Below are 52,759 nucleotides of genomic sequence, written 5' to 3'. Positions count from 1 at the left end.
CCGGCCGGGCCGTCTCCGACCACGCGAGCTCTGACCGGGCCGAGTACGGCCAGGCTGCCTCTGACCACGCCGCCTCCGACCACGACATCTACGACCGGACCGACCACGCCGCCTACGACCGGACCGACCACGCCGCCTACGACCGGACCGACCACGCCGCCTACGACCGGACCGACCACGCCGCCTACGACCGGGGCGCCACCGACCGGGCCACCTCCCTCCACGCCACCGATGGCCGCGGCGTCACCCACGCCGTGATCGAGCCCGCCGTGCTCGAGGTCCTGCCGCGTTCCCGCCGTCAGGCCGAGGCCCGCCGGATGGCTGCCCAGGCGCGTGAGCGCGGTGCGCCCTGGACCACCGTGCTGGAGTCGGTGGCCCATCTGCCGGTCGAGGAGGCGCGCGAGGAGCTGGTGGCCGCCGTGCGCCGCTCCTCGGCCGAGGACCGCGCCCTGGCCCATCCGCTGCTGATCCGGTGCGTGGCCCGCTCCGGCGACCCGGACGCCCTGACCGAGCTGCTGCGGCAGCTGGAGCGGTTGCGCAACGAGCAGGACCCGGTGCGCTCCGCCGCGCTCGGCGCGCTCGCCCACACCCACCCCGCGCTGTTCACCGACGACGCCGCCGAGCAGCTGGACCGGATCGCCGCCGACGCGATCTCCGCCCGCGACTCGTCCGCCGCCACCCGCCAGGCGCTGCGGCACCTGGCCGTGGCGCTGCTGCGCGAACACGCCGTCACCGGCCGGCGGCAGCTGCTGGGCTGGGCGCTGCGCACCCTCACCCGGCTCGCGGGCAGCGTCGGCGCCGCCGACCTTGGCCGCCTCGACCACCAGCTGCGACGTGGTCAGGAGCAGGCGGTGTTCGAGGCGTTGCGGCCCTGGCTGGAGGCGGGCGCCGAACGGGTCGACCACGAGCTGACCTTCGCCCTCGCCCGCTCCCTCGGACGGCGCGCCCACGCCCTCCCCGAACTCCAGGAACTCCTGTGGCAGGCCATCTCGTTCGGCAGCGACGCGACCGCCCGCACCGCCATCGCGCTGTGGCTGGAACCACCGGCCGAGCGGGACGCCCGCGTGGCCGAGCTGCTCGCGCACGAGCCCTCGGCCGCCGTGCTGCCGCCGGTCCTGGCCGTGCTGACCCGCCGTCGCACCGATCTGCTCGACCTCGTCCTCGGCGACACCCCGCCGTACGGGCGCTTTCTGGCCCCCGGCACCCACTGGACCCCGCCCACCGGGCGGGACACCGGCCGCTGGCTGCCCCGTCAGCAGGCCGCCGCCGCCCGCCTCCTGGACCGGGCCGCCGCCGACACCTCCCTGCGGCCGGGGCAGCGGGCGGCCGCCGTCGCCGACGCCGCGCCGATCCCGGGCCACGGCGCGGCCACCGTCCGGACCTGGACGGACACCGACGATGTGGCCCTGGCCGAGACCGCGCTCGCCGCCCTCGCCCGCACCGACCGTCCCGGCGATGCCCTGCCCGCCCTGTTCGCCCACGCGGGCGACGACCGGGCCCGGGTGGCGATGTACGCGGCCACGAGGGCGTCCCGGTACGTCGAGCCGTCACGGCTGGGGCGGCTGGTGCGCGGGGTGCTCGCCCCGGACGGGGTCGCCACCGCCGTACCGCCCGTCCCCGCGAAGGTCACCAGCCGTAAGGAGGCCGTCCGGCTCGCCGCCACCCTGCTCCCGGTGGCCGACGCCGCCGCGCTGCTCGCCGACACCTTCGAGCTGCCCGGCCAGCACCCCGATGTGCAGGCCGCCTGTGTCGCCTTCGGCACCGGGCTGCTCGACACCGAACGCGCCTGGGAGCTGCTGACCGCGGCCGCGAGCGGTCGGCGCGAGCTGCGCCACGCCGTGCTGCGCACCCGGCCGCTGGACCTCGCCGAGGCCCACCGCGGCCGCTACGCCCAGCTCATACGCGCCGTCTGCGACACCGACGACCCCGAGGTGGCCGCGGCCGGGTACGGGGCGCTGGCCCGCTGGTCGCCATGGGCGCCGGACGCGGCGGCCGTGCTGGTCGAGGCTGTCACCGACCTGGGCAACCGGGCGAGCTGGCGGCCCGCCGCCGACGCCCTGCTGGACCTGATGGCCGCGGCGCCCGACGGTTCGCCCGGTGACAACCCGCTGGCCTGGGCGCTCGCCGCGCTCGCCACCGCCGACGCCCGCCCCGGCGGCCCCGACGCCGAACCGGACCGGGACCGCCCCGCGCACCGCCGCATCCGGCACCTGGCCGACCGGCTCGCCACCCTGGCCCGGATGCGGCCCCGGGTGACCCGGCGCACCGCGCGGGCCGCCGGTGAACTCCTCGCCGGATACGAGACGTTCGTCCAGGAGGCGGCCCATGTGCTGGTGAACGCCCTCGACCTGAACTCCCGCCCGGGCCCGCTGGCCGCCGCCCTGGCCCGCCTCGCCCGGCTGCACGCCACCCGCCCCGCGCTCGCCGTCCGTACCGCCGACGCCCTGCGGCAACGGCTGAACACCGCCACACGGCCGGGCTCCGACGCGGCCCTGCTGCGCGCCGCGCGGGAGCTCGACGAGGACGGCGGCCACGCCTCCGGGCTGTTCGCCGCGACCCTTACGGAGGTGGCCGGGGCCCGTACGGATTGGGCGGGGCCCTGGCGGGAGCGGCTGCGCACGCTGCGCGGCCATCCGCACGCGGATGTGCGGGACGCGGCGCTGCGGCTCACGACGACGGTGGAGTGAGGTGGCGGTGCGGCCGGGGCCCGGGTCCCGGATGCCCGGGTCCCGGATGCCCGGGCCCCGGGTGCCCGGGCCCCGGATGCCGGGGTCCCGGTGGCCATGGGGGGTCCGGGGGCTCCGGGGCCCGGAGCCCGGGCATCCGGGGCCCGGGGCTCTGGAGGTCAGTCGCTCTTGTGCCAGGTGCCGTCGGCGTAGTCGTAGTCGTAGGCGGGGCGCCCCTTGACGCTGCTGGTGCGGAACGGCGAGCCGTGGTCGTCGATCCGCACCGTCCCCGAGCGGCCGCCGCTCGACCAGTCCAGCTCCAGGTACCAGCTACAGTCGCAGCCCGCCGTCCGGGCGTTGACCAGTAACACCTCGGGGTCGGAGGCCGAGACGCGGTAGGGGAATTGGACGGCGGGGATCGGCTTGCCCGCGTCATTGCCGTCCGTGGGCCGGGCCAGCGGACGGGCGGCGTCCAGATTGACCGAGAAGGCGCGCGGGGTGAGGGAGCCCCCGCAGCCGTTGTCCATGGCGAACGACGACCACGCGAGCGGGGTGCGGCGGCCCACGACCCGTACGTGCAGGGCCTGAAGGACGACGGCCGACGAGGCCCGGCCCTGCACCGTGACCTCCACATTGGTGGTCCCGCCGTGCACCGCGTCATGGGCGGCGGCCCACGTCGGGGCGTCCTGCTCGGTGGGCGGCGGGGCGACCTGGGTCGGGGGGCGGTCGATGAGATAGCGGTGGCCGCAGCCGTTCTCCCAGACGTGGGAACGGGTGGCGAGGGTGAGCGGGAGCTTGGTGGTCCCGCCGTGGTCGGTCCCCTTGGACGCGCCGGGCGCGGGGGAGCCGGAGGCGTTCCCCTTGGCCCTGTGCTCCTTGCCGCGTTCACCCTTCCGGTCGTCGCCGTCGCGCGGTGAGCCGGACTCCTTGTCGCCGTCCGTCTTCTGACGGTCCAGATGGCCCCGGGCGGTCGGCCCGGCGGGTGGGGTGGAGGTGGACGCGGCGGAGGGAGGCACGGCCGCGGTGTCCTTACGGCCGTCCTCCCCGGGCGGCCGCACCTCGACCGCCGTAACGGCGAGTACGACAACGGCGGCGGCCCCGGCGAGCAGCGCCCATGGTCGGCGTGCGCGCGAGGGGGCGGCGGGGCCCATGGCGTTCGCCGCCACGGCCCGTAAACGGGCTCGCTTGGCGGGCGGGGGGTCGGCCTTGCCGGTGGGGGCGGGTCCGGTGTTGCCGGTGGCCGTGCGTTCCCCCGCCTTGGCCGTGGGTGCGGAATTGGCCGTGGCCGTCAGCCTGGGCCCGGCGGTGGGCGTGGCGGGCGGTTCGGCCCGGGTGGCATCGGCCCGGTCGGTGGCGTCCCGGTTGGTGGCCGGGGATCCGGCCTCGGCCGTGGGTGTGGCGGGCGGTTCGGCCCGGGTGCCGTCGGCCTGGGCGCCGTCGGCCCGGTCGGTGGCTGGGGACCACGGGCGAGGGGGGCGGGCCTGCCCGGTAGCCAGGGATCCGGCCTCGGCCGTGGGTGTGGCGGGCGGTTCGGCCCGGGCGGCATCGGTCCGGTCGCCGTCGGCCCGGTCGGTGGCTGGGGACCACGGGCGAGGGGGGCGGGCCTGCCCGGTAGCCAGGGATCCGGCCTCGGCCGTGGATGTGGCGGGCGGTTCGGCCTGGGTGCCGTCGGCCCGGTCGGTGGCGTCGCCGCGCTGGCGTGGGTTGCCGTTCTGGTGTGTGACCGCGTCAGGACGCACGGCGCCACCGGCCTGCGCCGACCGGTCCGGGCCGGTGTCGCCTCCGGGGTGGCCCGGTGCGGGGTCGGCCGCGGCGGACGCGTGGCGCGTGACCGGGCGGGCGTCGGGCATCGGAGCGGCCCTTGACGCGTCGGCCGGGTTGGCGGTGTCGTGTCGCTCCTCCGGCCGCTCCTCCGGCCGCTCATCGGCTGCCGCGCGCGGCTGAGCGCCGGGTGAGCGTTCGCCCGCCTCCAGCCCGGTGCCGTTGTCTCCGGCCCGGCCGGTGGTCGTGGCCGCGTCCGGGTGAGGGTCGGTCACGGGGCCCGGCCCGGACGTGTCGACGCGCGCCTTACGGCGGTCGGCGGCCAAAGGCGCGGCGGGCTCCGTGGTGGTCCCGGACGCGTCCGACGCGGCGTCGGTGCCCCGTACATCGGCCGAGTGCCGCGGCGCACCGCCACCGGACCGGGCGTTGCTCCCCCGCACCGCGCTGTCCGCGGCCGGGCCGTCGGCCGCGTCCTCGACCCCGCGCGGAGCCGACATCGCACTCTCGCGCGCGCGGCGCTTCGCGGCGTCCGCGAGGATCCAGCGGCGGTGGAGCGCGACCAGCTCCTCCGGGGTGGCGCCGCACAGCCGGGCGAAGCGCTCGACGGGGGCGTACTCCGCCGGAACCGCGTCGCCGTTGCAGTAGCGGTGCAGCGTGGACGTGCTGACGTGCAGTCGTGTGGCCAGCGAGCCGTAACTGCGGCCCGAGCGCTCCTTCAGCGCCCGGAGTCTCTCGGCGAAGTCCTCGACCTCTTTGGCGTTCCCCACGCCCACCACCCCCCAATATCGTCCCCGGCACCGCGAGTCGTCCCGTGGGCGTCCCACGAGCGCGTTCCAGGGTGTTGTCATACCCCCAAGTCAGCGTACGTGCAGGCGTTCCAGCGTCCCGAATGCCCCGCCGGTCGTAGCCGCCACGGCCAGGTGGCGCACAGGCTTGTCCTGCCGCCGCGACCTCCCGGTGCGACGGCGACATGCCGAAACCCTGAGATCGGGAAGAGACGGGGAAACACCTCATGCGCAAGCCCACGCACTCATTCCGCGGCGCCGCGCTCGGCGTCGTGGCAGCGGCCGTCGGGGTCGTGGCCGTGGCCGGGACCGGGCCGGCCCTGGCCCATGCACCGTCGGCCCAGGGCCAGGGCCAGGCCCAGGCCCAGGCCCGGGGGGAGGCGCAGGTGGCCGTGCCCCTGCGCACCCCCGGCCACCTCGTGCCGAGGGAGCTCCCGCCGCATCCGAGCTCCGACTGGTACGCGAGTGATGTCACCAAGGGCCTGCCCGAGACCCCTCCGTTCTGCGTGGAGAAGACCTTCCCGTCGGCCGGGGCGACCCACCGCACCTTCTGGACCGAGTACGACACCGGCGCCAGCCAGATCGTGGTCAGGACCGGCACGGTGGACGCGGCCCGCAAGCTCGCCGCCGCGGCCGAGAAGAAGATCCGGAACTGCGCCGCCGACTGGGAGCGCCAGTTCCCGGAGGGCACCGCCTCATGGCGGGACTACGGCGGCCTGACGGCCGAGGACGGCGCCCATGTCTACGGCGTCCACACCTCGTACCCGGACTCGGAGCCCGGCATCCACCTCTTCGGAGTGGGTCGCGACGGCCGGACCGTCACCGTCGTGACGTGGGGCGAGATGGGCGGCTACGACCAGGCGCCACTGGCCGACTTCAAGCGCACCGCCACGACTGCCGTGGTCAAGCTGTACCACCCGTGAGCGGGACCTGACGGGGGCCTTACGGGGGACGGAGGCCTTACGGGGGACGGGGTCCGAGGGGGCTGACGGGGGCGGCCCGAGCGGGCCGACGGGGGACGGGGGATGCGGTCCGAGGGGGACCGGTGGCGGCCACGCGTACACACGGGGGTACGCGTCGCCGCCACCTCCGCGTGTCGCGACTTCCGCGTGTCGCGACCTCCGCGTGTCCCGGGTCCGGGTGTCCCGGGCCCGCCGTCCTGGGGCCGGGCCACGGCGTCCGGAAATGGGCCATGTCCCCCGGGAGATGCCAAGCCCCGGGGAGATGACGTGTTCCGGGCAACCCGGCCTCGGTCAGGTGACGTGTTCCCAGGAGCCGCGGAGACCCCGTGGCGGAGGGTCGATCATGAGGGTGCGTGGCCGATATGGTCGAAGTACGCCGCCCCACCGGACGCCCGACCGTCGGAGGTTTCCCGTGCCGAACGGATCGCTCTCCCTTTCCGCCTCGCTCTACCTGCTCTCCTACGACACCGAGACCGGCCAACCCGCCGGTTCGCACACCGCACTCCTCGTCCGCGCCGCCGCCCTCACCGAACTCGTTCAGCGGGGCATGCTCACCGACGCCGACGGCAGCCCCTGCCCCGTGGCCGACGCCGCCACCGGGGACCAAGCGCTCGACGGGCTGCTGGAGCTGATCGGCGAGTCCCGGCCGCGCAGCTGGCAGATCTGGGTGGGGCATCAGCCGCGGCTGACCGAGCACGCGGTCCGCGACCAGATGGTGGCGGCCGGATATGTGCGGGCGAAGGGGAAGCGGATGCTGGGGCTGTTCCCCGCCAAGGAGTACCTGCTGGAACGGCCGGATCAGGTGGCCGGGATGCGGGACGACGCGGTGCGCGTGCTGCACGGCGAGCAGCCGGTGGCCGAAGTGTCCGAACGGGACGCGGCGTTGGTCACCCTCGCGGCGGCGGGTGAGCTGAGGTCCGTGGTGACGGCCACGGACGCCAAGGTCCGCAAGCGCCGGATCCTGGAGCTGGGTGAGCGCTGCGGGGGCATGGGCCCGGTGCTGGAGAAGGTCATCGCGCAGGTGCGGACGGCGCTCGCCGCCGCGGTCGTCACGACCATGCTGGCGTCGACCACGGCCGTGACCGCCACCTGACCCCTCACCGTCAGGAGCGGGATCGGACGCCCGTACGGGCCCGAGCCTCCGTACCGGCCGGGCCCGAGCCTCCGTACGGAACTCAGGCGTCTCTCAGCAGCGACGCCAGCCCCTCGTCCAGGTCGAGCTCCCCGGCCTCGCTGCCCTCGGGGACGACCGCGTACGACCGGCCGAGGAATCTGCGGAGGTCGGCGGTGTCGAACTGGACCATGGCCATGCCCTCGGGGGCATGGAACTCCAGGACCGTCCCCTGTGGTCCGCTCGGCCACATCTGCACATCCCCGCTGCCCGCGGGGCCGCGCAGCCCGGCCGCGAGCAGCTCGCGCCCGAACGTCCACTCCACCGCGGAGCCGTCGAGGGACGCGGAGGGCGGGAAGGAGACACGGACAGCGAACGGGTCGTCCCGCTCGTAGCGCAGGCAGGCCGGAATCGCGCGCGACTCGGGGGTCGACGCGATCAGCTGTGCCTGGACGGCTTGGTCGATGACAGTGGTCACGTCGGCTCCCTTGCGATAGGTGCGGGGCGCGTCGCCCTTACGACCGTTAAGACGTTTGGGCGATCAGGCCAGTGCACCCACTTTCGACGTGACGTGCGTCACGACTGATTTTTCGAGGGGACATAGGGCATTTAGAGTTGCCAATCCATGCAAGGTCTCGGGCGCCGTGCGGAGCTGTTACAGAAACGTCGGCCATGACGAGGCACCCACCCCAGGGGTTGTTCCACCATGACCGAAGGTCACGCGGCGCTCGACACCGCCGCCTACAGCCGAATCTACGAAGCCGAATATTCGCGTCTGTGCGGATATGCCCGAACTCTCACCGGTAATCCCTGGGTTGCGGGGGACCTGGTGGCCGAGGCGCACTACAGCGTGTGGCGTCGGATCCGCGCCGGGCACCCCCTCGGTGCCGACGCCGTCCCGGCCGAGCTGACGGGCGCCGTAAGGGCGCTGTCGGCCGGGGTGGGGAACGGGGGGCCGTCGCAGCAGGCGTCGTACCTCGAACCGCTCGTCCAGGTCCTCGACGAGCTGCCGCAGCGCTGGGTCAAGGTGCTGTGGCTCGCCGAGGTCGACGGGCTCCCGGCGGAGGAGGTGGCGTGGCGGACCGGGGCGAGCCCGGACGGCGCGGCGGCCCTGGTGGAGCGCGTCCGGGAGAGCGTGCGCCAGGAGTTCCTGCGCGCCCAGCCCGGCTATCCGGCGAGCGCCGCGTGCGGTGGGCACTGGGAGGGGCTGCCCGACCATGTGCGGGGCGCGGACTCCCCGCACCAGGCCGAGCAGATCGCCGTCCACATCGACGGCTGCCAGGACTGCCGGGGCCGGATGGAGCAGCTGGTCGCGGCCGACGGTCGGCTGTCCGCGCTGACCGGCCCGGCGCTGCTCGCGCTGTACGACCGGGACATGGCGCGCTTCCTGGCGCCGCTGGCGGCCGCCGGTGCGGTGGGTGCCGTGGGGGCCGCCGGAGTGGGCGCCCTGGCGACCGGCGGCGGTGCGCACGCGGCGCCCTCGAACGGGCCGCTGGTCTCCTCCCGCCGTTCCATGCACCACCTCGTGCGCGGGCAGGTGCGCCAGGCGGGGCCGGTGGCGGTCGCGGCGGCCGCGGGCGGTGTGCTGCTGGTCGCGGGGGCGGCGGTCATGACGGGGCTGGCGCTGACGGACGGTGGCTCGGCGGCGGCGCAGCAGCCGGCGGCGGCCTCGGAGCCATCCATATCGGATACGTCCGACTCCGCCGATTCTTCGGCTTCTTCCGGGTCGTCCACCGCGTCCGGGGCCTCGCGGCACTCGGAGGGCTCGCGGGCGGGCGTTCCGGGGGAGGCGTCCCGGAATCGGCCGTCCACCGCGGGCGTGCCCACCGGGCACTCCCCGACGGATGTGCCGTCCAGTGCCGTGTCCCCCTCGCGCAAGGCACCGACGTCCGGTTCCTCGGAATCGCCCTCGTCGCGGCCGTCTTCGCCCTCGTCGTCCGCTTCGTCCTCCGAGTCGAGTGGCCCGTCGCACCGGCCGACCGACGAGCCGACCGACGAGCCGACCGACGAGCCGACCGACGAGCCGACCGACGAGCCGACCCAGAAGCCGACGGACGGCGGTCCGTCGGACCCGGAGGGCACTCCGAGCGGGCAGCCGACGCAGCGGCCCACGGCCGGGCCGGACGACCACGGCTCCGACTCCGGGTCCGGCTCCGACTCCGGCGACTCCCGGGGCTGCGTCTCGCTCGTGGTCCGGCTCTGCGTCTCCCGCTAGGCCCGCCAGGGGGTGCCTGCCGAGTCTTGGCGCCTGCGGCGGGCAGCCCCCTCCCCGCCCCTTCCCGAAACTGGGGCTCCGCCCCAGACCCCGGACCGGGGCTTCGCCTCTTCCCGCAGCGTGGATTTGCGGGAAGGGGCGCGGGGAGGGGGTCAATTACGGAACGTGTCAAGTGCGTCGCCCTCCGGAGCGTAAGCTCCAAAAAAAGCCAGCGGTCCCGGCCGGACAGCGGGACCAGGAGGGACGGACCAATGGTGTTCCAGCCGCGCGAACTCTTCCCCGACCGCTCCGCACGCGACCTGTTCGGCGCGGAGATCCGCCGCCACCGCGAGAAGGCGGACATGTCGCTGCGGCGGCTGTCCGAGGTGCTGAACTACAGCAAGTCCCACCTCGCGCGAATCGAAGCGGCGGAGTCGCTGCCGTACGACGACCTACCGGCGAAGCTGGACGCGTGCTTCGGCACGGATGGGGTGTTCGCGCGGATCTATGCATTGGCCAAGAACGAGCCGTTTCCGGGGAAGTACCGGCGGATGATCGAGATCGAGAAGCGCGCCGCCGTTATCGAGCAGTACGTGAGCGTGGGCGCTCCTGGACTTCTCCAGACACCGCGCTACGCGGAGGCGTTGATGCGCAGCGTCCATCCGCATGCGCCGAACGCGGAGATCGAGGCCATGGTGAAGGCGCGCATCGACCGACAAGCGCGGCTGGTCGAGCCCAAGCCGCCACGCTGCTGGTTCATCCTGGACGAGGCCGTGCTGCACCGCCCCGTCGGCGGACCAGACGTCACGCGCGATCAGTTGGCTTCCCTGCTCAAGCAGGGGGCACAGTCGCACGTGACCATTCAGGTGCTCCCTTTCGCAGTAGGAGAGCACCCGGAAATGCTGGGTGGTGTGCTGAAGGTCTACACCGTGCCCGGCGAGCCCCAGGTGGCCTACGAAGAAGGCAGTCGCTCGGGTGTCCTCATCGAGGACCAAGCTGAAGTCGCCATGCGCCGGGAGAACTACGATCTGCTCAGGGCAATGGCCCTATCGCCTCGCGATTCCGAGGCAATGATCCAAACCGCGATGGAGGACTACACCCCATGCCCACGACCAGGGACGTAAGTGCAGCGGTCTGGCGCAAGAGCAGCTACAGCAACGGCGATGGCGGCGATTGCGTCGAGGTCGCCGACAACCTCCCGGGCCTCGTCCCCGTCCGCGACTCCAAGAACCCCGACGGCCCCGCTCTCGTGTTCCCCGCCGGATCGTGGGCCGTGTTCATAGCCTCCCTCAAGGCATAAGCCGAAACGGGCTCCTTACGGCCGCTGCTGGCGGTAATCGGCGAGGGCCGGGGCCGTGCGGGTGGCCAGGAACTCGGTGATCGTGTACTCGCCCACGCTCGCCACGATGAAGGGGTCGCTCGCCAGTATCTCCTCGATCTTCGCCCGGTCGTCGCCGAGCGCCAGGATGACCCCGCCGTCACGGGGGTTCTTGGGGCCGGAGGCGAGGAAGACACCGTTCGCGAAGTGGTCGTCCACCCAGACGAGGTGCTCGGGGAGGGCGGCCTCGACGCGGTCCGCCGAGGCGGTGTACGTGATCTCCAGTACGAACATGACGGGCAGGCTAGTAACGTGAGCGCCACGATGACCAGCGCCGTCGATCCACGATATGAACTGCCCCGCGACTGGCCCACGACCGAGGCCGAGGCCGTCGCCCTCCAGGAGCGGACGCGGGCGTCCGTGGTCGTCGGCGGCGAGGTGCCCGAGCCGGGCACCGGCACTGGCGCGGTCGTCGGGGTGGACGTGGCGTACGACGACGAGCACGACCTGGTCGCGGCCGCCGCCGTCGCCCTGGACGCCCGTAGCCTTGCCGTCGTCGCGGAGGCGACCGCGGTGGGCCGCGTCTCCTTCCCGTACGTCCCCGGGCTGCTGGCGTTCCGTGAGATCCCGGCCGTCCTCGACGCGCTCGGCGACCTCGACCGGCGGCTCGGCCGCCGCCCCGACCTGGTGGTGTGCGACGGCTACGGCCTCGCCCACCCCCGGCGGTTCGGGCTGGCCAGCCATCTCGGGGTGCTCACCGGGCTGCCCACCATCGGCGTCGCCAAGAACCCCTTCGGCTTCCGCCACGCCGACCCTGGGCCGCGCCGTGGCGACTGGTCGCCCCTGCTCGACGGGGCCGAGGAGGTCGGCCGCGCGCTGCGCACCCGTGACGCGGTGAAGCCGCTCTTCGTCTCCATCGGCCATCGGGTGACCATCGCGGACGCCTGCGCGTACACCCTGCACCTCGCCCGCGACTTCCGGCAGCCCGAGACGACACGGCGCGCGGACGCGCTGTGCCGCCGGGCTCTGAAAGCCGCCACGCTCTGAAAGCCGCCACGCACTGAACGCGGTGTGGTGAGCCCGACACTCCGAACGTGGCGGCTGTGCGCGCGGTACTCCGAGCGCGGTGCCGGGGGAACCCCTGTACCCCCCGGCGCCGCCCCGCACCCGGAGTGCCGGACGCCTCAGGCCCGCCGCGTCTCGGCCAGGAAGCAGCCGAACTCGACGGCGCGCACATGCACCGCGGCCACCCGCGGGTCCCCGTACAGCTCGGCCAGCCCCTCCTCGATCGTCGGCTCGCCGTCGTTCAGCAGCCGCCCGCCGAGGATGTTGCCCTCGGCCGTGTACGCCCGCAGCACCCGCCGTTGGCCCCGGATGCCGTCCGCGATGCCGGGGCCGGTCCAGCCGTCGCATTCGTCGAGGTGGATGAAGACCGGGCCGACCTCGTCGTACGGGCCGGGCCTGGCACCCGTCTCCCGCGCCCAGCGGCGCAGCGGGGCGTAGGAGACGAGCGCGATGGTCTCGTTCGGCCGGCTCCGGCCGAGGCAGCAGCGCATCGGGTTGCCGCCCTCCTCGTCCTCCACCACCAGCCGCGGCGGATTGCCCGCGTCATCGCTGATCCGCAGCTGCTTCAGCACCTCGGGCGCTATGGCCCGCATTTCATAGATTTCGTCCATGCGGTCAAGCCTGGCCGGTGGGCTCGCGGCGCGCTGGCGGGATTCGGACGAGGCGCTGCGGCGGGAATGTACTTGACAGGGCGATGGCGCTCCGTCAGATTCGGGCCCGAACATAGGACGTCCCACGTCCATATTGTCCCGCTATCCAGAAGGCTGGGTGTCGATGAGTCTTCCGGCTCCCCTTACCGGTGTCGTTCCGCCCCTGTGCACCCCGCTCACGCCCACGGGCGAGGTCGACACGCGTTCCCTCGCCGTGCTCACCGAGCGGCTGATCGACGCGGGGGTGAGCGCGCTGTTCGCGCTCGGCTCCAGCGGAGAGGCCGCCTATCTGAGCGACCGCGGCCGCCGTACGGCCCTTACGGCGGTCATCGAGGCCGTCGACGGGCGGGTTCCCGTGCTCGCGGGGGCGATCGACATGACGACCGCGCGGGTGCTCGATCACGCCCGTACGGCGGCGGAGCTGGGCGCGGACGGCATCGTGGCCACCGCGCCCTTCTACACCCGCACCCACCCCCTGGAGATCGCCGACCACTTCCGGCGGCTGCGCGACGGCGTGGGCAGGCCGCTGTTCGCGTATGACATCCCGGTCTCCGTCCACTCCAAGCTGACGACCTCGATCCTGCTGCCGCTGGCCGCCGACGCCACGCTGGCCGGGGTCAAGGACAGCAGCGGGGACGACGGGGCGCTGCGGCGGCTGCTGGTCGAGGTCCGCCGGCGCGGTCTCGCCGACACCTTCACCGTGCTCACCGGCTCCGAACTGGCGGTGGACGGCGCCCTGCTGGCGGGCGTCCATGGCGTCGTCCCGGGGCTGGCCAACGTCGATCCGGCCGGGTTCGTCCGGCTGTACGAGCACGCGCGCGCGGGGCGCTGGGAGCAGGCGGCCGCCGAACAGGACCGGCTGGCCGCGCTCTTCGCCATCACCGACGCCGGGGATCCCACCCTCATGGGCGGCAGCTCCTCGGGCCTGGGCGGCTTCAAGGCCGCGCTGCGGCTGCTCGGCGTGATCGACTGCGCGGACACCGCGCCGCCCCAGGTGCCGCTGGGCGACGCCGCCGTCAAGACCGTACGTCAACTCCTGGAGGAGGGAGGGCTGTTGTCGTGATCGAAGCCGCCAAGGTGCCCTGGTACCGCGAGGTCTCACCCGGTCAGTGGAAGTCCCTGTTCGCCGCCTGGATCGGCTATCTGCTCGACGGTTTCGACTTTGTGCTGATCACGCTCGTCCTGACCGAGATAGCCGACCAGTTCGACCTGAGCACGGCGTCGGCGGCGAGCCTCGTCTCGGGCGCCTTCATCACCCGCTGGCTCGGCGGCGCGGTGCTGGGCGCGCTGGGCGACCGCTACGGCCGTAAGGCCGCCATGATCATCAGTATTCTGCTCTACTCGTTCGGCACCTTCGCCTGCGGGTTCGCCTGGAACTACATCAGCCTGTTCACGGCCCGCCTGGTGATTGGCATGGGCATGGCTGGCGAGTACAGCGCAAGCGCCACCTACGTCCTGGAGAGCTGGCCCGCGCGGCTGCGCAACCGCGCCTCCGGCTTCCTCATCTCGGGCTACTCGGGCGGCACCATCATCGCCTCCGAGCTCTACAAGTGGGTGGTGCCCCACTGGGGCTGGCGCTGGATGTTCTGGATCGGTGTGCTGCCGGTACTGGTCGCCCTGTGGGTGCGGCGCGCGCTCCCGGAGGCCGGGGACTGGCACGAGGAGGTGGCGGCGGCGCGGGCGCGGCCGAACCCCTTCCGGCCGCTGTTCGCCGGACGCATCCGCGCGAGCGTCAACACGGCGCTGACCGCGGCCGCGAGCGTCGCCCTGTTCCTGGTCTTCACCCCGGCGGGCGCGGGCTGGCGCTGGCCGCTGTCGGTCCTGGCGGCGGGGTGCCTGTTCGCCTTCGCGGCCCAGCTCGGCGGACGCCGCCGCTGGCCGCTGTACGTGTCCCTGATGTGCACGGTCTTCTGCGCGTTCCTCTACAGCTGGCCGATCCAGGCGCTGCTGCCCACCTATCTGAAGGAGCAGCTCGCGTACTCGCCCTCCGAGGTCACCGATGTGATGTTCTACGCCGGGTTCGGGACCATGGCCGGCTGCTGGCTCGCGGGCTTCGTGGGCGACTGGCTCGGCACCCGGCGCGCCTACGCCGTGACCCTGCTCGCCTCGCTGGCCTTCGTCTTCCCGGTGTTCGCGGTGCAGGACTCGCTGGTCGGGCTGGGCGTGCTGCTGTTCTTCCTGCTCGCGCTGAGCCAGGGGATCTCCGGCATCCTGCCGAAGTACATCGCGGGCCACTTCCCGACCGGGAGCCGGGCGGCCTCGCTCGGCTTCGTCTACAACACTGGGGCGCTCGGCGGCGCGGTGGCGCCGGTGCTCGGCGCCCATCTGGCCGAGGGCATGTCCCTCGGGCGGGCGCTGGCGGTGCTCACCTTCGGGCTGACGCTGGTGGTGATCGTGCTGGTCGGCGCCGATGTGCCGCGCCGGCTGGGCCGGCTGACCGATCCGGAGGGCGACGAGGACCATCTCGTACCCGGACAGCCGCTGTCGATGGCGGGGCCCGACCTGAAGAAGACCTGATCCGAAAGGCCCGGTCGGCGCCACACCCGGCCCGCCGCGCTCCCGCACGGCCGAACCCCTTTGCCGGTCACGGGGCTTGGTTGTCCACAGGCCCAGGAGAGGGCTTGTGGAATGCGGGACGCGTTCTTAGCATCGGCGGTGTTACAGCGGTGGTGTCACACGATTGGGGGACGGGATGACGGTGGCGGAGGAAGGGGCGGCGAGCGGCCCGCTGGCCGGGGTGCGGGTGGTGGAGCTGGCCGGGATCGGGCCGGGTCCGTTCGCCGCCATGGTCCTCGCCGACCTCGGAGCCGACGTGGTGCGCGTCGACCGTCCCGGAGGCGCCGGGGGCCTGCGGATCGACCCGGACTACGACCTCGCCAACCGCAACAAGCGCTCGGTGCTGATCGACCTGAAGGCCGACGGGGGCACGGCCGTCGTGCTCGACCTCGTCGAGCGCGCCGACATCCTCATCGAGGGCTACCGCCCGGGGGTCGCCGAGAAGCTGGGCCTCGGCCCGGACGACTGCCTGGCCCGCAACCCCAAGCTGGTCTACGGCCGGATGACCGGCTGGGGCCAGGAGGGCCCGCTCGCCCGGACCGCCGGTCATGACATCGGCTATATCGCCGTCACCGGCGCCCTCAGCATGATCGGCGCCGCCGACGGCCCGCCCATCGCCCCCGCCAACCTCCTGGGGGACTATGCGGGAGGCTCGCTCTACCTCGTCATCGGCCTCCTCTCCGCCCTCCACCACGCCCGCGCGGGCGGCCCCGGCCAGGTCGTGGACGCCGCGATCGTGGACGGCACCGCCCATCTGACCGCCGTCACCCACGGCATGATGGCCGCCGGCGGCTGGCGGGACCAGCGCGGCAGCAACCTCCTCGACGGCGGCTGCCCCTTCTACGGCACCTATGAGACCGCCGATGGCGGCTATATGGCGGTCGGGCCGCTGGAGCGCAAGTTCTACGCGGAGTTCATCGAGCTGCTGGGGATCGCCGACCGGGCCCCGGCCCGTGATGACTTCGACAGCTGGGCCGCGCTGCGCGCCGCCATCGCCGACCGCTTCAAGGAGCGCACCCGCGAGGAGTGGACCGCCGTCTTCGGCGCCTCGGACGCCTGCGTCGCCCCCGTACTGTCGCTGCGGGAGGCCCCGGCCCATCCGCAGCTCGCCGCCCGCTCCACCTTCGTCGACCACGGCGGGATCACCCAGCCCGCGCCGGCCCCGCGCTTCTCCGCCACCCCGGGCGCGGTGCGCCGTGAGCCCGCCCGGCCCGGGGCGGACACCGACGAGGTGGCCCGCGACTGGGGAGTCACCTCGCTCATCGAGGGAAACCCGTCGTGAGCCCCATGTCCCCGCTTCCCGCCGGACCACTGAGCCGTCACCGCCCCAACCCTCCCTCGAAAGGCCGCTGACGTGAGCACCGAAGCGTATGTGTACGACGCCATCCGCACCCCGCGCGGGCGCGGGAAGGCCGACGGTGCCCTGCACGGCACCAAGCCCGTCGACCTGGTGGTGGGCCTCATCCACGAGCTGCGGCGGCGGTTCCCCGAGCTCGATCCGGCGGCGATCGACGACGTGGTCCTCGGCGTCGTCAGCCCGCTCGGCGACCAGGGCTCCGACATCGCCAAGATCGCGGCCATCGCGGCCGGGCTCCCGGACACCGTCGCGGGAGTCCAGGAGAACCGCTTCTGTGCCTCGGGCCTGGAGGCCGTCAACCTGGCGGCGGCCAAGGTCCGTTCCGGCTGGGAGGACCTGGTGCTCGCGGGCGGGGTCGAGTCGATGTCGCGCGTGAAGATGGGCTCCGACGGCGGAGCCTGGTTCGCGGACCCGATGACCAACTACGAGACCGGTTTCGTACCGCAGGGCATCGGGGCCGACCTCATCGCCACCATCGGCGGCTACAGCCGCCATGACGTGGACAGCTACGCCGCGCTCTCCCAAGAGCGGGCCGCCCGCGCCTGGAAGGAGGGGTACTTCGACCACTCGGTGGTCCCGGTCCGCGACCGCAGCGGGCTGACCGTCCTCGACCAGGACGAGCACATCCGCCCCGGCACCACCCCGGAGACCCTGGCGGGCCTGAAGCCGTCGTTCGCCGCCATCGGCGAGGCGGGCGGCTTCGACGCGGTGGCGCTTCAGAGGTACCACTGGGTCGAGGCGATCGACCATGTCCACCACGCGGGCAACTCCTCGGGCATGGTGGACGGCGCCGCCCTGGTGGCCATCGGCAGCCGTGAGGTCGGTGAGCGCTTCGGGCTGACACCGCGCGCCCGGATCGTCTCCGCCGCCGTCTCCGGAGCCGACCCGACCATCATGCTGACCGGCCCGGCTCCCGCCACCCGTAAGGCGCTCACCAAGGCCGGGCTGACCATCGACGACATCGATCTGGTCGAGATCAACGAGGCGTTCGCGGCGGTGGTGCTGCGCTTCGTGGACGACATGGGGCTGAGCCTGGACAAGGTCAACGTCAACGGCGGCGCGATCGCCATGGGCCATCCGCTGGGCGCCACCGGCGCGATGATCCTCGGCACGGTGATCGACGAGCTGGAGCGGCGCGGCGGGCGGTTCGGGCTGGTGACGCTGTGCGTGGGAGGCGGAATGGGCATCGCGACGGTGGTCGAGCGGCTTTAGAGCGGCCCTCGACCGGCTCCGGAGCCGCGCGGCTCCACGGCCGAGCGGTTTCGCGGCCGAGCGGCTCCAAGGACGCCGACCGAGCCGCTCTCAAGCCGTCGCCGTCTCCCCTTCCTGCCCGCCCCTCCCCACGCCCCTTCGCCCTGGAGACCTCAGATGACCCACCCCACCACCGCCTCGACCATCCGCTGGGAGCAGGACGACGAAGGCGTCGTCACCCTGGTGCTCGACGACCCCGGCCAGTCCGCCAACACCATGAACGCCGCGTTCATCGACTCCCTCGACGCGATCGCCGACCGCGTCGAGGCCGAGCGGGACGCCATTCGCGGCATCATCGTCACCTCCGCCAAGAAGACCTTCTTCGCCGGTGGCGACCTCAATGACCTCATCCAGGTCGGGCCCGGCCAGGCCCAGGAGGTCTACGAGAAGAACCTCCGCGTCAAGCGCGCGCTGCGCCGGATCGAGACCCTCGGCAAGCCCGTGGTGGCCGCGATCAACGGCGCGGCGCTCGGCGGCGGGCTGGAGATCGCGCTCGCCTGTCACCACCGCATCGCCCTCGACGCCCCCGGGGCCCGCATCGGCTTCCCCGAGGTCACCCTGGGCCTGCTCCCCGGCAGCGGCGGCGTCGCCCGTACCGTACGGCTGCTCGGCGTCACCGACGCACTGCTCAAGTGGCTGCTCCAGGGCACGCGGTACAGCCCCCTGCGCGCCAAGGAGGCGGGGCTGGTGCATGACGTCGTGACCACCCGCGAGGAGCTGCTGACCCGGGCGCGCGCCTTCATCGCCGCCCACCCCGAGTCGGCGCAGCCGTGGGACGACAAGGACTACCGGATTCCGGGCGGCACCCCGGCGCAGCCGAAGTTCGCCGTCAATCTGCCCGCCTTCCCCGCCAATCTGCGGAAGCAGCTGAACGGCGCGCCCTACCCGGCGCAGCGCAATATCCTGGCCGCCGCCGTCGAGGGGTCCCAGGTGGACTTCGAGACCGCGCAGACCATCGAGGCCCGGTACTTCACCGAGCTGGTCGTCGGCCAGACCGCCAAGAACATGATCCAGGCGTTCTTCTTCGAACTTCAGGCGGTCAACTCCGGTGCCAACCGGCCGCAGGGGATCGAGCCCGGCCAGGTCCGCAAGGTCGCGGTGCTGGGCGCCGGGATGATGGGTGCGGGTATCGCGTTCGCGTGCGCCAAGGCGGGCATCGAGGTCGTCCTCAAGGACGTGTCCGTGGAGGCCGCCGCCAAGGGCAAGGCGTACTCCGAGGGGCTGCTGGCCAGGGCGCTCGCCAAGGGCCGCACCACCGAGGCCGAGCGGGACCAGCTGCTGGCCCGGATCACCCCGACCGCCGATCCGCGCGACCTCGCGGGCTGTGACGCGGTCATCGAGGCGGTCTTCGAGGACCCGGCGCTCAAGCACAAGGTGTTCCAGGAGATCGAGGGCGTCGTCGCCCCGGACGCCCTGCTGTGCTCCAACACCTCCACTCTCCCCATCACCCTGCTCGCGGAGGGCGTGCAGCGCGCCGACGACTTCATCGGGCTGCACTTCTTCTCGCCCGTCGACAAGATGCCACTGGTCGAGATCATCAAGGGCGAGCGCACCGGCGACAAGGCGCTGGCCCGCGCCTTCGATCTGGTGCGGCAGATCAGCAAGACCCCGATCGTGGTCAATGACTCCCGGGGCTTCTTCACCTCCCGCGTCATCGGCCACTTCCTCAACGAGGGCGTGGCGATGGTGGGGGAGGGCATCGACCCGGCCTCCGTGGAGCAGGCCGCCGCCCAGGCCGGGTACCCGGCCAAGGTGCTCTCCCTGATGGACGAGCTGACCCTCACCCTGCCGCGCAAGATCCGCGAGGAGACGCGCCGGGCCACCGAGGAGGCGGGCGGCGAGTGGCGGCCGCATCCGGCCGACGCGGTCATCGACCGCATGGTGGAGGAGTTCGGGCGCCCCGGCCGCAGCGGCGGCGCGGGCTTCTACGACTACGACGCGACGACCGGCAAGCGCACCGGGCTGTGGCCGGGGCTGCGCGAGCACTTCGCACCGGGCGGCTCCGGCGGTTCCGGCGGTTCCGGAGACGCTGTGCGCGGGGGCACCCGCATCCCCTTCGAGGACATGAAGGAGCGGATGCTCTTCTGCGAGGCCATCGACACGGTGCGGCTGCTGGAGGAGGGTGTGCTGACCTCCGTCGCCGACGCCAACATCGGCTCCATCCTCGGCATCGGCTTCCCCGGCTGGACGGGCGGGGTGCTCCAGTACATCAACGGATACGAGGGCGGCGTGGCCGGTTTCGTGGCCCGTGCCCGGCAGTTGGAGGCGGCGTACGGAGAGCGGTTCGCCCCGCCCGCGCTGCTGGTGGAGAAGGCGGAGCGGGGGGAGCGCTTCACGGACTAGGCGTGTTGTCCGGCGGACCCTGGCGCCTGGGGCGGGCCGTTCCCCTCCCCGCCCCCCGCGGCATCGATCTGCGGCTCCGCCGCGCGGCAGGGGCTCCGCCCCTGGACCCCGCTTTCCAGCCCCTCCAGGGAGCACCTCCCAGCGGTAGCTGGGGGAGCTTGAGGAGCGGGGTCCGGGGCCGAGTCCAGCCTTCCAGCCCCTCCGGCGTTTGAGGAGCGGGGTCCGGGGCGGAGTCCAGCCTTCCAGCCCCTCCGGCGTTTGAGGAGCGGGGTCCGGGGCGGAGCCCCGGCGGGGGTGCAGGGGGGCGGAGCCCCATGGTTTCGGGAAGGGGCGGGGAGGGGAACAGCCCGCCGCAGGCGCCGGCCGGTCCGGCCGCCCGTCAGCGCGCGCCCAGACGGCGTTCCAGCCGCTCGGCCACCCCCGGGCACCGCTCCCTCGTGATGTCCAGGAAGGCCGCCAGCACGGGGGAGCGGTCCTGGGCGCGGAACGACATCACCAGCTCCGGCAGTTCCACCCGCGGACTCACCTCGCACACCCGGACCTCCGGCCGCGCGGCCACCCGCAGACACGCCGGGCCCAGCCCCACCCCGACCCCGCACGAGGCCAGCCCGACGATGGTGTGCGCGTCCCATGCCTCGGTGACCCCACCGGCCCGCGCGGGCACGTCGGGGCCCTCGCCCAGCAGCCCGGCCAGCCAGGCGGCGACCGTCGGCTCCTCCTCCGCGGGCGCGATGATCAGGTGCTGTCCCTTGAGCTGTTCGAGGCTCACCTTGGGCTGCCCGGCGAAGGGATGGGCGGCCCCGACGACCGCCACCAGATGGTCCCGGCCGACCGTGACCGACACCAGATCCTCGGCACCGGCGCCCCGGGGCGCCCCGCGCCCGATGGCGAGGTCCAGTTCGCCCGCGAGCAGCGCCGCCGTGGACCGGCGGGTGGACATCTCCTGAAGCCCCAGCCGCACCTCGGGGCGGTCGCGGATGAACGCGCCCAGCACGGACGGCAGAAGCTCCAGCAGCGCCGAGCCGATGAAGCCGAGCCGCAGCCGCCCCGTCTCGCCCCGGGCGGCCCGCCCCGCGTCCGACACGGCGGCCGACATCTCGGCCAGCGCCCGGCGCGCCCTGGCCAGGAACGCTTCGCCCGCGGCGGTCGGGAACACCCCGCGCGCCGTACGGTCGAAGAGCCGCGCGCCCAGCTCCCGCTCCAGCGCCGCGATCTGCTGGGACAGCGGCGGCTGGGCGATGCCGAGGGCGGTCGCCGCCCGTCCGAAGTGCTGATGCTCGGCCAGCGCCAGGGCGTAGCGCAGATGACGTGACTCCATCGGTCCCAGGATAGCCGAGGCGATACTCAGGAGATATCGGCGACGGGGTTGTCAGCTATGAGGGTGGATAACGCCTGGCCGGGCCGGTGGACTGTACGCATGAGTGCCACGAGCCCCAGAACCCCTCGCACCGATTCCCGCCCCGGCCCGGTTCCGTCCGGCACCGTGTTCGTACTGGTCCACGGCGCCTGGCACGCCTCCTGGCAGTGGGCGTCCACCCAGCGCGCCCTGGCCCGGCTCGGCGCTGCGAGCCTCGCCGTCGATCTGCCGGGGCACGGCTTCGAGGCCCCGCTGCCCTCGGGCCTCCTCCTCCCCGGTCAGCCGGGTCTGGCGACCGAGAAGTCGGCGCTGGCCGGGGTGACCCTGGAGGAGTGCGCGGAGGCCGTCGTCACGGCGCTGCGATCGGTCCGCCGGTATCCGAAGGTCGCCCTGGTCTCGCACAGCGCCGGTGGCGCCCCCGCGTCCCTGGCCGCGGAGCGGGCGCCCGAATTCGTCGACGAGCTGATCCATCTGTCGTCCTTCGTCCCGGCCGGGCGGCCGCGCTTCGCCGACTATCTGACGTCCCCCGAGCAGACCGCGACCGCGCGGGGGCAGGGGCTGATGCTGGGCGACCCGGAGGCCATCGGCGCGTTCCGGATCAATCCGGGCTCCGCCGATCCGGCGTATGTGGAGGAGTTGCGGCTGGCCTTCTACGACGATGTCCCCGCCGAGTCCTTCGCCCGCTGGTACCGGGCCCTGAGCCCGGATCTGCCCTTCGCGGTGCCGACCACCCCGATCACCCTGACCCGGGAGCGGTGGGGCCGGATCCCGCGCACCTTCATCCGGTGCGCCGGGGACTGGGCGTGCACCCCCGCGATGCAGGATCTGATGATCGCGGAGGCCGACGCGGCCATGCCGGACCGGCCCTTCACCGTGCGGCCGCTGCCGGGCAGTCACTCGCCGTTCGCCGCCCGCCCCGAGGAGCTCGCCGCAGCGCTCATCGGCGGTCGCTGACCGGCCGCTATCCCGGGACGGCCGGTTCCCCCTGGGGTGGCCGGTTCCCCCGGGGCGGCCGGTTCCCCCTGGGGTGGCCGGTTCCCCCGGGACGGCCGCTTCCCCGGGACGGCCGCTTCCCCGGGGCGGCCCGCCGCACCGCCCCGGGCCCGTTCAGTCCGCGTCCTGCCCGTACCAGGCCCGCAGCTCCTGCTTCATCGACCGCTGGAACGCGATCACCAGCGCCTCCACCACCAGTGGCTGCATATGGGCCGACAGCGACTTCTTCGCCTGCATCCGCTCCGGTCCGCTCCCGGACTCATGATCGCGCTCGGGCCCCCACACCTCGTCCCGGAACAGCCGGCTGAGCTCCCGCGCCGCGGAGCGGGTGTGCTCCAGGACGACCGCGTGGGCCGTGCGTATCGTCTCCAGCTCGATCGGCACCTCCAGCAGCCGCAGCCCCAGATGGAGCGCCTTGGGGTCGATCCGGAACCGATCCGGGTCGTCGGTGCGCTCCAGCGCGTCCAGTGCGGCCAGCCGGTCGATGTCCTCCTCGGTGAGCTCCCGCCCGGCCCGCCGGTCCAGCTGCTCGCGGTTCGCCTCCTCGGGGGCGTCCGGGCCCCAGGAGGCGACCAGGGCGCGGTGGATCGCCAGATCGTTCTCGTTCAGATCCGGTGGCAATTGGCTCAGATAGCGCTCGATGGCGGACAGGGTCATGCCGTGGTGCTGCAACTGTTCGATCAGCGCGAGCCGGGAGAGGTGCTCGGCGCCGTAGTGGCCGACCCGGCGCGGGCCGATCGCGGGCGGCGGGAGCAGCCCGCGGGTGCTGTAGAAGCGCACGGTGCGCACGGTCACCCCGGCGCGGGCCGCCAGCTCGTCGACGGTGAGGGTGGGTTCCTCGGTGCCGGGGGTGGTCATCGGTCGTGCCTCGCTTCCGCGTCGTCCTGCTCCGCTGTGCTGCTGCCCGATCGGGTTCATCAGTATTGCTGTCGCATCATCGCTGTGAAACCTCCCACCGCCACAGACCGAACACCGGGATCGCTAGGACCTGTTGACGCTCTCTTTACCGATGAATAGCGTGCGACGCCGTTCAGCTGTGTCGGTTCTCTTACCTCGAGGACCCGGAGCGCACCGGCGAGGGCCAGGAGCCCCCGCACACCCGGCTGCGGCCGGACGGCCCGGACCGCGCGCGGTGGGAGCGCAGCCTGGACGGATCCTGGCGGTTCGTCCTGGTCGACCGGCCGGAGAACGCCCCGGGCGGCTTCTGGAAGGACGGCTACGACGCCTCGGCGGGGCGGCGCGTCCAGGTCCCGCACACCTGGCAGACCGACGACCTCGACCATCCGGTGTTCCGGCTGCTGGTCTCCGGCGATCTGGAGGCGGGTGCCAGTGCGTACGACGAACTCGACCGCGCCGCCTACCCGAACTTCCTCAAGCGCAACGACGGCTGGAACACCCTGCACGCCGACCACGCGGTCACCGGCGTGGGCGACACCCCCAACCCGGTGCGCGACCAGTACCGGGTGAAGGCCGACGGCGCCTACGACTACACGCTCACCCTGCGCCCGCTCGACGATGGCGCGAGCGCGCACACTGGAACAGGAGGGAAGTAACCGCACTACCGATGGACCCATGAGTACGCAGAGCCCCCGCCACACCGCCCAAGGCCACGACCCGCCCCCCGTGGGCGGCATCCTGTGGGCCGTGGCGGGGGAGCTGCGCAGTGTGCTCGCCCTGCCGGCCGCGATGACCATGCAGGTGGCGCATCCGGCCGTCGGGGCGGGCGTGGACCAGCACTCCGTCTTCCGCACCGACCCCTGGGGGCGCGGGGAGCGCTCGCTGCGGTCGGTGCAGCTGTGGGTGTACGGCGGCGCGGGGGCCGAGGCGGAGGGCCACCGGCTGCGTGCGCTCCACGCGTCCATACAGGGCGTGGACGCGCACGGCCGCCCCTACCGGGCGCTGGACCCGCCCGTCTACGCGTGGGTGCACGCCACCGGCTATCCGGTCTATCTGCGCGCCCAGCGCTATCTGGGCACCCGCCCCTTCACCGCGGCCGAGGAGCGGCAGCTGTACGGGGAATGGCTGCGGATCGGGCGGGTGCTGGGCATCGACGAGCGCGAGATGCCGGGATCCGTCGAGGAGTTCTGGCCCTACTACCGCGCGATGGTGCGGGAACGGCTGGAGCCGACCGTCGTCGCCCGTGAACTGGCCGAGCCCGACGCGGCCGTCCCTCCGCCGGACGCGCTGCCACTCCGGCTGCCGTGGCCGCTGCTGCGCCCGCTGTTCACCCGCTTCCGCGCGTTCCTCACCGTCGGGCTGATGCCGCCGGACGCGCGGGAGGCGATCGGGCTGGAGTGGACGCGCGGTCAGGAGCGGCGGCTGCGGTGGTTCGGGAGGGCCGCGCGGGTGGTGGTCCCGCTGCTGCCCGAGCGGCTGCGCTATCTGCCCATCGCGCGGGAGGCCCGGCGCCGCGCCCGCACCGGACGGCCGTGATCAGTGGGTTCCGCGGTGTGGCGAATGGCGTGGCACGTGGCGTGGCGCATGGCGTGACGCTTGGTGTGGCACATGGCTTGGTGCCGCGCGATGGGGCTGTGACCAGGGAGTATGTCACATGGTGAGCCATGGTGGCGCCACATTTGGTGCGCGTGATGCCATGAAGTCTCGACGTGGCGCCAAAGCTGTGCCATGATGGTGCCATGGACCTCACCCGGTACGTCGACAATCTCCGCCATGAGCTCGCGGTGGCCGCGGACGCGGGCGGCGACGAAGCCCGCGCCCTGGCCGAGCGGCTCACCACACCTCTGGAGTCGGCCGTCCGGCTCACCCTGCTCAACGCCCTGTCCGCCGCCATGGACGAGGTGACCCGTGAGCTCGCGCCCGGCTCGGTCGATGTGCGGCTGCGCGGGCTCGACCCCGAGTTCGTGGTGACGCCTCCGCCGCTCGCGGTGGCGTACGAGGAGGCCGGGGACCCGGATGAGCTGCCGGGCGGTGCCGCCCAGGCGTCGCCCATACCGCCGGTCCCCGCCGAGGCCGACGAGGGCGGCACGGCGCGCATCAACCTCCGCCTCCCCACCCATCTCAAGACCCGGGTCGAGGAGGCCGCCGGAGCCGAGGGCCTCTCGGTCAACGCCTGGTTGGTCCGGGCCGTCGCCGCCGCGCTCGAGCCCGCCGAGCGGGCCCGCCCGGCCGCGGCCGCCCATGGCCGCCCCAAGGGCCGGCAGAGCTACAAGGGCTGGGTCCGCTGACTCCGCGGCAGTAGCGCACCACCCTCCATCTCACCCGCGCGACCAGCGGGAACGCGTACCACAGCCATGAGGACGGGACAGCCATGCCTGCTTTCGACACACCCGAACCGCTCTCCGTGACCCTGGAATTCGACATGGGCGCCGCCCGGATCACCGCCGGAAAGCGCCTGGACACGGTCGTCGAGGTCCGGCCGCACGACCCCGCCGACGAGGCCGACATCCGGGCCGCCGAGCAGACCAAGGTCAGCTGCTCGGGCGGCACCCTGCTGGTCAAGGGGCCCAAGAAGCGCGGCCTGTTCGGCAAGCCCGGCTCGATCGAGGTGACCATCGAGCTCCCGGTGGGCTCGGACCTCCAGGCCACCTCCCCGCTGGCGGACTTCCTCTGCGAGGGCCGTCTGGGGGACTGCCGGCTCAAGACCTCGGTCGGCGACATCCAGGTCGACGAGGCGGCGACCGCCCAGCTCAGGACCTCGCACGGCGATGTCCGCCTGGTCCGCGCCACGGCGGAGGCCGATGTCGTCGGCTCCGGCCGGGTCGAGATAGGCACGGTCGCGGGCGCGGCCACGGTCAAGAACGGCAACGGGGACACCGTCGTCGGCGAGGTCGCCGGCGAGATGCGGGCCACCTCCTCCAACGGGCTCATCTCCGTCGGCGTCGCCCATGCGGGAGTGGACGCCAAGTCGGCCAACGGCAGCATCCGGATCGACGAGGCGGTGCGCGGGCAGATCGTGCTCCAGGCCGCCACGGGCGATGTCGAGGTCGGCGTCCGCGAGTCCACCGCCGTCTGGCTCGACGTCCACACCCGGTTCGGCACCGTGCACACCACCCTCGGACCGGCCGAGGGTCCCGAGGGCTCCGAGGAGACGGCCGAGATCCGCGCCCGCACCGCGTTCGGCGACATCGTGATCCGCCGCGCCTGACGCCCTCCCGCACCCCGGTCACGCACAGCACGGGACAGCCCATGCGTGACAGCACGAGACAGCCATACATGACAGCCCATGGAAGAGACAGGACCGCCATGACCGCGTCTTCCACCTCCACCCTTCCGGTGGCGATCACGGCCACCGGACTGACCAAGTCCTACGGTGACAAGCCGGTGCTCAAGGGCATCGACCTGAGCATCCCCGAGGGCACGGTCTTCGCCATGCTCGGGCCCAACGGCGCGGGCAAGACCACCACCGTGCAGATCCTCTCCACGCTGATAGCCGCCGACTCCGGCCAGGCCCGGGTCGCGGGACACGATCTGGTCCGCGACGCCGATGCCGTGCGCGCCGCGATCGGCGTCACCGGGCAGTTCTCGGCCGTGGACAATCTGCTGACCGCCGAGGAGAACCTGCTCCTCATGGCGGATCTGCACCATCTCGACCGCCGCGAGGGGCGGCGGCGCGCCGCCGGACTGCTGCGCCGCTTCGATCTCACCGAGGTCGCCCGCAAGCCCGTCGTCACCTTCTCGGGCGGTATGCGCCGCAAGCTCGACCTGGCGATGACCCTGGTCGGCGATCCACGCGTCATCTTCCTCGACGAGCCCACCACCGGACTGGATCCGCGCAGCCGCCGCACCATGTGGGAGATCATCCGCGGCCTGGTCGCCGACGACGGCGTCACCATCTTCCTGACCACGCAGTATCTGGACGAGGCCGATCAACTCGCCGACCGCATCGCGGTCCTGGACCATGGCGCGCTGGTCGCCGAGGGCACCGCGGAGGAGCTGAAGCGCCGGATCCCCGGTGGCCATATCCGCCTCCGATTCGCCGATGCGGCCGGACTCGACGCGGCCACCGACCTCTTCGGCGTCGCCGCACCCGACCGCGAAGCGCTCACCCTCCAGGTCCCCAGCGACGGCGGCGTCCCCACTCTGCGGGCCGTCCTCGCCGTCCTGGACGACGCGTCGATAGAACCCGAGGGGCTGACCGTGCACACCCCCGATCTCGACGACGTCTTCCTCACCCTCACCGGCCACTCAGGCTCCGGCCACTCAGGCTCCGGCCACTCAGGCTTCGGCCACCCCGGCTCCGGCGAGCGCGCCGGCGCCGCCGCGAAGGAGAGCATCCGATGACCGCCCTGTCCTACGCCGCCCGCGACTCGCTGACGATGCTGCGCCGCAATCTGAAGCACGCACAGCGCTATCCCTCCATGACGGCCTCCGTCGTGGCGATGCCCGTGCTGATGCTGCTGCTGTTCAACTACGCCTTCGGCGGGGCGCTCGGCGCCGGAATCGGCGGGATGTCCGGCGGCACCGGCGGCACCATCGGCGGCACCATCGGCGGCGGGGGAAGCGGTGATCGATATATCGACTATGTCGCGCCCGGCATCATCCTGATGGCCGCGACCTCCGGGGCCCTGGTCACCGCGGTGGGCATCTGCGTCGATATGACCGAGGGCATCGTCAACCGCTTCCGCACCATGGCGATCTCCCGGGCGTCCTTCCTCACCGGGCATGTGGTGGGCAGCATGATCCAGACGCTGATCAGCATCGCCTTCGTCATCGGCATCGCGCTGCTCATCGGATTCCGGCCGGATGCCACCCCCGTGGAATGGCTCGCGGTCGCCGGTCTGCTCGCCCTGGTCACGCTGGCGCTCACCTGGGTCGCGGCGGCGATCGGCCTGATGGCCAAGACCCCGGAGTCCGCGAGCAACATACCCCTGCCCCTACAGTTCCTCCCCTTCATGGGCAGCGCCATCGTTCCCACGGAGTCCATGCCGGACGGGCTGCGCTGGTTCGCGGATTACCAGCCCTTCACCCCGGTCATCGAGACGCTGCGGGGCCTGCTGATGGGCACGGAGATCGGCGACAGCGCCCTCATCTCCCTCGCCTGGTGCGTCGCCCTGGCACTCGGCGGCTATCTCTGGGCGCGGACGGCCTACCAGCGCTCCGCCAAGCGGTAAGCGGTAAGCGGTAAGTGGTACGCGCCAGGCCCCGGCCGGGGTGGGGAACCGGCCGGGGCCCGGGTGGCTCAGCGTCCGTGGGCGCTGTGGGTGTCCTGGATCCGCTGCCACGACTTCGGCCGCACCGGCGCCTTGGCCGGGCTCACCTCCGCCGCCCGCGCCTGCGCCGCGGCAGGCTTCGACGGGGTGAAGAGCCAGGTGTCGAAGAGCGAGGCCAGCGGCTTGCCCGACACCTTCTCCGCATAGGCCACGAAGTCCTTCACGGAGGCGTTCCCGTATCGGTGCTCCGCCGTCCACCCCTTCAGGATCGCGAAGAAGTCCTTGTCGCCGATGTGGTTCCGCAGCGCCTGGAGGGCCAGTGCGCCCCGGTCGTACACCGCGTCATGGAACTGGTTCTCCGCCCCGGGGTTGCCCGGCTCGACCTTCCAGAAGGGGTCGTCGGCCGGGTAGGAGGCGTAGGTGTAGTCCGCCAGCTCCTGCGCGGTGCCCTCGCCCTCCTTCTCCGACCACAGCCACTGGGCGTAGCTGGCGAAGCCCTCGTTGATCCAGATGTCACGCCAGTCCTTCAGCGAGACGCTGTCGCCGAACCACTGATGGGCCAGCTCATGCACGATCAGCGAGGGGTTGGCGCCCTTGGCGAACCCCTTCGGGCTGTAGAACGGCCGGGTCTGGGTCTCCAGTGCGTAGCCCGTGGGCACATTGGGCACATAGCCGCCCAGCGCGTCGAAGGGGTACGGGCCGAAGACCGTGGACTCCCAGTCCACGATCTCCGCCGACCGCTCCACGCTGGCCCGCGCCGCCCCCGCGTTGTCCCCGAGGTCCTTGCTGTAGGCGTTGATCACCGGCAGACCGTTGGCGGTGGTGTCCGTCGTGATGTCGAACTTGCCGACCGCCAGCGTGGCCAGATAGGTGGCCTGCGGCTTGCTGGAGCGCCAGTTGTAGCGGGTCCAGCCCAGCTGGGAGCTGGTGGACTGAAGGGTGCCGTTGCTGATCGCCTGCGTTCCGTCCGGCACCGCCACCGACACGTCGTAGGTGGCCTTGTCCAGCGGATGGTCATTGCTCGGGAACCACCACCACGCCGACTCCGGCTCATTGGCCGCGATCCCGCCGTCCGGGGTGCGCAGCCAGGAGGTGAAACCGTTCGCCACGACCTTCGAGGGCGTACCGCTGTAGCGCACGACCACGGTGAAGGGGCGGCCGGAGGTCAGCGGCGCGGCCGGGGTGATCTCCAGCTCATGGTCTCCGGTCGCCTTGGAGGCGGCCTTCTTCCCGCCCACCAGCACCTCGCTCACATCGAGCGCGAAGTCCAGGTTGAACCGGGACAGATCCTGCCGGGCGTCGGCCACGATCGTCGCCGTGCCCTCCAGCCGGTCCGTCTTCGGCTGGTACTTCAGCCGCAGGTCGTAATGGGAGACGTCATACCCGCCGTTGCCGTACGAGGGGTAGTAGGAGTCCCCGATGCCGGGGGCGCCCGGCGTGGCATCGGCCGCCGATGCCGGGATCGCCAGCAGCAGGCAGGCCGCGGCCGCGCCCGGGACGAGGAGTCTGTGGTGACGCACGAGTCCTCCAACTCGTAGGGGAGAACGATCACTCGTGACCTTATGTACTCCTCACACGCACCTCACGTCCATCACGCGGTCCGACATCCAATCGACATCCGGACGCAACGCGCATCGACTCGGACACGCCCACGACACGTATCGCCCTCTTCTGTGCAGGAGTTGACTCGCGCTACCGTCCGCCCGTGCTGCTACAGACGCGGAGATCCCGCATCCCCTGGACCACACTCGTGCTGTCGGCGGTCACCGCGCTGGTCGCCGCCGCCATATCGCTGCTGCCACCGCTCGGCGCCCCGGCCGCCCACGCCGCTTCCGCCGCCCACGCCGCTTCCGCCGCCCACGCCGCCTCCGCCGCCTCCGCCGGGCAGAGCGGATCGGACAGCAGAGCGAAGAGCCCATCAGAAAGCAGACCCGTCTACTCCTACGAGAACGCCATCCGCGAATCCGTATGGGTGGACACCACGATCGACGGCGACGCGGACGGACGGACCGACCGGGTCGCCGTCGACATCGTGCGGCCGCGCGAGGCCGCCGCTCAGGGCCGCCGCGTCCCCGTCATCATGGACGCCAGCCCGTACTACTCCTGCTGCGGGCGCGGCAACGAGAGCCAGCTCAAGACCTATGACGCGGCCGGGAATCCGGTCCAGTTCCCGCTCTTCTACGACAACTACTTCGTACCGCGCGGCTACGCCACCGTCCTGGTCGACCTCGCCGGAACCAACCGCTCCGACGGCTGTGTGGACATCGGCGGACGCTCCGACATCCTCTCCGCCAAGGCCGTGGTCGACTGGCTGAACGGCCGCGGGACCGCGTACCGCACCCGCACCGGCGGGCAGACGGTCAAGGCGAGCTGGACCAACGGCGCCACCGGCATGATCGGCAAGAGCTACGACGGCACCATCGCCAACGGGGTCGCCGCCACCGGCGTCAAGGGGCTCAAGACCATCGTGCCCATCGGCGCCATCTCCTCCTGGTACGACTACTACTTCGCCAAGGGCGCCGCGCTCTTCGACTCCGGCCCCGACGGACTCTCGGACGCCGTCGAGAGCGATGGCGCCCACGCCCGCTGCGCCGCCGTACAGAAGCGTCTCGTCGAGGGCGCCCCGCGCAACGGCGACTGGACCGGTCTGTGGACCGACCGCACCTACGTACCGGACGCGGACAAGGTGCGGGCCAGCGTCTTCGCCGTCCACGGGGCGCAGGACCTCAACGTCCGCACCAAGCACCTCGGACAGTGGTGGAACGCCCTCGCCGACGCGGGCGTCGAGCGCAAGATCTGGCTCTCGCAGACCGGGCATGTCGACCCGTTCGACTACCGGCGCGGGGAGTGGGTGCGCACCCTCCACCGCTGGTTCGACCACTACCTGCTCGGCATCGACAACGGCATCGAGCGCGAGCCGATGGCCGATGTCGAGCGCGCCCCCGACCAGTGGTCCACCGACCGGGTCTGGCCCCCCTCCGGCACCCGGCAGACCACCCTGCGCCCGCGCGGCGGCGCCACGGCGGGAGTGGGCGTACTCGGCACCGAGCAGGCCGGGCCCGGCGCCACGGAGACCTTCACCGACGACCCCGCGCTGAGCGAGGCCGACTGGTCCGCGGCGATCGACACCTCGACGCCCGGCAAGGCGGGCTTCACCACCGGTCCGCTCGAGAAGGACCTGCGGCTGTCCGGCTCCGGCACGGTCACCGTCACCGCCACGCCCTCCACCACCAGCGCCCATCTCTCCGCGGTCCTGGTCGACCTCGGCCCGGCCACCATCCGCGACTACACGGCGGCGGGTGAGGGGATCACCACCCTCGACCGGCGCACCTGCTGGGGCAGCGGCACGGAGGGCGACAGCGCCTGCTTCAAGGAGACCGCCGCCGACAAGGAGGACGTGGACTACACGGTCTTCAGCCGGGGCTGGGCCGACCTCGGTCACTTCGCGGACGACGGCAAGGGCCGCCCGCTGACCCCGGGCAAGGCGTACACCATCACCCTCGACCTCGCGGCGACCGACCATGTGGTCCCGGCCGGCCACCGCCTCGGTCTGATCATCGCCGGTACCGACGCGGGTCTCATCGAACCGCCGTCCACCACCCCGCGGCTGACCCTGGACCTGCCCCGCACCTCGGCCCGTCTGCCGCTGGTCGGTGGCGCCCCGAAGGCCGCGGCCGCCCCCTCGCGCACGGCTGCCGCGCCGCCCCTGAAGGGCGTGCGGGCCCCGCACCACCGGACCCCGCTCCCGTCCATGTCCACCCGCGACTGACCCGCGCCGGTGGGTCCCCGCCGCCGCGCGGGGGCCCACCGGCGGCGGGCCCGGCAGGACGCCGGCACCGATAACGCCCACGCATCCCCTCACCCCAGGAGGTCCTTCGTGTTCTCGCGGTCACCCCTCATCCGCGGCGCCGCCTGCGGCGCGATCGGTGCGCTGCTGACCGGGTCGTTCCTCAGCCCGCCCGCGCGGGCCGAACAGCGCCCGCCGCGTACGGGGTTCGAGACCAGCCATGGCGCCCGGTGGACCAGCCAGGCCGAGGAGGCGGACTTCCTCACGGCCGTCGACAAGTCCGCCCCGCGCGTCGCCGTCGACCGGATCGGCGCCACCGCGCAGGGTCGGCCGCTGCGGCTGGTGCGGATCGGCGCACCGGCCGCGCCCGCCGATCCGGCCCGGGCGGCGCGCGGCAACGTCCTGCTGCTGATCTGCTCCCAGCACGGCGACGAACCCTCCGGCCGCGAGGCGTGTCTGTCCACCATCCGCGACCTCGCCTACGCCAGGGACGACCGGACGCGACGCTTCCTGGAGCGCACCCAGGTGCTCGTCGTCCCGACCGCCAACCCCGACGGCCGCGCCGCCGACACCCGAGGCAACTCCGACGGCGTGGACATCAACCGCGACCACATCGCGCTCTCCACCGCGGAGTCCCGCGCGATGGCGGGCGTCATCCGCGACTGGCGTCCGGACACCGTCTACGACCTGCACGAGTACGGGGCGACCGCCCCGTACTACGTGAAGGACCTGCTGGCGCTGTGGCCGCGCAACCTCAACACCGCGGACCCGGTGCACCGCGAGGCGCGGACGCTGTCGGACGCCTATGTGCGCCCGAGCGTCGAGGCCGCGGGCCACACCACCGGCGTCTACGGCATCTGGACCGACCCCGAAACAGGCGAGCCGGTCAAGCAGGTGGCGGGCGACGGCCAGGAGCGGATCCTGCGCAACACCGCGGGCGTCAAGGCCGCCGTCGGGCTGCTGGCCGAGACCCGGGTCGACCCGCTCACCGACGCCGAGAAGGCCGACCCCGCCCTCAACAACCGCCGCCGCGTGGGCTCCCACCTCGCCGCCCTGAACGGCACCTTCGACTTCATCACCCGGCGGCGCGCCCGGATCGAGGCGGCCACGACGGCGGCGCGGCTGGCCGGCTACGCGGACCGGGGCCCGGTCTACCTCGGCGGCGCCGACAACGAACCGCCGGAGGAGGACACCGTCCTCGAGGATCCGCCGTGCGGCTACCGGCTGGACGCCGAGAGTTACGGCGAGGTGCGGGACGAGCTGGCCCTGCACGGGGTGACGGCGCGGCCCGTCAAGCGCGACGGAAGCGCCTTCGTACCGCTGCGCCAGTCGGCCCGCGCGCTGGTGCCGCTGCTGCTGGACGGCCGCGCCGCGTACCACCTCGCCGAGGGGCAGCCGGTGGACGCGTGCTGACCTGACGGCCTGAGGGAGCTGACCCTGGCGCTCCGAGGGCGCTGACCTGACGGCCTGAGGGAGTTGGCCTGACGGCCTGAGGGAGTTGGCCGGACGCCCTGACGGCGCACGAAAACACCGGCCCCACGGCCGGTGGCATGCATCCTGAAGTCCTGGGTAGCCGGAAATCCGTCACATAAACCCTCAGTGAAAGGTCTTTTGCGTGCCGCAGACAGGTACAACCACGGGGGACGTCGGCGGCGATCCTCCGGTGACCGTGGATCTTCCCGGCTCCGACCCCGCCGGGCCCCATCGGACCCCCCGGACGGACCGTGTGGTCTTCGGCGTCTCCGCCGCGCTCACGCTGGCCTTCGTCGTCTGGGGAGGCGTGGCCACCGACACCCTGGAGAGCGTCTCGAACAGCATGCTCTCCGGGCTGATCCACAACGGTGGATGGGCCTTCGTCCTGACCGCGTCGGGATTCGTGATCTTCGCCCTCTGGCTGGCCATGAGCCGCTACGGCAAGATCACCCTCGGAAAGGAGGGCGAGGAACCCGAATTCCGCACCGTCTCATGGGTCGCGATGATGTTCAGCGCGGGCATGGGCATCGGTTTGATGTTCTACGGCGTGAGCGAGCCGCTGTCGCACTTCATCACCCCGCCGCCCGGGACCGACCCCGCCACCGCGGCCGAGAAGATGCAGACCGCGATGTCCACCACGCTCTTCCACTGGACGCTGCACCCCTGGGCCATCTACGCGGTCGTCGGCCTGGCCATCGCGTACAGCACCTTTCGCCGCGGCCGCCGGCAGACCATCAGCGCGGTCTTCACGCCCCTCATCGGCTCCAAGAACGCCAACGGCTGGGGCGGCCGGGTCATCGACATATTGGCCATCTTCGCCACGCTCTTCGGCTCCGCCGCCTCGCTCGGTCTCGGCGCGCTCCAGATCGGCAGCGGTGTGGAGGTGCTGGGCTGGAAGAACGACGTGGGCACCGGGCTGCTGGTCGCCGTCATCGCGATCCTGACGGTGGCCTTCATCGCGTCCGCCGTCTCGGGTGTCGCCAAGGGCATCCAGTGGCTGTCCAACATCAATATGGTGCTGGCGCTCTTCCTGGCGGTCTTCGTCTTCGTGGCCGGGCCGACCATCGTCATCCTCGACATGGTTCCGACCTCCATCGCCTCCTACCTCGGCGACCTGCCGCAGCTGGCGGGCCGCACCGAGGCGACCGGCGGGAAGTCGGTCGCGTCGTGGCTGAGCGACTGGACCGTCTTCTACTGGGCCTGGTGGATCTCCTGGACGCCGTTCGTCGGCATGTTCATCGCCCGGATCAGCCGGGGCCGCACCATCCGGCAGTTCGTCGGCGGCGTCATCCTGGTGCCGAGCACGGTCAGCCTGATCTGGTTCGCCATCTTCGGCAGCTCGGCGATGAAGCTCCAGGCCACGGGCCGGCTCGGCGACGATTCCACTCCCGAGGGCCGGCTGTTCGCGGTTCTGCACGAGTACCCGATCGCCACGGTCATGAGCGTCCTGGTCATGATCCTCGTCGGCATCTTCTTCGTCTCGGGCGCCGACGCGGCGTCCATCGTGATGGGCACGCTCTCGCAGAAGGGCACCTTCGAGCCGACCCGATTCGTCGTCATCTTCTGGGGCGTGGTCACCGGCGCGGTGGCGGCCATCATGCTGCTGATCGGCGGTGGTGAGGACGACGCCCTCACCGGGTTGCAGAACCTGACGATCCTGGTGGCGGCGCCCTTCACCCTGGTGATGGTGGGGCTGTGCTGGGCGCTGATGAAGGATCTGCGCCGCGATCCGCTGATCGTGCGGGGCGAGAGGGGCGAGGAGGCCGTCGAGATGGCGGTCATCGCCGGTCATGAGAAGTACGCGGGCGAGTTCGAGATCCGCATCGGCCCGGCGACCCCGCCCGACGCCGACTCCCCGTCGGACGCCGATTCCCCGGCCGGTTCCCCGTCGGAGAACGAGGACGGCGCGGCCGGGCCGGACGATCACATCGCCGCGACCAAGAGCCGCTAGGCGTACCGGCCGCCGCCTCCGGGCGCGGCCGTGCCCCGCCGCCCGGACCCACCGGTCCGGGCGGCGCACCGTCGGTTACCCCCTGATACCGCCCCGAAGCGGGAATACTTGGGGCATGACCTCCGAGTACGTGCCCTTCGGGCTGGCCCCGGCGATGCGCGCGGGCGGTGTGCTGGCCGACGGCACGTACCAAACCCACCGCGACTTCCTGGACTTCGTGGTGGACGGCAGGCCCCTGCTGACGCGCCTCGCCGACCTCGACGCGGTCTCACCGCTGACCGCCGACATCGAGCCCTCCGCCCTCGCCGAGCAGGTCCGCGGGCTGCTGCTGGAGACCGACGCGCCGTTGGAAGGCGGCCGGTTCGTCATCTACGGCTGCCCGGAGTGCGAGGGGCTGGAGTGCGGCGCCGTCACCGCGGCGATCGAGCGCGACGGGGCGGACTTCGTCTGGCGGGATTTCGTCTGGCAGACGGACAGGAGCCCCGATGTCGACCTCAACGGGTACCACGGCATCGGCCCGTACCGCTTCCGCGGCGAGCAGTACCGCGCCGCCCTGGAGCGGCTGCTGGTCACCGACGGCGCGCACGAGGTCCCGACCGGCCCCCGGGTGTTGCTGATCGGGCAGCGCGCGGCCCTTCTCGCCAAGCTCGCCGCGGCGCTGCGGCGCATCGGCATCGGCGCCGAGATCACTCTTGACGCGGTGGGGGCGCTCGCCGAGGAACTGCGGAAGTACCGGGCGGTGGTCTTCGGCCGTACGGTCGGCCAGGAGGAGCGCGACGCCGTACGGGACGCCTTCGCGGCCGCGCGCTCCCGGGCCGTCCTGGTCACCGCGCTCGCCCCCATCGTCCCCGTGCTCGTCGCCCAGGTCGAACAGGCGCTGCGCCCCCCTTGCGACCGCCGCCTCGTCGGCCTCACGGCGGGCGGCGGCGAGGCGGTGGTGGAGGTGGCCTCCGAGTGCCGGGTGAGGGTGGTCGCCCACCGGCTCGACCGGCTCTCCCGCGCCCATGCGCATGAGGTCTTCGACGCCTCGGTGGAGCCGGGGATCCATCGGATTCCCCTGGCGGCGAGGGCGGTGCGGGGCCAGTCGTTCGTGGTGGCCCGCACGAGCGACGTGGTTCTGGTGACGCCGGTGGCGCGCCGGTAGGGCTCGCCCCGGGCCCCGGGAAACCCGCGGCAGGCGGCAGCCGGTGGCGGCTAGTGCCGCGTCAGTCAAGGTTTGCCCGGTACGCCGCAGATGGCCGTGCCAGGGCGGCGAGCGGGGCAAACCTTGGCTGACGCGGCACTAGGATCGGCCCTCTGATGACTGCCACTCTCGTCGCCAAGGACCTCGCCGCCGCACACGGCGACCGCACCCTCTTCTCCGGGCTCGACCTTGTCGTCGCCCCCGGCGAAGTCATCGGGCTCGTCGGCGTCAACGGTGCGGGCAAGTCCACCCTGCTGCGCCTGCTCGCCGGCCTCACCGATCCCGAGCAGGGGGCCGTACGCCTGAGCCCGCCGCACGCCACTGTGGGCCACCTCCCGCAGGAGCCCGAGCGGCGGCCGGGGGAGACCGTACGGGGCTTCCTGGCCCGCCGCACCGGGGTCGCGGCCGCGCAGGCCGAGCTCGACGCCACCACCCAGGCACTCGTGGACGCCGAGCCCGGCGCGGACGACGCATACGCCACCGCCCTGGAGCGCTGGCTCGCCCTGGGCGCCGCCGACCTCGACGAGCGGGCCGACGAGGTCGCCGCCTCGCTCGGGCTCGACGTCTCCCTGGACCGCCCCATGACTGCCCTGTCGGGCGGACAGGCGGCGCGCGCCGGGCTCGCCTCGCTCCTCCTCTCCCGGTACGACGTCTTCCTGCTCGACGAGCCCACCAACGACCTCGACCTCGACGGACTCCAGCGCCTCGAGACCTTCGTCGGCGGGCTGCGCGCCGGTACGGTGCTCGTCAGCCACGACCGTGAATTCCTCGCCCGCACGGTCGACAAGGTGCTCGAACTCGACCTCGCCCAGCAGCAGGTCAACCTCTACGGCGGCGGTTACGAGGCCTACCTGGAGGAGCGGGAGACCGCCCGCCGCCACGCCCGCGAACGCTACGAGGAGTACGCGGACACCCGCGCCACGCTGGAGGCCCGGGCCCGCACCCAGCGCGCCTGGATGGACAAGGGCGTCAAGAACGCCCGCCGCAAGGCCACCGACGGCGACAAGATCGGGCGAAACGCCCGGGTGGAGGCCACCGAGAAGCAGGCTGCCAAGGCGCGCCAGACCGACCGGCTGATCGAGCGGCTGGACGTGGTCGAGGAGCCGCGCAAGGAGTGGGAGCTGCGGATGGAGATCGCCGCGGCGCCGCGCGCGGGTGCCGTCGTGGCGACCCTGCGTGGCGCCGAGGTCCGGCGCGGCGACTTCCGCTTCGGCCCGGTCGACCTCCAGATCGACTGGGCCGACCGGGTCGCGATCACCGGAGCGAACGGCTCCGGCAAGTCCACCCTGCTCGCCGCCCTCCTCGGCCGTCTCCCGCTGGACGCGGGCGCGGCGGCGCTCGGCCCCGGTGTGGTGGTCGGCGAGGTCGACCAGGCACGCGCGCTCTTCCTCGGCCGCGAGTCGCTGCTGGATGCCTTCGGCGCCGCGGTGCCGGAGCTGGCGCCCGCGGAGGTACGGACGCTCCTGGCCAAGTTCGGCCTCAAGGCCGACCATGTGCTGCGGTCCGCCGCCACGCTGTCCCCCGGGGAGCGGACCCGTTCGGCACTGGCGCTCCTCCAGGCGCGCGGGGTCAACCTGCTGGTTCTCGACGAGCCCACCAACCACCTGGACCTGGCGGCCATCGAGCAACTGGAGTCGGCGCTGGCGTCCTACGCCGGCACCCTGCTCCTGGTCACCCACGACCGACGCATGCTCGACGCGGTCCGTACCACCCGCCGCCTCGCGGTCTCCGAAGGCCGCGTCCTCGAGGCCTGACTCGGTCGGGCGATCCGGAGTCCGCGAGCACCCGGACGCGCACCGCCCCCGCGCGGCCTCGCCGTCTCGGCCAGGCCGCGCGGGGGCGTTCTGAGAGGGCTACCGCTTCTTCGGGTCCAGCAGGCCCGCCCTCCGCAGGGCGTCGGCCATCGCGCCGTTCACCGGGGCCGCGCCGCGGCCGCCGCCGCGCTGGCCGCCGCGGCTGCCGCCCTGGCGCTGCTGGGGCGCGCCGCGACGGCCGCCGCCGCGCTGGACGCCGCCGTCGACTCCGCGGCCGCGGTCACGGTCACGGCCGCCGCCGGACGGGGCGCCCGCCTCGTCGTCGAGCCGGAGCGTCAGCGAGATCCGCTTGCGCGGGATGTCGACGTCCAGGACCTTCACCCGGACGATGTCACCGGGCTTGACCACGTCCCGCGGGTCCTTGACGAACGTCTTGGACATCGCGGAGACGTGCACCAGACCGTCCTGGTGCACACCGACGTCCACGAACGCGCCGAACGCCGCCACATTGGTGACGACGCCCTCCAGGATCATCCCGGCCGACAGGTCGCCGATCTTCTCGACGCCCTCCTTGAAGGTGGCCGTCTTGAAGGCGGGACGCGGGTCGCGGCCCGGCTTCTCCAGCTCCTTGAGGATGTCGGTGACGGTCGGCAGACCGAAGGCGTCGTCCACGAACTCGCTCGGCCGCAGACCGCGCAGCACCGAGGTGTTGCCGATGAGGGTGGTCACGTCGCCGCCCGCCGTGGCGGCCATCCGCCGCACCACCGGATACGCCTCGGGGTGCACGCTCGACCCGTCCAGCGGGTCGTCGCCGCCGCGGATGCGCAGGAAGCCCGCGCACTGCTCATACGCCTTGGGGCCGAGCCGGGCCACGTCCTTGAGCGCCTTGCGGTTGCGGAACGGGCCGTTGGAGTCGCGGTGGGAGACGATGTTCTCCGCGAGGCCGGTGCCGATGCCCGAGACCCGGCTGAGCAGCGGGGCGGAGGCCGTGTTGACGTCCACCCCGACACCGTTCACACAGTCCTCGACGACCGCGTCGAGCGAGCGGGAGAGCTTCACCTCGGACAGGTCGTGCTGGTACTGGCCGACGCCGATCGACTTCGGGTCGATCTTGACCAGCTCGGCCAGCGGGTCCTGGAGCCGCCGCGCGATGGAGACGGCGCCGCGCAGCGAGACATCGAGCTCCGGCAGCTCCTGCGAGGCGAAGGCGGAGGCCGAGTACACGGAGGCGCCCGCCTCCGACACCATCACCTTGGTGAGCTTCAGCTCGGGGTGCTTGCCGCACAGGTCGCCCGCCAGCTTGTCGGTCTCGCGGGACGCCGTGCCATTGCCGATCGCGATGAGCTCCACCTTGTGCTCACGCGCCAGCGCGGCCAGCTTGGCGAGGGCCTCGTCCCACTGGTTGCGGGGGACGTGGGGGTAGATGGTGTCCGTGGCCGCCACCTTGCCGGTCGCGTCGACCACGGCCACCTTCACGCCCGTACGGAAGCCGGGGTCGAGGCCCATCGTGGCGCGCGTCCCGGCCGGGGCGGCGAGCAGCAGATCGCGGAGGTTGGCGGCGAAGACCCGGACGGCCTCGTCCTCGGCGGCCTGGCGCAGCCGCAGCCGCAGATCGATGCCGAGATGGACCAGGACCCGGGTGCGCCAGGCCCAGCGCACCGTGTCGGCCAGCCACTTGTCGGCGGGGCGGCCGCGGTCCGCGATGCCGAAGCGCTGGGCGATGGAGCGCTCGTAGGAGGTGGGGCCGGTCTCCTCGGAGGGCTCCTCCGGCTCCAGGGTGAGGTCGAGGACCTCCTCCTTCTCACCGCGGAACATCGCCAGCACCCGGTGCGAGGGGAGCTCGGTGAACGGCTCGGCGAAGTCGAAGTAGTCGGCGAACTTGGCGCCCGCCTCCTCCTTGCCCTCGCGCACCTTGGTGGCCACCCGGCCGCGCTCCCACATGCGCTCGCGCAGCTCGCCGATGAGGTCCGCGTCCTCGCTGAACCGCTCGGTGAGGATGGCCCGCGCGCCCTCCAGCGCGGCGGCGGCGTCCGCGACGCCCTTCTCGGCGTCCACGAAGGCCGCCGCGGCGGCCGTGGGCTCCACCGTCGGGTCGCCCAGCAGCCCTTCGGCGAGCGGCTCGAGCCCGGCCTCGCGGGCGATCTGCGCCTTCGTACGCCGCTTGGGCTTGTAGGGGAGGTAGATGTCCTCCAGCCGGGCCTTGGAGTCCGCGGCGAGGATCTGCGCCTCCAGGGCCTCGTCCAGCTTGCCCTGCGAGCGGATCGACTCGAGGATCGCGGTGCGCCGCTCCTCCAGCTCCCGCAAATAGCGCAGCCGCTCCTCCAGGGAGCGCAGCTGCGCGTCGTCGAGCATCTCCGTCGCTTCCTTGCGGTAGCGCGCGATGAACGGCACGGTAGAGCCGCCGTCGAGCAGCTCGACGGCGGCCTTGACCTGCCGTTCCCGTACGCCGAGTTCCTCGGCGATCCTGCCTTCGATGGACGTCGTCACGATCACGCTCCGCTTTCGGTCTGCACTGCTCCTGCATTGTGGCAGGTGGCACTGACGAAGCGGTCGCGGCCGACGCTTTCGGCGGGCCGGGGAGGCCCGGGTACGGGTCGGGCTGACACCGGTATCAGCCGGAAACGGTCATCACACCCGCCTGCGGCGCGGCCCGCTCGCCGCGTCGGAGACACCGCCGAAGAGGCGGGCCACAGCGCGGAAGGGAAGCGTCACCACGGTCGCGATGGCGGCACCGATGGCACGGAGCACGTCGGCGATGGCACGGAACACGGGATACCTCCTGTCGTTCGGTGGCGGCTCGGCGGCGGCCGCCGGGCACCGTTCGCTACGCGGCGCACGGGCTGTTGCCGGCGTACGCGGCGCGCGGTGTGGGCGCCCGGTTGTCAGACGGCCGATCGCGCACAACAAGCGGGTATCCCGCTGTGCCCCTGCCAAACGCGACCCCCGGCGGGGCCGCCGACCGGGGCCTCGCCGGGGGTCGCGCCGGCCCCGGACGGGGGCCTTGAGCTTCAGTCCTTGCTGCGGAGGTCGGTCGGGAAGGCGCCGTTTTCGCGGGCGGTTGTGGAGAAGGCGGTGGCGAGTTCGGTGAGCCGGGACACGCCCTCGGCGCCGAGGTGCTCGTACGGTGCCGCGTCCAGGCGGTCGGTCTCGGCCTCCAGGTCCCGGCGCAGCCGCTCACCGGCCTCCGTCAGCTCGTTGTCCGCGGTGAGCACGCCGCGGTCGCGCAGCCGCTGGCGGCCCGCCTCCCACTCCTCGGCGCTGTAGCCGCGCGTGCGCAGGATCCACTTGGTGGACATGCCCTGACCGGTCGCGGTGTGGGAGGCCAGCGCCTCGACCGCGTCCAGCCCGGCGCTGACCAGGGTCATCAGATGTGCGTCGCCGCGGTGTTCGCGCAGCAGCGTGGCGGCGTGCCACAGCGCCAGGTGCGGGGCGTCCGGGACGGGCAGATCGGCGTGGGCGGCGTACAGCGGGCGCGCCAGGCGCGAGCACGCCTCCGTGGCGCGCAGGGCGAGCTCCGCGGCCTCGGCCAGCTCCTTGGAGGCGATGACCTCCTCGCCCAGCACCCGACGCAGCACCGAGTCGGCGGCCCGCAGCCGGGCCTCCAGGGCGACCTCGGGGGAGACCACGTCCCACGCGGCCGGAATGTGGCGGGCGACCAGGTCGTGGCTGAAGTTGAAGAAGGTCGCGGTGACGGTGCCCGCGCCCACCCGTCCCAGGGGCGCCGCGCGGCCGACGAAGTACACGGCCGCGCCGTCCTTCAGCCCCAGCTCGGCGAGTTCCTCGCCGAAGTCGGGGGAGAAGTAGATGGCGGAGTGGAGGGGGTTGACGACGCTGTAACAGCGACGGGCGGCAAGCTCGGGAAGTGTGGTCATGGGCCGCACGCTACCGACAGGTAGTCACCCCCGGTAGCCCGGGTCTCACCAGTCCTCGCCGGTCCCGCCGGATCCGGCCACTCCGTGACCGCCATGACGCCCTTACGGATCCCGTCGACCCGTCCGGTCCGGCCACACCCCGGCCGTCGTGACGCCCTTACGGATGCCATGAACCCCGCCCGTCCCCGGCCGTGTCCCGCCGCGGTCATTCGGCCGGCGGGGTCCAGCGGAATCGCGGCGGGCGGCGCTCGAAGAAGGCCGCGATGCCCTCGGCGGCCTCCTTGCTGTCCCCCGCCTGCCCCTGCCAGTACGCGACCCGCTCCGGCGCGACGGGCCCGGCCGCGAACTCCTTGACCGCGGCCTGGGTGAGCTGCGACCGGGAGACCAGCACCCGCGTGAACTCCGCCACCCGCTTGTCGAGTCCGCCCGCCGGCAGCACCTCGTCCACCAGACCGGTGCGCAGCGCCCGCTCGGTGTCGATCAGCTCGCCCGAGAACAGCAGGAACTTGGCGGTGGCCGGTCCCACCAGCCCGACCAGCCGGCGAGTCGAGCTGGGGGCGTAGACGATCCCCAGCTTGGCCGGGGTGATCCCGAACTGGGCGCCCTCCTCGGCGAACCGCAGATCGCAGGCGGCCGCGAGCTGACAGCCCCCGCCCACGCAGTAGCCGCGCACCGCGGCCAGGGTCGGCTTGGGGAAGGCGGCCAGCGCCTCCTCGGCGGGCAGCGCGATCCCGGCGGTCTCCTCGTACGTGGCGCTCAGCGAGCCGATGTCGGCGCCCGCGCAGAAGGTGTCGCCGTCGCCGGTGAGCACCAGGGCCCGTACGGCGGGGTCGGCGGCGAGCCGGGCCAGCAGCGGGGGCAGCGCCCGCCACATCCCGGGGGTCATCGCGTTGCGCTTGGCGGGGTGGCGGATGACGACGGTCGCTATGCCGTCGGCGACCTCGTGCTCCAGAGAGGGCTCCATGGGGCGGATCGTATCCGGGCCGCCCGTGCCCGGGCCGAGCGGCGGCGCCCCCGACGGCCTCCGGGCCGGGGCCCGGCTGGGCCCCCGCCGTTCGAGCCGGTCACGGCCGAGTCACAGCTCGGAATCCACAGAGTCAATGCATGGAATCCACGCGAGCAGGAACAGTCGAGCGCGTGACCCTGGCATACGCCAACGATCAAAAACGCTCGATAAGCGTCAAGTTGTGCGTAGTCCATCGGTCAGTACCAGAGCTTCCCAACACTCGATACGAGAGGTCGGGCCGCGGCGAGGGGTGGGTATCGCACATGGAGATCGTCGGGAGAGTCCCCTCCGAAACGGGACACGCCCCGCCCGCGCCGCCGCCCCCGGCCGGCTACGAGGGGACCTGGCGGTTCACCGCCCCGGCCCTGGACTCCTCCGTGCCACAGGCCCGGCACGCGGTGCGCGAGCTGCTGGCCCATCAGCGGGTGCCGGTCCACGACGAACTGATGGCGAGTCTGCTGCTGATCGTCTCCGAGCTGGTCACCAACGCGGTACGGCACGCCGCGCTGCTCTCCCCCGAAATCGCCGTCGAGGTCTCCCTGAGCCGGGACTGGGTCCGGATCGCCGTGGAGGACAACCACCCCTACCGGCCCGTAGCGCTGATGGCGGACCAGGGCGGGACCGGTGGGCGGGGACTGCTGCTGGTGACGGCGATCACGGAGGAGGCGGGCGGGGTCTACGACGTGGACCACACGGCGAGCGGCGGCAAGGTGGTCTGGGCCGCCCTTCCGCTGCCCGGCGCGGCTACCAGCCCGCCGCCGTCCCGGTGAGCTCACGGACCGTCGGGCGGGCCGCGTCCAGCACGGTCATGAACCACGCCGAGAACGGCCCCTCGTCGCGCAGCTTCTCCAGCTCGTCGGGGGTGACGAAGGCGATCTCGCCGATCTCCTCGGGGTCCGGGCGCGGGGTCGCCCGGACCAGCCCCGCGAAGAGGTGGTTGTACTCCTGCTCCACCAGGCCGGAGGCCGGGTCCGGGTGGTTGTAGCGGACCGTGCCCGCCTCCCGCAGCAGCGCGGGCGCCGTGCCCAGCTCCTCGGCGGTGCGCCGGGCGGCGGCCACGAACGGCGGCTCACCGGGGTACGGGTGGCCGCAGCAGGTGTTGGACCAGACCCCGGGGGAGTGGTACTTGCCCAGCGCACGGCGCTGGAGCAGCAGCCGTCCCTCGTCGTCGAAGAGGAAGACGGAGAACGCCCGGTGCAGCTTGCCGGGCGCGAGATGTGCGGAGAGCTTCTCCGCGGTGCCGATCGTCGTACCGTCCTCGTCGACCAGCTCGAGCATGATCGGCTCTGCGGAGCCGCTCGGCGCGGCGGTCCCGGCGGTCTCGGCGGAGCCGCCGTTGGCAGGTGTGATCGGCATGACCATCCTCATAGTTCCGACTCGTGAACGTCCAAGTCTGCCGCACATGTGCCTCTCGTCCGTGACAGTGGCACAGCTCGGCTTCGTGATCAGCATGCCCACCCGGTTCCGGCTGGAACGTGCGGTGCCCGACGTCGCCGCGGCGCCGGTCCCGGTCAGCCGCGCCGGGCCCCGGGGTGGTGCAGGCACCAGCCCTCCCAGGCCGACTCCACCATCGCGCGCACATCGTGCCGGGCGCTCCAGCCCAGCTCCTTGGCGATCAGTTCGGTGGATCCGACGACCCGGGCCGGATCGCCCGCCCGGCGCGGCCCCACCACGGGGGTGAGCTCCGGGCGGCCGGTGATCTCGCCGATCAGATCGGACATCTCCCGCACCGAGACACCCTGCCCGGTGCCGATGTTCACCGTGAGATCGCCCGGCTCCGGCCGCGCGGCCAGCCGACGGGCCACGGCGAGATGGGCGGAGGCCAGGTCCTCGACATGGATGTAGTCGCGGATACAGGTGCCGTCGGGGGTGTCGTAGTCATCACCGAAGATCCGCGGCGGCTCTCCCTCGGTGATCCGCTCGAACATCATCGGGATGATGTTGAACACTCCGGTGTCGGCCAGCCCGGGACGCGTGGCACCCGCCACATTGAAGTAGCGCAGACAGGCCGTGGAGAGGGAGTGGGCCGCGCCCGCCGCCCTGACCAGCCATTCTCCGGCCAGCTTGGTCTCTCCGTACGGGTTGATCGGCAGGCACGGGGTGTCCTCGGTGACGAGTTCCACATCGGGCATGCCGTAGACGGCGGCGGAGGAGGAGAAGAGGAAGCGGCCGACCCCGGCCGCGACCGCGGCCTCCAGCAGCACCGTGAGCCCGTGCACATTCTCCCGGTAGTAGCGGAGCGGCTGCTCCACGGACTCCCCGACCTGCTTCTTCGCCGCGAGATGCACCACACCGGTCACCCCCAGCTCGGCGAAGGTGCGGTCCAGCAGCTCACGGTCCAGGGTGGAGCCGCGCACCAGCGGTACGTCCTCGGGCAGCCGCGCCCGGATGCCGCTGGTCAGGTCGTCGAGCACGGCCACGGGCTCGCCCGCCTCGGCCATGGCCCGCACGACATGCGACCCGATATATCCGGCACCACCTGTGATCAGCCATGTCATGCCCCGCACCCTATCCATGGCGGGGCGATCGCCGTTTGTGGAGGACAGCCGCCATCCACCATGATGATCGGCGGCGCGCGGAAGTGGTCGTTCCCCCGATCGTGTGGTGAATGCGCGGTGAACGGCGGCTTCCATCGATCCGATAGCCTCTGCCGGACGTGCCGCCGACCCCACGGGGCCAGGGCGTGCGATGCCCACGGCCCGGAGGGCCCCCAGGCCAGTGCCATCAGCGGCGCGGCCACCATGTCAGCTGCCAAGGAGTGAGTTCGTCTGTCGACCGCGATTCTCACCGGTGCGCCGGTCGCCGGCTCGTCCCTCGAGGACGACCTGCGGTCGCTGGGCTTCGCCGTGCGTACGGCGGCCGACGCCGCCGGGGTCCCGGCGGAGCTCGCCGCCGTCCCGGCGCATGAGCGGGTGGCCCTCGTGGACCCCCGCTTCGTCGGCCATGTCCATACCCTGCGGCTGGCCCTCACCGACCCCCGCTTCCCCGTCGCCACGGTGCGCGGTGCGCTGACGGCCCAGCCGGAAGCGCGACCGGCCCTGGTCCGCGCGGTGACGGCTGCCGCCGCCACGGCGCGGCCCTCCGGGAACGAAGGCGGGGCGCCCACCGCCGACCCCGCCCAGGCGCTCGGCTCCGCCGCCGCCGTAGGCGTACACGCGGACGCCGTGGCGTCCCACCGGCCCGCCACGCGGGCCGGTGCGACGGGGGGCGCGGGGCACGCCGCCGACGGCCTCGCCGCACCATCGCGGTCCGTGGCCCCCGCCGAGGTGACGGCCACGCACGGCACCGCCGGCGCCCACTCCTGGGTGGACGACCTCGCCGCCGCCCTCGACGCCGAAGGCGTCCCCGTGCACCGGCCCGAGCTCGGGGTGCTCGTGGCCGCCGTGCCCGCGGACACCGCCGCCCGGGCCGCGGCGCGGGACGCCGTGGACGCGGTGGACGACGAGCGGGTGCGGCTGCGGTCGGCCGTGAAGTCGCGGGACGGCTTCTTCACGACCTTCTGCATCAGCCCGTACTCCCGCTACATCGCCCGCTGGTGCGCCCGGCGCGGGCTGACCCCCAATCAGGTCACCACCGCCTCCCTCCTCACCGCGCTCATCGCCGCGGCCTGCGCCGCCACCGGCACCCGGCCCGGGTTCGTCTCGGCCGGTGTGCTGCTGATCGCCTCGTTCGTGCTCGACTGCACCGACGGGCAGTTGGCCCGCTACTCGCTCCAGTACTCCACGCTCGGCGCCTGGCTGGACGCCACGTTCGACCGTGCCAAGGAGTACGCCTACTACGCGGGCCTCGCGCTCGGCGCCGCACGCGCCGACGGCGGCGGTGACGATGTATGGGCGCTCGCGCTCGGTGCGATGGTGCTCCAGACCTGCCGCCATGTCGTGGACTTCGCCTTCAACGAGGCCAACCACGACGCCACCGGCAACACCAGCCCCACCGCCGCCCTCTCCGGCCGCCTCGACGGCGTCGGCTGGACGGTCTGGGTGCGCCGCATGATCGTGCTGCCGATCGGCGAGCGCTGGGCGATGATCGCCGTGCTGACGGCGCTCACCACGCCCCGAATCACCTTCTACGCAACTCTCATCGGCTGTGCGCTGGCCGCCTGCTACACCACCGCGGGCCGGGTGCTGCGCTCGCTGACCCGCCGGGCCCAGCGCACGGACCGGGCCGCCCGCGCCCTGGCCGAGCTGGCCGACTCCGGCCCACTGGCCGAGCTGGTCGCCAAGGCCGCCCCCCGCGGGACGAGTTCGTACCTGGCCCCGTTCGCGGCCGCCCTCGGCGCGGCGGCCGTCCTGGCCGGCACCGCGGCCGCCGGTTTCGGCTCCTGGGTGCCCGCCGGCTGTGCCGCGCTCTACGCGGTCCTCGCGGGCGTCGCCGTCGCCGCGCCCCTCCAGGGCCCCCTCGACTGGCTGGTGCCGCCGCTCTTCCGCGCGGCCGAATACGGCACCATCCTGATCCTGGCGGCTTGCTCGGAGGTGAACGGCGCGTTGCCGGCGGCTTTCGGGCTCGTTGCGGCGGTCGCCTACCATCACTACGACACGGTGTACCGCATCCGTGGCGGCACGGGAGCGCCTCCGCGCCGGCTGGTGCGGGCGATCGGCGGGCACGAGGGGCGGACGGTGGTGGTCACGGCCGCCGCTGCCCTGCTGCACCAGAACCAAGGTTTCACCATCGCGTTGACCGCTTTGGCGGCGGTCCTCGCGCTGGCGGTGCTCATCGAGAGCATCCGCTTCTGGGTGTCCTCAGGAGCACCCGCTGTACACGACGAATCAGGAGAACCCGCATGATCGGCCTCGTGCTCGCGGCCGGCGCCGGACGGCGTCTGCGCCCCTACACCGACACCCTTCCCAAGGCCCTGGTGCCCGTAGGACCCGAAGGGAAGGAAGGTGAGACCACCGTCCTCGACCTGACCCTCGGCAACTTCGCGGAGGTCGGTCTGACCGAGGTCGCCATCGTCGTCGGCTACCGCAAGGAGGCCGTGTACGAGCGCAAGGAGGCCCTGGAGCAGCGTTACGGCCTCAAGCTCACGCTGATCGACAACGACAAGGCCGAGGAGTGGAACAACGCCTACTCCCTCTGGTGCGCCCGTGACGCGATCCAGCACACCGTGATCCTCGCCAACGGCGACACCGTGCACCCGGTCTCGGTCGAGAAGACCCTGCTGGCCGCGCGCGGCAACGGCCAGAAGATCATCCTCGCCCTGGACACGGTCAAGCAGCTCGCCGACGAGGAGATGAAGGTCGTCGCCGACCCCGACAAGGGCGTCCAGAAGATCACCAAGCTGATGGACCCGGCCGAGGCGACCGGTGAGTACATCGGCGTCACCCTCATCGAGGGCGAGGCCGCCGCCGAACTCGCGGACGCGCTGAAGACCACCTTCGAGCGCGACCCCGACCTCTACTACGAGGACGGCTACCAGGAGCTGGTCAACCGCGGCTTCAAGATCGACGTGGCCCCCATCGGCGACGTCAAGTGGGTCGAGATCGACAACCACGACGATCTGGCGAAGGGCCGTGAGATCGCGTGCCAGTACTGACGAGGCTCATCCCCTCGCCGCTCGTCGTCGACATCCGCGCGGGCGCCCTGGACGATCTCGCGGGGGTCCTCGCCGACCAGCGGATCTCCTCCTCCGGCAAGCTGGCCATCGCCATCAGCGGCGGCTCCGGCGCCCTGCTGCGCGAGCGGCTGGCGCCGGCGCTGCCGGGCGCGAGCTGGTACGAGGTCGACGGCGGCACCCTGGATGACGCGATCAAGCTCGCCGACCGGATGAAGTCGGGGCACTACGACGCGGTCGTGGGGCTGGGCGGCGGAAAGATCATCGACTGTGCGAAGTTCGCCGCCGCGCGCATCGGCCTTCCGCTGGTCGCCGTCGCCACCAACCTCTCGCACGACGGTCTGTGCTCCCCGGTCGCGACCCTCGACAACGACGCGGGCCGCGGCTCGTACGGGGTGCCCAACCCGATCGCCGTGGTCATCGACCTCGATGTGATCCGGGAAGCGCCGGTCCGCTTCGTCCGCTCCGGTATCGGCGACGCCCTGTCCAACATCTCCGCGGTCGCCGACTGGGAGCTGTCCAACCGGGAGACCGGCGAGCAGATCGACGGCCTCGCGGCCGCGATGGCGCGCCAGGCCGGTGAGGCCGTGCTGCGCCACCCCGGCGGGGTCGGCGACGACGGCTTCCTCCAGGTGCTGGCCGAGGGACTGGTGCTCACCGGCATCTCGATGTCGGTCGCGGGGGACTCCCGCCCGGCATCCGGTGCCTGTCACGAGATCAACCACGCCTTCGACCTCCTCTTCCCCAAGCGCGCCGCCAGCCACGGCGAGCAGTGCGGCCTGGCCGCCGCCTTCGCGATGCGTCTGCGCGGGGCGCACGAGGAGTCGGAGCACATGGCCGAGGTGCTGCACCGGCACGGGCTGCCCGTGCTGCCCGAGGAGATCGGCTTCACCGTGGACGAGTTCGTCCAGGTCGTGGAGTTCGCTCCGAAGACGCGCCCCGGCCGCTACACGATCCTCGAGCACCTCGACCTCTCATCCGACGCGATCAGGGACGCATACGCCGACTATGCCAAAGCAGTCAGTCAAGCCATCAGTGGCTGAACTCCGCCCGGTCGTCCACCCCGCCGGGGTGAAGGACCGGCGGAGCGGTGAGCACTGGGCCGGGCGCCTCTACATGCGCGAGATCTCGCTGCGCATCGACCGGCACCTGGTGAACACGCGGGTCACGCCCAACCAGCTGACGTACCTGATGACCGTCTTCGGCGCCCTCGCGGCCCCGGCCCTGCTGGTGCCGGGGATCGCGGGCGCCGTGCTCGGGGTGCTGATGGTCCAGCTCTACCTGCTGCTGGACTGCGTCGACGGCGAGATAGCCCGCTGGAAGAAGCAGTTCTCGCTGGGCGGCGTCTATCTGGACCGGGTCGGCGCCTATCTGTGCGACGCCGCGGTGCTCGTCGGCTTCGGGCTGCGCGCCGCCGACCTGTGGGGCTCCGGGCGGATCGACTGGCTGTGGGCGTTCCTCGGCACCCTCGCCGCGCTCGGCGCCATCCTGATCAAGGCCGAGACCGACCTGGTCGGGGTCGCCCGGCACCAGGGCGGTCTGCCGCCGGTCAAGGAGGCGGCCGCCGAGCCGCGCTCGTCCGGTGTGGCGCTGGCCCGCAGGGCGGCCGCGGCGCTGAAGTTCCACCGGCTGGTCCTCGGGGTCGAGGCATCGCTGCTCATCCTCGTGCTGGCGGTCGTGGACCAGGTGCGCGGCGATCTGTTCTTCACCCGGCTGGGCGTTGCCGTACTGGCCGGTATCGCCCTGCTGCAAACCCTGCTCCACCTCGTGTCCATCCTCGCGTCGAGCAGGCTCAAGTGAGCACGAGCGACATGAAGCTCGGAGCGGTCGTCCTGACGATGGGCAATCGCCCCGAGGAGCTGCGCGCACTCCTCGACTCGGTCGCCAAGCAGGACGGCGGCCCGGTCGAGGTGGTCGTCGTGGGCAACGGCTCGCCGCTGCCCCCGCTCCCCGAGGGCGTCCGGACCATCGAGCTGCCCGAGAACGTGGGCATTCCGGCGGGTCGCAACGTGGGCATCGAGGCGTTCGGACCCGGCGGGTCGGACGTCGATGTGCTGCTGTTCCTCGACGACGACGGGCTGCTGCCGGGCACCGACACGGCCGAGCTGTGCCGCCAGGCGTTCGCCGCCGACCCGGAGCTGGGCATCATCTCGTTCCGCATCGCCGACCCCGACACCGGCGTCACCCAGCGTCGCCATGTGCCCCGGCTGCGCGCCTCCGACCCCCTGCGGTCCTCCCGGGTGACGACCTTCCTGGGCGGTGCCAACGCGGTACGTACCACGGTGTTCCAGCAGGTCGGAGGGTTGCCGGACGACTTCTTCTACGCCCATGAGGAGACCGATCTGGCCTGGCGGGCGCTGGACGCCGGATGGATGATCGATTACCGGGCGGACATGGTGCTGCACCATCCGACCACCGCCCCGAGCAGGCACGCGGTCTACCACCGCATGGTGGCCCGCAACCGGGTCTGGCTGGCCCGGCGTAACCTTCCTGCGCTGCTCGTTCCCGTCTATCTGGGCGTCTGGCTGCTGCTCACGCTGGCCAGGCGTCCTTCGAAAACCGCACTTCGGGCCTGGTTCGGGGGGTTCCGCGAAGGCTGGAAGACACCGTGTGGTCCACGCCACCCCATGAAGTGGCGTACGGTATGGCGCCTGACCCGACTGGGCCGACCTCCTGTCATCTGACAAGCTCGTAACGAAGAGCATCGGGCGCGACCCGGGGCGCGGCCCCGCTCAGCGCACCCTGAAGACGAAAGTGTCAACTGTGAGCGAGACTACGCACGACGGTGCGGTAGCCGTGAGTGGCCCGCCATCAGCCGACGAGGGCCTCTCCCCGTCCGAGCTGGCGCGGAAGTACGAGCTGTCGGTGAGCGGCGCCCGGGTGGGCCTCGGCGAGTACATCCGCCAGATGTGGGGCCGGCGCCACTTCATCGTCGCCTTCTCGTCGGCCAAGCTCACCGCCCAGTACAGCCAGGCCAAGCTGGGTCAGGTGTGGCAGGTGGCGACCCCGCTGCTCAACGCGGCGGTGTACTTCTTCATCTTCGGCATGCTGCTGAAGAGCAGCCGCGGTATGGCGAACGACATGTACATCCCGTTCCTGGTGACGGGTGTGTTCGTCTTCACCTTCACCCAGGCGTCCGCCATGGCGGGCGTACGGGCGATCTCCGGGAACCTGGGGCTGGTGCGGGCCCTGCACTTCCCGCGCGCCTCGCTCCCCATCTCCTTCGCGCTCCAGCAGCTCCAGCAGCTGCTCTTCTCGATGATCGTGCTGGTCATCGTGTTGCTGGGCTTCGGCCACTTCCCGTCCTTCGCCTGGCTGCTGATCGTTCCCACGCTGGCGCTCCAGTTCGTCTTCAACACCGGGCTTTCGCTGATCATGGCCCGGCTGGGGGCCAAGACCCCGGACCTCGCTCAGCTGCTGCCCTTCATCCTCCGTACCTGGATGTACGCGTCCGGCGTGATGTTCCCGCTGGCTCGTACGCTCGAACACGCGGGGGCGAGTAAGTGGATCTCGGACGCCATGCTCGGGAATCCGGCGGCGGTGTACATGGACCTGATGCGGTATGCCCTGATCGACGACTACACGGGGGCCAACCTGCCGCCGCATGTGTGGGCGCTGGCCCTGGGCTGGGCGGTGCTCTTCGGTGTCGGGGGATTCGTGTACTTCTGGAAGGCAGAGGAGCAGTACGGCCGTGGCTGAGCGA

General features: G+C 72.6%; 44 protein-coding genes. 31 read left to right on the top strand and 13 right to left on the bottom strand.

Annotated elements, in window-relative coordinates; all coding sequences use genetic code 11:
* Positions 1-2,687: hypothetical protein (locus ABD329_RS27425; protein WP_344317056.1), on the top strand; the 2,687-nt coding region annotated here is incomplete at its 5' end.
* A gap of 158 nt (positions 2,688-2,845) precedes the next feature.
* Here ABD329_RS27425 and ABD329_RS27420 read toward each other — a convergent pair.
* Positions 2,846-5,194, bottom strand: a complete 2,349-nt coding sequence (locus ABD329_RS27420) for a helix-turn-helix domain-containing protein (protein ID WP_344317055.1) — start codon at positions 5,192-5,194, stop codon at positions 2,846-2,848.
* 245 nt (positions 5,195-5,439) lie between these two features.
* Here ABD329_RS27420 and ABD329_RS27415 point away from each other — a divergent pair, with 245 nt between their 5' ends.
* Positions 5,440-6,135: a hypothetical protein gene (locus ABD329_RS27415; protein ID WP_198282483.1), complete on the top strand. Its 696-nt coding sequence runs from the start codon at positions 5,440-5,442 to the stop codon at positions 6,133-6,135.
* A gap of 451 nt (positions 6,136-6,586) precedes the next feature.
* Complete coding sequence (locus tag ABD329_RS27410) at positions 6,587-7,267, top strand: GOLPH3/VPS74 family protein (RefSeq protein ID WP_198281931.1); 681 nt, start codon at positions 6,587-6,589, stop codon at positions 7,265-7,267.
* Between the two features lie 82 nt (positions 7,268-7,349).
* Here ABD329_RS27410 and ssgD read toward each other — a convergent pair whose 3' ends face one another.
* On the bottom strand, positions 7,350-7,763 hold the full coding sequence (ssgD, locus tag ABD329_RS27405; protein WP_198281932.1) for a spore wall synthesis regulator SsgD: 414 nt from the start codon (positions 7,761-7,763) through the stop codon (positions 7,350-7,352).
* Between the two features lie 228 nt (positions 7,764-7,991).
* On the opposite strand from ssgD, the gene ABD329_RS27400 reads away from it, so the two are divergent.
* From ABD329_RS27400 to ABD329_RS27390, 3 genes are all read left to right on the top strand, one after another.
* A complete protein-coding gene (locus ABD329_RS27400; protein WP_344317053.1) occupies positions 7,992-9,500 on the top strand; it encodes a PT domain-containing protein in 1,509 nt (502 codons plus the stop codon).
* Between the two features lie 251 nt (positions 9,501-9,751).
* Positions 9,752-10,603 carry a helix-turn-helix domain-containing protein gene (locus ABD329_RS27395; RefSeq protein ID WP_198280260.1) on the top strand — a complete coding sequence of 284 codons (852 nt, stop codon included), beginning with the start codon at positions 9,752-9,754 and terminating at the stop codon, positions 10,601-10,603.
* Positions 10,582-10,779 (top strand): DUF397 domain-containing protein, encoded by a 198-nt coding sequence (locus tag ABD329_RS27390; protein ID WP_198280259.1) that lies wholly within the window; start codon positions 10,582-10,584, stop codon positions 10,777-10,779. Before ABD329_RS27395 ends, ABD329_RS27390 begins: the two co-directional genes overlap by 22 nt.
* 15 nt (positions 10,780-10,794) lie before the next feature.
* Here the strand turns inward: ABD329_RS27390 and ABD329_RS27385 are convergent, their stop codons facing one another.
* The gene (locus tag ABD329_RS27385) at positions 10,795-11,091 is read right to left on the bottom strand and encodes a YciI family protein (RefSeq protein WP_198280258.1); all 297 of its coding nucleotides are present in this window, start codon (positions 11,089-11,091) and stop codon (positions 10,795-10,797) included.
* A 30-nt stretch (positions 11,092-11,121) separates the two neighbouring features.
* Between ABD329_RS27385 and ABD329_RS27380 the strand changes: the two genes are divergently transcribed.
* Positions 11,122-11,844: an endonuclease V gene (locus tag ABD329_RS27380; protein ID WP_198280261.1), complete on the top strand. Its 723-nt coding sequence runs from the start codon at positions 11,122-11,124 to the stop codon at positions 11,842-11,844.
* A 137-nt stretch (positions 11,845-11,981) separates the two neighbouring features.
* Here the strand turns inward: ABD329_RS27380 and ABD329_RS27375 are convergent, their stop codons facing one another.
* Entirely contained in the window at positions 11,982-12,473 is a 492-nt protein-coding gene (locus tag ABD329_RS27375) for a DUF1203 domain-containing protein (RefSeq protein ID WP_246618909.1), read from the bottom strand.
* A gap of 163 nt (positions 12,474-12,636) precedes the next feature.
* Between ABD329_RS27375 and ABD329_RS27370 the strand changes: the two genes are divergently transcribed.
* The 5 genes from ABD329_RS27370 to ABD329_RS27350 all read left to right on the top strand — a co-directional run bounded on the left by ABD329_RS27370 (position 12,637) and on the right by ABD329_RS27350 (position 20,019).
* Positions 12,637-13,575, top strand: a complete 939-nt coding sequence (locus tag ABD329_RS27370; RefSeq protein ID WP_198280256.1) for a dihydrodipicolinate synthase family protein — start codon at positions 12,637-12,639, stop codon at positions 13,573-13,575.
* On the top strand, positions 13,572-15,029 hold the full coding sequence (locus ABD329_RS27365) for a sialate:H+ symport family MFS transporter (protein WP_198280255.1): 1,458 nt from the start codon (positions 13,572-13,574) through the stop codon (positions 15,027-15,029). Before ABD329_RS27370 ends, ABD329_RS27365 begins: the two co-directional genes overlap by 4 nt.
* A 175-nt stretch (positions 15,030-15,204) precedes the next feature.
* A complete protein-coding gene (locus ABD329_RS27360; RefSeq protein ID WP_198280254.1) occupies positions 15,205-16,350 on the top strand; it encodes a CaiB/BaiF CoA transferase family protein in 1,146 nt (381 codons plus the stop codon).
* Positions 16,351-16,422: 72 nt separating this feature from the next.
* Positions 16,423-17,637 (top strand): acetyl-CoA C-acetyltransferase, encoded by a 1,215-nt coding sequence (locus tag ABD329_RS27355; protein WP_198280253.1) that lies wholly within the window; start codon positions 16,423-16,425, stop codon positions 17,635-17,637.
* A gap of 156 nt (positions 17,638-17,793) precedes the next feature.
* Positions 17,794-20,019, top strand: a complete 2,226-nt coding sequence (locus ABD329_RS27350) for a 3-hydroxyacyl-CoA dehydrogenase NAD-binding domain-containing protein (RefSeq protein WP_198282115.1) — start codon at positions 17,794-17,796, stop codon at positions 20,017-20,019.
* A gap of 379 nt (positions 20,020-20,398) precedes the next feature.
* Here ABD329_RS27350 and ABD329_RS27345 read toward each other — a convergent pair whose 3' ends face one another.
* The gene (locus ABD329_RS27345; protein WP_344317051.1) at positions 20,399-21,337 is read right to left on the bottom strand and encodes a LysR family transcriptional regulator; all 939 of its coding nucleotides are present in this window, start codon (positions 21,335-21,337) and stop codon (positions 20,399-20,401) included.
* A 99-nt stretch (positions 21,338-21,436) separates the two neighbouring features.
* Between ABD329_RS27345 and ABD329_RS27340 the strand changes: the two genes are divergently transcribed.
* Positions 21,437-22,330: an alpha/beta hydrolase gene (locus tag ABD329_RS27340; RefSeq protein ID WP_198276663.1), complete on the top strand. Its 894-nt coding sequence runs from the start codon at positions 21,437-21,439 to the stop codon at positions 22,328-22,330.
* A 153-nt stretch (positions 22,331-22,483) separates the two neighbouring features.
* Here the strand turns inward: ABD329_RS27340 and ABD329_RS27335 are convergent, their stop codons facing one another.
* Complete coding sequence (locus ABD329_RS27335; RefSeq protein ID WP_198276664.1) at positions 22,484-23,227, bottom strand: MerR family transcriptional regulator; 744 nt, start codon at positions 23,225-23,227, stop codon at positions 22,484-22,486.
* Positions 23,228-23,655: 428 nt separating this feature from the next.
* Here ABD329_RS27335 and ABD329_RS27330 point away from each other — a divergent pair, with 428 nt between their 5' ends.
* The 6 genes from ABD329_RS27330 (at position 23,656) to ABD329_RS27305 (ending at position 28,440) form a co-directional block, all read left to right on the top strand.
* The gene (locus ABD329_RS27330; protein WP_309142693.1) at positions 23,656-23,922 is read left to right on the top strand and encodes a beta-galactosidase small subunit-related protein; all 267 of its coding nucleotides are present in this window, start codon (positions 23,656-23,658) and stop codon (positions 23,920-23,922) included.
* 19 nt (positions 23,923-23,941) lie between these two features.
* Positions 23,942-24,802: an oxygenase MpaB family protein gene (locus ABD329_RS27325; RefSeq protein WP_198276665.1), complete on the top strand. Its 861-nt coding sequence runs from the start codon at positions 23,942-23,944 to the stop codon at positions 24,800-24,802.
* Between the two features lie 203 nt (positions 24,803-25,005).
* Positions 25,006-25,554, top strand: coding sequence for a hypothetical protein (locus ABD329_RS27320; protein WP_198276666.1), 549 nt, complete (start codon positions 25,006-25,008; stop codon positions 25,552-25,554).
* Positions 25,555-25,637: 83 nt separating this feature from the next.
* Positions 25,638-26,474 carry a DUF4097 family beta strand repeat-containing protein gene (locus tag ABD329_RS27315; RefSeq protein ID WP_198276667.1) on the top strand — a complete coding sequence of 279 codons (837 nt, stop codon included), beginning with the start codon at positions 25,638-25,640 and terminating at the stop codon, positions 26,472-26,474.
* A gap of 98 nt (positions 26,475-26,572) precedes the next feature.
* Positions 26,573-27,610 (top strand): ATP-binding cassette domain-containing protein, encoded by a 1,038-nt coding sequence (locus tag ABD329_RS27310; protein ID WP_198276668.1) that lies wholly within the window; start codon positions 26,573-26,575, stop codon positions 27,608-27,610.
* Complete coding sequence (locus tag ABD329_RS27305) at positions 27,607-28,440, top strand: ABC transporter permease (RefSeq protein ID WP_198276669.1); 834 nt, start codon at positions 27,607-27,609, stop codon at positions 28,438-28,440. The genes ABD329_RS27310 and ABD329_RS27305 overlap by 4 nt, the downstream gene beginning before the upstream one ends.
* 68 nt (positions 28,441-28,508) lie before the next feature.
* Here ABD329_RS27305 and ABD329_RS27300 read toward each other — a convergent pair whose 3' ends face one another.
* Complete coding sequence (locus ABD329_RS27300; RefSeq protein ID WP_198276670.1) at positions 28,509-29,999, bottom strand: M1 family metallopeptidase; 1,491 nt, start codon at positions 29,997-29,999, stop codon at positions 28,509-28,511.
* Between the two features lie 185 nt (positions 30,000-30,184).
* Between ABD329_RS27300 and ABD329_RS27295 the strand changes: the two genes are divergently transcribed.
* The 5 genes from ABD329_RS27295 (at position 30,185) to ABD329_RS27275 (ending at position 38,627) form a co-directional block, all read left to right on the top strand.
* A complete protein-coding gene (locus ABD329_RS27295) occupies positions 30,185-32,248 on the top strand; it encodes a Xaa-Pro dipeptidyl-peptidase (protein WP_309142694.1) in 2,064 nt (687 codons plus the stop codon).
* A gap of 108 nt (positions 32,249-32,356) precedes the next feature.
* Entirely contained in the window at positions 32,357-33,679 is a 1,323-nt protein-coding gene (locus ABD329_RS27290; protein WP_198276671.1) for a M14 family metallopeptidase, read from the top strand.
* Positions 33,680-33,881: 202 nt separating this feature from the next.
* A complete protein-coding gene (locus tag ABD329_RS27285; RefSeq protein WP_425574384.1) occupies positions 33,882-35,690 on the top strand; it encodes a BCCT family transporter in 1,809 nt (602 codons plus the stop codon).
* 115 nt (positions 35,691-35,805) lie between these two features.
* The gene (locus tag ABD329_RS27280; RefSeq protein WP_198276672.1) at positions 35,806-36,834 is read left to right on the top strand and encodes an oxidoreductase; all 1,029 of its coding nucleotides are present in this window, start codon (positions 35,806-35,808) and stop codon (positions 36,832-36,834) included.
* 155 nt (positions 36,835-36,989) lie between these two features.
* Positions 36,990-38,627, top strand: a complete 1,638-nt coding sequence (locus ABD329_RS27275; protein ID WP_198276673.1) for an ABC-F family ATP-binding cassette domain-containing protein — start codon at positions 36,990-36,992, stop codon at positions 38,625-38,627.
* A 99-nt stretch (positions 38,628-38,726) separates the two neighbouring features.
* Here the strand turns inward: ABD329_RS27275 and ABD329_RS27270 are convergent, their stop codons facing one another.
* From ABD329_RS27270 to ABD329_RS27255, 4 genes are all read right to left on the bottom strand, one after another.
* Entirely contained in the window at positions 38,727-41,114 is a 2,388-nt protein-coding gene (locus tag ABD329_RS27270) for a Tex family protein (protein ID WP_344317050.1), read from the bottom strand.
* 141 nt (positions 41,115-41,255) lie between these two features.
* On the bottom strand, positions 41,256-41,396 hold the full coding sequence (locus tag ABD329_RS27265; RefSeq protein WP_020867265.1) for an LPFR motif small protein: 141 nt from the start codon (positions 41,394-41,396) through the stop codon (positions 41,256-41,258).
* A 239-nt stretch (positions 41,397-41,635) separates the two neighbouring features.
* Positions 41,636-42,499 (bottom strand): SCO6745 family protein, encoded by an 864-nt coding sequence (locus ABD329_RS27260; RefSeq protein WP_198276675.1) that lies wholly within the window; start codon positions 42,497-42,499, stop codon positions 41,636-41,638.
* Between the two features lie 205 nt (positions 42,500-42,704).
* Complete coding sequence (locus ABD329_RS27255; protein ID WP_198276676.1) at positions 42,705-43,463, bottom strand: enoyl-CoA hydratase/isomerase family protein; 759 nt, start codon at positions 43,461-43,463, stop codon at positions 42,705-42,707.
* Positions 43,464-43,768: 305 nt separating this feature from the next.
* On the opposite strand from ABD329_RS27255, the gene ABD329_RS27250 reads away from it, so the two are divergent.
* Positions 43,769-44,275: an ATP-binding protein gene (locus ABD329_RS27250; protein WP_344317049.1), complete on the top strand. Its 507-nt coding sequence runs from the start codon at positions 43,769-43,771 to the stop codon at positions 44,273-44,275.
* Here the strand turns inward: ABD329_RS27250 and idi are convergent.
* Both idi and galE read right to left on the bottom strand, forming a co-directional pair.
* On the bottom strand, positions 44,250-44,861 hold the full coding sequence (gene idi, locus ABD329_RS27245; RefSeq protein WP_198279973.1) for an isopentenyl-diphosphate Delta-isomerase: 612 nt from the start codon (positions 44,859-44,861) through the stop codon (positions 44,250-44,252). The two genes, ABD329_RS27250 and idi, sit on opposite strands and share 26 nt — an antisense overlap.
* 155 nt (positions 44,862-45,016) lie before the next feature.
* The gene (gene galE / locus ABD329_RS27240) at positions 45,017-46,003 is read right to left on the bottom strand and encodes a UDP-glucose 4-epimerase GalE (RefSeq protein ID WP_198279972.1); all 987 of its coding nucleotides are present in this window, start codon (positions 46,001-46,003) and stop codon (positions 45,017-45,019) included.
* A gap of 348 nt (positions 46,004-46,351) precedes the next feature.
* Between galE and ABD329_RS27235 the strand changes: the two genes are divergently transcribed.
* The 6 genes from ABD329_RS27235 (at position 46,352) to ABD329_RS27210 (ending at position 52,755) form a co-directional block, all read left to right on the top strand.
* A complete protein-coding gene (locus tag ABD329_RS27235; RefSeq protein WP_309142860.1) occupies positions 46,352-48,289 on the top strand; it encodes a DUF5941 domain-containing protein in 1,938 nt (645 codons plus the stop codon).
* Positions 48,286-49,038, top strand: coding sequence for a phosphocholine cytidylyltransferase family protein (locus ABD329_RS27230; RefSeq protein WP_198279971.1), 753 nt, complete (start codon positions 48,286-48,288; stop codon positions 49,036-49,038). The genes ABD329_RS27235 and ABD329_RS27230 overlap by 4 nt, the downstream gene beginning before the upstream one ends.
* The gene (locus ABD329_RS27225; RefSeq protein ID WP_020867256.1) at positions 49,026-50,099 is read left to right on the top strand and encodes an iron-containing alcohol dehydrogenase family protein; all 1,074 of its coding nucleotides are present in this window, start codon (positions 49,026-49,028) and stop codon (positions 50,097-50,099) included. Before ABD329_RS27230 ends, ABD329_RS27225 begins: the two co-directional genes overlap by 13 nt.
* Positions 50,065-50,856, top strand: a complete 792-nt coding sequence (locus ABD329_RS27220; protein WP_198279970.1) for a CDP-alcohol phosphatidyltransferase family protein — start codon at positions 50,065-50,067, stop codon at positions 50,854-50,856. Before ABD329_RS27225 ends, ABD329_RS27220 begins: the two co-directional genes overlap by 35 nt.
* A gap of 11 nt (positions 50,857-50,867) precedes the next feature.
* Entirely contained in the window at positions 50,868-51,740 is an 873-nt protein-coding gene (locus ABD329_RS27215) for a glycosyltransferase family 2 protein (RefSeq protein WP_198279974.1), read from the top strand.
* A gap of 79 nt (positions 51,741-51,819) precedes the next feature.
* Complete coding sequence (locus ABD329_RS27210) at positions 51,820-52,755, top strand: ABC transporter permease (protein WP_198279969.1); 936 nt, start codon at positions 51,820-51,822, stop codon at positions 52,753-52,755.
* The last annotated feature ends 4 nt before the right edge of the window (positions 52,756-52,759 follow it).

This window comes from Streptomyces javensis (assembly GCF_039525925.1).
GTDB lineage: Bacteria > Actinomycetota > Actinomycetes > Streptomycetales > Streptomycetaceae > Streptomyces > Streptomyces asiaticus.
Note: the sequence above shows the minus strand (reverse complement) of the source record. Positions and strands in the feature narration are given on the sequence as shown.

Bases quoted from the DNA above. Each gene is read 5' to 3' on its own strand.
- ABD329_RS27375 (WP_246618909.1), bottom strand. From the start codon at position 12,473: ATGGACGAAATCTATGAAATGCGGGCCATAGCGCCCGAGGTGCTGAAG.
- ABD329_RS27320 (WP_198276666.1), top strand. From the start codon at position 25,006: ATGGACCTCACCCGGTACGTCGACAATCTCCGCCATGAGCTCGCGGTG.
- ABD329_RS27415 (WP_198282483.1), top strand. From the start codon at position 5,440: ATGCGCAAGCCCACGCACTCATTCCGCGGCGCCGCGCTCGGCGTCGTG.
- ABD329_RS27340 (WP_198276663.1), top strand. From the start codon at position 21,437: ATGAGTGCCACGAGCCCCAGAACCCCTCGCACCGATTCCCGCCCCGGC.
- ABD329_RS27385 (WP_198280258.1), bottom strand. From the start codon at position 11,091: ATGTTCGTACTGGAGATCACGTACACCGCCTCGGCGGACCGCGTCGAG.
- ABD329_RS27335 (WP_198276664.1), bottom strand. From the start codon at position 23,227: ATGACCACCCCCGGCACCGAGGAACCCACCCTCACCGTCGACGAGCTG.
- galE (WP_198279972.1), bottom strand. From the start codon at position 46,003: ATGACATGGCTGATCACAGGTGGTGCCGGATATATCGGGTCGCATGTC.
- ABD329_RS27395 (WP_198280260.1), top strand. From the start codon at position 9,752: ATGGTGTTCCAGCCGCGCGAACTCTTCCCCGACCGCTCCGCACGCGAC.
- ABD329_RS27370 (WP_198280256.1), top strand. From the start codon at position 12,637: ATGAGTCTTCCGGCTCCCCTTACCGGTGTCGTTCCGCCCCTGTGCACC.
- ABD329_RS27390 (WP_198280259.1), top strand. From the start codon at position 10,582: ATGCCCACGACCAGGGACGTAAGTGCAGCGGTCTGGCGCAAGAGCAGC.
- ABD329_RS27310 (WP_198276668.1), top strand. From the start codon at position 26,573: ATGACCGCGTCTTCCACCTCCACCCTTCCGGTGGCGATCACGGCCACC.
- ABD329_RS27325 (WP_198276665.1), top strand. From the start codon at position 23,942: ATGAGTACGCAGAGCCCCCGCCACACCGCCCAAGGCCACGACCCGCCC.
- ABD329_RS27345 (WP_344317051.1), bottom strand. From the start codon at position 21,337: ATGGAGTCACGTCATCTGCGCTACGCCCTGGCGCTGGCCGAGCATCAG.
- ABD329_RS27220 (WP_198279970.1), top strand. From the start codon at position 50,065: ATGCCAAAGCAGTCAGTCAAGCCATCAGTGGCTGAACTCCGCCCGGTC.
- ABD329_RS27280 (WP_198276672.1), top strand. From the start codon at position 35,806: ATGACCTCCGAGTACGTGCCCTTCGGGCTGGCCCCGGCGATGCGCGCG.
- ABD329_RS27250 (WP_344317049.1), top strand. From the start codon at position 43,769: ATGGAGATCGTCGGGAGAGTCCCCTCCGAAACGGGACACGCCCCGCCC.
- ABD329_RS27275 (WP_198276673.1), top strand. From the start codon at position 36,990: ATGACTGCCACTCTCGTCGCCAAGGACCTCGCCGCCGCACACGGCGAC.
- ABD329_RS27380 (WP_198280261.1), top strand. From the start codon at position 11,122: ATGACCAGCGCCGTCGATCCACGATATGAACTGCCCCGCGACTGGCCC.
- ABD329_RS27350 (WP_198282115.1), top strand. From the start codon at position 17,794: ATGACCCACCCCACCACCGCCTCGACCATCCGCTGGGAGCAGGACGAC.
- ABD329_RS27315 (WP_198276667.1), top strand. From the start codon at position 25,638: ATGCCTGCTTTCGACACACCCGAACCGCTCTCCGTGACCCTGGAATTC.
- ABD329_RS27360 (WP_198280254.1), top strand. From the start codon at position 15,205: ATGACGGTGGCGGAGGAAGGGGCGGCGAGCGGCCCGCTGGCCGGGGTG.
- ABD329_RS27215 (WP_198279974.1), top strand. From the start codon at position 50,868: ATGAAGCTCGGAGCGGTCGTCCTGACGATGGGCAATCGCCCCGAGGAG.
- ABD329_RS27230 (WP_198279971.1), top strand. From the start codon at position 48,286: ATGATCGGCCTCGTGCTCGCGGCCGGCGCCGGACGGCGTCTGCGCCCC.
- ABD329_RS27400 (WP_344317053.1), top strand. From the start codon at position 7,992: ATGACCGAAGGTCACGCGGCGCTCGACACCGCCGCCTACAGCCGAATC.
- ABD329_RS27305 (WP_198276669.1), top strand. From the start codon at position 27,607: ATGACCGCCCTGTCCTACGCCGCCCGCGACTCGCTGACGATGCTGCGC.
- ABD329_RS27255 (WP_198276676.1), bottom strand. From the start codon at position 43,463: ATGGAGCCCTCTCTGGAGCACGAGGTCGCCGACGGCATAGCGACCGTC.
- ABD329_RS27260 (WP_198276675.1), bottom strand. From the start codon at position 42,499: ATGACCACACTTCCCGAGCTTGCCGCCCGTCGCTGTTACAGCGTCGTC.
- idi (WP_198279973.1), bottom strand. From the start codon at position 44,861: ATGCCGATCACACCTGCCAACGGCGGCTCCGCCGAGACCGCCGGGACC.